Origin of the sequence: Bradyrhizobium sp. CCH5-F6, from assembly GCF_001556045.1 — a bacterium.
Lineage (GTDB): Bacteria > Pseudomonadota > Alphaproteobacteria > Rhizobiales > Xanthobacteraceae > Bradyrhizobium.
On the sequence record NZ_LSIC01000162.1, the window covers coordinates 1 to 52,727 of the forward strand.

Genomic DNA, 52,727 nt, shown 5'->3' on the forward strand with positions numbered 1-52,727 from the left:
GGGCACGCTCGTAGACGACCACTTCGTCGGGCGGGGGCGGCCGGCGCTTGGGCGGCGTCTCGACCACCTTGCGCTTCGGCGGGGTCTCGTCGACGCGCTTCTTGATGACGGGCGGGGTGACCGGCGTTGCCGGCGGCGTCGGCGTCGAGCACGGGCAGGTCGGCGCCATCGCAACGGCGACCGGGGCGGGCGTCGTCGCGGCGGCAACCGGCTGGCCGTAGTTGCGGTTCTGGACGCGGAGCAGCAGCCTGCGCGCTGTGGCAGCCAAATCGCTGTTGTCCCAGTTCGCCAGATAAGCCTCGAACGAGGCGCGGGTGTTGATCGCGGTCGCGCGCTCCCAGGCCAGCATCTGCCGCCGCCGCTCGAGCACGGTGCGCAGGCGCGGCGTGCGGGCGTCCTGTGCGTACAGCTCGATATAGGCCTGATAAGCGGGCACCGTGTCCTCGGTGATCACGAGTTCATAGGCGACCGCGGCCGGCTTGCCCTGCAATTCCTTGCGCCAGTCCTCGAGGCTGCGCGTGGCACTCGCAAGCGCCATCGAATCTGCGCCTGGAAGGGCAGGCGTCTGGACGCTGCTCTCGCCGAAGAACCTGAAGTCCGTGGTCAGCGAGGAGCTTTCCCAGGGGATCTGCCGTCCGTCGGTCGATTGAGCCACGGCGACACGGATGCGCTTGAACACCTCCTCGATCGGCAGATTGGGTTGCTTGGCGATGGTCAGCGCGGCCGCGGTATAGGGGCTGTCGAGGCCGTTGCCGTCCTCGGCCTCGGCGCCGGGCGAGGTCGAATAGGAGATGAAGGAGCCGGGCGCGCCGGCCTTGGTGTCGACGATCGCAAGTCCGTGGCCGGCGCCCCTGAGCGCGGGGAACGGATTGTTGCGGCAGGCATCGAGCATGAAGATGCGCGCCCGCGTCGGCAGCGCGCCGAGTGTGTTGAGCAGATCGTTCAGCCGCACGCCCTGGAGCGGAATGTCGGCCTCGCGCTTCGGATCGAGATCGACCGGCACCAGATAGTTCTCGCCGTCGATCTGAAGGCCGTGGCCGGCATAGAACACCAGCGCGACGGTGTCGGCGCCGCTGGCACCGACCTTGCCCGCGAAGTCCGAGATCGCCGCGCGCATCTCGTTCTGCGCCAGGTTGGCGGCCGTGGTGACGGTGAAGCCGGCACTGCCAAGCAGCTCCGTCATGCCCTTGGCATCGTTGGCGGCGTTGGGGAGTTCCGGCACCGTGCGATAGGCGGATTGGCCGATCACGAGCGCGAGCCGGGCTTCGGCGGCGGCATCGGTCGGCGTCATCAGCTGCGTGAGTGCAAGAAAACCGGACGCAAGAAGCAAATTGGAAAAGTCTGGACGGCGCATGGTATCACCTCCGTCGGCAATGCGCGCGCGATGATGGCAGCTTTTCTACGCCTGCGCCATGAACACGTCTGTGCCCTGGATCACGCAGGGCCGCGGCAAAATGGGGCAGACGGCGGTGCGGCAGGTGGAGGTCGTCAAGAGCGAGGTGCCGCGACGGCACTGAATGGCCCTAAAGCCGGTCCACCGGCTTGAACGTCCCGTCCTTCTGGATCACCGTCAAGAACACCTTCGGCGGCGTGTCGATCATGCGCGTGCCGATTGTGAAGATGCTGCCGCTGATGTCGAAACGGCCGATATCGTTGATCGCGCGCAGCAGGCTCGCGCGCGTCGGATTCGGTCCGGCCGCTTCCAGCGCGGCAGCCGCGAGACGACCTGAGAGATAGCCTTCGAGCGACACGAAATCCGGCGTCAGCGTCGGATCGAACGCCTTCTGCGCCGCCTGGTAGTCGGCGACGAGCTTGAGCGAGCGGTCCCAGGGAAACGGCACGACCTGCGAGACGATGACGCCTTCTCCCTCGGGGCCGAGCTCGGCGGCGAGCGCATTGGCGCCGACGAAGGAGATGTTGACGAAGGTCGGATAAAAGCCGCTGCGGTGGGCGAGCTTGATGAACTCTGCGCACGGGCCATAGGTCCCGACCATGACGATGGCCTCGGGGTCGGCACGCTTGATGATCCGCCAGGCCTGGCCGACCGCGCGGGTGTTGCGCTCGAAGGTGCCCTCGGCGGCGAGTTCGAGGCCCCGCCTGGCGAGCGCGCGCTTCACGCCAGCCAGACCGTCGCGGCCGAAGGAATCGTCCTGGTAGAAGATGCCGATGCGGGTGAACCTGCGATCCTCCGTGAGATGCTTGATCCAGGCCTCCGCCTCCGCGCCGTAGCTCGCGCGGATGTTGACGACGTTCGGAAGTTCGAGGTCGCGCAAGAACTCGGCGCCGGTGAACGGACCGATGAAGGGCACGTTCCTGGTGCTGGTGATCGGAATGGTCGCCATCGCGGTGGGCGTGCCGACCGCGCCGATCAGCGCGAACACCTTGTCGTCCTCGATCAGGCGCAGCGTCTGCGCCACGGAACGATCGGGATCGTAGCCGTCGTCGCGACTGATGAGCTGGAGTTTGCGGCCGTTGACGCCGCCCCTGGCGTTGACCTCCGTGAACGCGGCGACGATGCCTTGCCGCATCCGCAGTCCGAGCGCGGAGGAGGGGCCTTCCAGCGCGGCGGCCTGCCCGAACAGGACGGCATCCTCGCTGACGCCGGCCTCGTCGCCTCTGGACGCGAGCGCGCTCGCGGCCAGGAGCATGCTGGCCAGGATGGCGGATCTCGCTGATCGAAATCGATGCATCGGGAAGTCTTGCCGGATGATTGGAGGAAACCTGGCGCAAAATATCCTTGCGAGCCTGAACAGCTCGCTAAACGGCACGACATCGGTGATCCGTAGTACTCCGGGCAAAACCGGCAGATTGTTTCCACTATGCGAGGTCATTCGCGCACTTCATTAACTAGTTTCCGCGCTGCGGAACGATCGGGTTTCGAAATTGTGCAGTTCTTAACCGCGGTCTTGTTCCGATAGCGACGCCGGCACCTCAACCAGAGGTTCGGTTTGTCGCGGACAGGGGGACGGCGGCTTCAAGATGGGCGGTCAGGATCACAACGATCAGGATCGGAGGCGTATGACCGGATGGTGGCGCGCCGCGCCGCTGCTCGGGCTCTATCGCCCTGCGCTCGTCGCGGTGGGAGTCGGACTCCTGTTCTCGATCGTGGGCGCTGCCGCCGTGGCACGATGGGAAAATCGCGTCAACAGGATCGAGTTCGGGAACGCGGCCGAGACCCAGGCGATCGTCATGCAGAACGGCATGAACGAGTACATCTCGAGGCTTCTCGCACTGCGCACGTTGTTCGAATCGACCAACGACGAAGTCACCCGCAGCGAGTTCGAGACCTTCAGCGCCCGCCTGTTCGAGCGCCACCCCGGCATGCTGCGCATTGCCTGGTTGCCGCGCGTCGGCCGCAAGGAGCGCGCGGAGTACGAGGTCGCCGCGATCAGGGACGGTGTGCCCGGCTATCGGATCAAGTCGCTGCAGGGGCAGAATTTCGACACGGCGCCGCAGAGCGACGAATATTTTCCGGTGTTCTACTCGACCCAGCCGAAGACCTCTTCAGTCTATGGCATGGACTATGCGACCGTTCCGGAGCGCCGGGCGCTGCTGGAGCGCGCGCGCGACAACGATCGCGTCGCAGCCATTCGCACGCGCCTCTTCGAACCGAAGCAGGGGGGCGGCCTTGTGCCCGACGTTCTCGTCGCCATTCCCGTCTACGCCAAGGGCACGTCACGCGAGGAGATCGCGGACCGGCGCCGCAATCTCGCCGGCTTCGTCGTCGGCATCTTCGACCTGCCGCTGCTGATCCAGTCCATTCGCGTGACCACCGGAGCAAGCCCCGCGGTCAGCATGAACGTCTACCCGCCCTTCACGGCACAGATCGCCAACCTGGAGGAAACACTGCCGGATTACGCGTCGGCCGCCACCCCGCCGCGCTCGATGCGGGACATCGCGCGGTCCGTGCACTGGTCGGGCAGTCTCAGGATCGGCGATACCGACTGGCAGGTGCGGGCGGTTCCGACCGTCGGCGGACCGCTGGCGACGACTTATGATCGCGCGGGCGCGGTGCTGATCGTCGGCATGCTGCTGACGCTGTCGCTGTCGACCTATCTGATGCTCGCAAGCCGCAATTCCCGGCGGCTGTCGCAGGCGAACCGGCGGGTGCTCGAGCTCGCCCAAACCGACATCCTCACCGGACTGCCGAACCGCGCCTTCTTCCTCGCCCGGCTCGACGAGCTGAACGCGCGGCGCGAGGGCGCCGGCCCGGCCTTCTCGATCCTGATGCTCGACCTCGACCGCTTCAAGAACGTCAACGACTCGCTCGGCCACGGCGCCGGCGATGCGCTGCTGCGCCAGGTGGCGCAGCGGCTCAAGTCGGCCATGCGCGCCGGCGACGTGCTGGCGCGGCTCGGCGGCGACGAGTTCGCCATCATCCAGAAGGCTTGCGAGGATCAGCATGCTTGCGCGACCGAGCTCGCAGCGCGGATCGCCAAGCTCGTGGCAGAGCCGTTCCTGCTGCCCGGACATCGCGTCGAGATCGGCACCAGCATCGGCATCGCGATCGCCCCGGATCATGGCAGCGACCAGGAGCAGCTGCTGAAGAAGGCGGATCTCGCGCTCTATCGTTCGAAATCGGCGGGCCGCAACTGCTTCACCATCTATGACGAGGCGATGTCGGCCGAGCTGGAGGCCCGCAACACGCTGGAGGGAGATCTGCGCGACGCCATCGCGCTGTGCCAGCTGGAAGTGCATTACCAGCCGTTCGTCGACGCCCTCAGCGGCGAACGACGCGGCTTCGAGGCGCTGGTGCGCTGGCGCCATCCGACGCGCGGACTGATCCCGCCGGACCAGTTCATCCCGCTTGCGGAGGAGACCGGGCTGATCGTGCCGCTCGGCGAATTCGTGCTGCGGCGCGCCTGCGCGGACGCCGCCCTCTGGCCATCCGATCTCATGGTCGCCGTCAATCTGTCGCCGATCCAGTTCAAGGAAGCCGAGCTGTTCGAGATGATCGGCGCGGCGCTCGCGGATTCCGGCCTGCCGCCGCAGCGGCTGGAGATCGAGATCACGGAATCCGTGCTGCTCGAGCGCGGCGTCGAGAACCACGCCTTCATGGAGCGGCTGAAGGGCATCGGCATCGAGCTTGCGCTCGACGATTTCGGCACCGGCTATTCCTCGCTGAGCTACCTGACCGCGTTCCCGTTCGACAAGATCAAGATCGACAAGTCGTTCATCCGCAACCTCACGGAGCAGCCGCGCAGCTCCGCGATCATCTCCTCGATCGTGACGCTGGCACGCGGGCTGGACATGTCGGTCACCGCCGAAGGTGTCGAGACCCACGAGGAGTTCGAGCGGCTGAAGGCGCTCGGCGTCAATTTCGCGCAAGGCTATCTGTTCGGCCGCCCGCAACCGGTCGATCGGATCCTGTTCGACGCGCCCGCCAAATCGTCACGGCGCGACGCCGCCTGAGCGCGCCGAAGGGGCATGCGCGAAAAGCGCTTGACCCGGGCGGTCCCGGATGGTCCGAAGGACCGTCCAGGGATGAAACACACAAATATGCGGCTTCCGTTCTTCTACGGCTGGGTCGTGGTCGCCGTGACCTTCGTCACGATGGCCATCGGCGTGAACGCGCGCACCGCCTTTTCATTGTTCTTTCCGCCCATCGTCTCCGAGTTCGGCTGGGAACGCGGCGTCACTGCGGGCGCGTTCTCCTTCGGATTCGTGGTGTCGGGCGTGGTCAGTCCGCTCATCGGGCGCCTGATGGATCGCGCAGGTCCCCGTGCCGTGATGGAGCTCGGTGTCGTGTTGATGGGCGGCGGGCTGCTGCTGGCACCGCTGACCAGTGCGCCCTGGCATCTCTATGTGACGATCGGCGTCATGGTCGGAGCCGGCTCGGTCTGTCTCGGCTATTCCGGCCAGTCGCTGTTCCTGCCGAACTGGTTCATCCGCAAGCGCGGCTTTGCCATCGGCATCGCTTTCGCCGGCGTCGGCATCGGTTCGGTGACGCTGCTGCCGTGGGTGCAGCACATGATCGAAGAGACCGGCTGGCGCACCGCCTGCACCGCGATGGGCGTGCTGATCCTGATCGTGCTGGCGCCGATCAACCTGTTGCTGCGCAAGCGTCCCGAGGACATCGGCCTTCAGCCGGACGGCGACGCGACGCCGGCGCCCGGCGCCGCAATGCCAATCTCGAACATCGTCGATCCCGTCTGGGCCGGCACCGAATGGACGCTGAAAAGCGCCGTCGCGACTGCGCGCTTCTGGTGGGTCGCGCTCGGCTATTTCTGCGGCCTCTACGTCTGGTACGCGGTGCAGGTGCACCAGACCAAATTCCTGCTCGACATCGGCTTCAGCCCGAACGTTGCCGTGTGGGCCCTCGGCATCGTCAGCCTGCTCGGTATTCCCGGCCAGATCGTGCTCGGCCACGTCTCCGACCGTATCGGCCGGGAGTGGGTGTGGGCGATCAGCTGCGCAGGTTTTGTCGTCTGCTTCGCGGCGCTGATGGCGCTGAAGTTCCATCCGTCATCATGGCTCGTCTATCTCATGGTGTTCACGCAAGGCGCGCTTGGCTACGGCCTCACCTCGATCATGGGCGCGGTGGTGTTCGAGATCTTCCAGGGCAGGCACCAGGGCAGCATCTTCGGCACGATCATGCTGGCGGCGCTGGCGGGCGGCGCGGCCGGCCCGTGGGTGACCGGCTTGCTCCATGATCGCGCCGGCGACTACACGCTGGCTTTCGCAATTGCGATGGTCGTGAGCGGATTGTCGGCGCTCTCGATCTGGCAGGCCGCGCCGCGCAAGGTGCGCGCCGTGGCCGGCCGGCTGCACAAGCTCAAGGGACCAGCCCGGGATTGATTCCGGATGCATCGGATTGCCTGCCCCGCCTTCGTCAACCGTTAAGCATGGTCGCGTCTTGCCGCGAGGCCGGCCGGTTGCAAAAACGTCTTGGACACCATCGGAACGCTAGCTTCGCGCATTGCCGCTTCTTCCCGCTGCCCCTGGTCCAACGATGCCTGCCTCCGATTGTCGTGTGATGGAAACTCCGAACCTCCTGTCGGCTGCGCTGGAGCACGCCGAAGATGCCGTGGTCATCATCGACGGCGCGCGTCGCGTCTCGCATTTCAATGCGGGCGCAGAGCGGCTCTGGAAGCTCGCACGCGCCGAGGTACTCGGCCGCAATGCCGAACTTCTTGGTCTCAAATGCTTGCAGGCCGATCCGATCGCGGAGTTTCGCGACGAGATCAGCCTGACGCGGCGCGACGGCAGCCGGATCCGGGCTGCCATCTCGGTGTCCTCCATCGACGGCGGCGCCGGGATCCATCACGTCGTGTTCGCACGCGACGTTACCGCTGAAGCTGAGCGTCGCGCCCGCATCGCGCTGCTCGATGCCGTCTCGGACCAGACCAACCGCGCGGTGCTCGTCACCGATCCGTCGTTGAACATCCGCTACACGAACGCGGCGTTCACGGCCCTGTTCGGCTATGGTTCGGCGGAGGCGGAGGGGCGCCTGGCGACCGACCTTCTTGCCGGTCGTCACACCAACCGGAGCTCTCTGACGACGATCGGCAGGCGGCTCATCACGGGCGGTCCGGGCGGCGAGGCCGAGGTCCTCGTCTACACCAGGGAAGGCGAGGAGATCTGGGTCTCGGCAAGGATCGACGCGTTTCGCGATCACAAGGGCCGGGTCAAGCACCTCTTCGCGCTGCTCGAGGACATCACCGAGACCAAGCAGCTGCGCTCGCTTCAGCAACTCATCATGAGCGCGCTCGCCGACGAGGTGCCGATTGGCGAGATCGCCGACCGGCTGTGCCGCCGCGTCGAGGAGATCGCGCCGGACGTCGTTTGCTCGCTGCTTCACGTCGATGCCGCCGGCCTGATCCATCCGCTCGGTGGTCCCAGCCTGCCCGAGAACTATTCCCGCGCGCTCGATGGCATCGCGATCGGCCCCAATGTCGGCTCCTGCGGCACCGCGGCCTTCTACGGCGTGCCGGTTCTGGCGACCGATCTCGACACCGACCCGCGCTGGCAGCCTTACAAGGCCATGCCGCTCGGGATCGGCCTGCGCGCCTGCTGGTCGACGCCGGTGAAGGCCAAGGACGGCCGTGTCATCGCAACTTTCGCCTTTTATTATCGCGAGCCGCGCGCGCCGAGCAATTGGCACCGTCGCATCGTCGAGGCCTGCGTCAACCTCGGCGCCTTCGCGATCGAGCGCAAGGAGGCCCGTGCTGAGATTGCGCGGCTCGCCTATCACGACATCCTCACCGGCCTGCCAAACCGCGCCCAGCTGCGCCACCTGATCACCACGGCGATCGATGCCTGCCCGACCGGCAGCCATGTCGCGCTGGCCTTCCTCGACGTCGATCATTTCAAGGATGTCAACGACACGCTCGGTCACGCCGCCGGTGACGAGCTCCTGGTCCAGCTTGCGCAGCGCCTGCGCGAGCATATCGGCCCAGGGGACATGCTGGGCCGGCTCGGCGGCGACGAGTTCGTCATCCTGCTGCCGCAACGCAACGCCGAGGGTGCCGCGCGCGTCGCTGCCGATATCGCCGACGCGCTGGCGCGGCCGTTGCGGCTCGGATCGAAGCTGATGCCGATGTCGGCCAGCATCGGCATCAGCCTCTACCCGGATCACGCCACCGACATCGACACCTTGATGCAGCAGGCGGACGCGGCCATGTACATGGCCAAGCAGGCCGGCCGCTCGACCCATCGCATCTTCAGTGCCGAGATGAACGTGCTCGCGGAGCAGCGGTTGGCCTTGATCGCGGCGCTGCGCCGCGCGATCGCGGAGGGCGCACTGAGCCTCAGCTACCAGCCGCAGATCCGCAGCTGCGACGGCGCGATCCACGGCGTCGAAGCGCTGGCGCGCTGGCACGATGCCGCGCTCGGCGACGTCTCGCCGGCAAAGTTCATCCCGCTCGCCGAAGAGTGCGGCCTGATCGAGCAGATCGGCATGTGGTCGGTGCGCGAGGCCTGCCGGCAGATGGCCAGTTGGCGCAGCGCCGGACTCAACATCCCCAGCGTGTCGGTGAACCTGTCGCCGATGAATTTCCGCCATGCCGCGCTCGCTGCGCGACTGAAGGACATCCTTGCCGAATACGCGCTGCCGCCGGACGCGTTGATGCTCGAAATCACCGAAGGCACGTTCATGCAGGATGGCGCCGCCGCGCTGGAGACGATGCAGGCGATCCGTGCGCTGGGCATCGGCCTTGCCGTGGACGATTTCGGCACCGGCTATTCCAGCCTCAGCCGGCTCGCCCATCTGCCGATCCGCGAACTCAAGATCGACCGCAGCTTCATGCGCGACATCGAGAACGACGCAGGCGCGCTCGCGATCGCCACCGCGGTGGTCCGCGTCGGCCAGGGCCTCGGCATGACCGTGGTCGCCGAGGGCATCGAGACCGAAGGCCAGCGCAGGACGCTGGCCGATCTCGGCTGCGACATCGTCCAGGGGTTCCTCTACGCCCCCGCGCTGCCTCCGGTCGCCTTCGAACGCTGGTTGATCGAGCATTGCGCCGAGCAGGCGAGGACCATGCTGGGCCGGCTCGACGTCGCCCCGGCGGCACGCGGCGCGGCGAAGCGCTCGGCTTAGGCGGCCCCCGCATTGGGGCCGGCATACGCAATTATCAGCGCCGTCTCAGGCACAAATCAAGGTTTTCTCCAAGCTTTCCGCCGCGCGCGCGCCATAATGCCCGCAATCGGACCTATCGAGGCAGAAAGCTCGTCAGATGTTGCAATATCGCGCCTGGTACACGACGGGATCAGCCGCCCTCATGCTCGCACTGATCATGGGTACGCTGGTCAACGGTCTCACCGCGTTCTTTGTCGCGATGGAAGCCGCCGAAGGTTGGGGCCGCTCCGAGATAGCCGCGATCAACAGCTTCGGACTTCTCGGCATAGCGGCCGGAAGCGTCATCATGGGATTCGTCTCCGATCGCCTCGGCATCAGGCCGATATGCCTGATCGCGGTCGCCGTCATGGGGGCCTGTCTGCTCTTGACGGCCTATGCGCATGCGCCCTGGCAACTTTATGTGATCTTCTTTCTCGCCGGTGCACTGAGTGGAGGCGCGCTCTTCGCCCCGATCTTTGCGACGGTTGGAAACTGGTTCCCGACTTCCGCCGGCCTCGCGATCGGGATCGCCGCCGCAGGGCAAGCCGTTGGCCAGGGCGCTGTGCCCTTCCTCTCGGCCTATCTCATCGAGCGCTATGGCTGGCGCGGTGCGATGATCGTCCTGGGGACGGCCATTCTCGTGACGCTCCTGCCGTTGGCCGCGTTCATGCGCGATGCCCCCGCGCCGGCGTCGGGTGGCGGCGCAGCGCAGATCCCTCCGATTCGAGCGAGCGTCGCCGTTCCCGTCCTCAGTGTCGCGGTCTTCTTCTGTTGCGCCTGCATGGCGGTCCCCCTCATGCATCTGATGCCGCTGATTCAGGGTCTCTGCATTCCCGCGACCGATGCCGGCGGCGTCATGCTCGCCATGTTGCTTGCAGCAATTGTCGGCCGGATCGCGTACGGCAAGCTGTGCGACATGATCGGCCCGCTTTCATCGTGGGCGGTGGCGTCGGCGCTCCAGACCGCCGGCGTCCTGGCATTCACGCAATTCGGATCGTTGCGCGGCTTCCTGATCTTCTCCATCGTGTACGGGTTCGCTTACGCCGGCGTCATGACGAGCGTGCTGGTGTCTGCACGGGCTCTGACCCCGCCGGCGCGTCGCGGAGCCATGATGGGGATCATTCTCGCGTTTGCCTGGATCGGCCACGCATTCGGCGGATATCAGGGCGCTGCGACATTTGATCTGACGGGCACCTATACGACGGCCTTCGCCATTGGCTCTGCGGCCGGCGTTCTGAACTTGGCTCTCGTGATGACGCTACTGTTGCTCTCGCGACGCCGCAGCCTGCCGGCTGCTGCGGGAGCGCTGACCTGAGCTTTCAGCCTTCACTCCCCGCCAATCCCGTCCTGCGCCTGAGATCCGTGATCGCGCGCAGAAAGCTGTCGGCCGGCGTCGTCTCCGGATCGATCAGCCGATGCAGGCGAAAGCCGTCTTCCAGCGCGAGCACGATGGCGGCAATCCATGGCGGATTCAGATTGTCGTTCCGCCCGTTGCTCTTCAACGTCGCCTCGACGATGTCGGCGACCAGCTTGCGCCGCGCACGCAGGCGCTTGGCGAGCTCGGGGCGCCGCTTCGCGGCGCGCGCGACGAACAGGATCATCTCCATGTGGAGGAGGGGCGATCGGCCGAGCGGATCCTGCCGGTTGCGGTCCATCGTCTTCAGCGCAGCGATGAAATCGTCGAGATTGTCGTGCTGCGCGAGGATGTCCATGTTGCGCCGGATCGACTGCTCGACATGGTCCTCGAGCATGGCGATGATCAATTCGTCCTTGCTCTTGAAGTTGGAATAGAACGCGCCGCGGCTGAAGCCGGCGGCGGCTGCGATCGCTTCGATGCTGGCACCGCCGATGCCGTCCTGTTCGAACACGCGCGCGGCCGCCTCGAACAGTCTGTCGCGCGTGTCGTCCCTGGTCGGTCTCGTTCTCACCCTTGACATCGGCACAGGCTAGGGCAGACTGCAACTCGATACAACAATGTATCGAGCTTGATAATCCAGGGATGGTTACGCTGCGCACAAGGGGCTTGCCCGGCGTATTCGATTCATGCGGCAACCGATCCGAGGTCACCATGAACGAGCACGTGCAAGGCGCCGGTAGCGGACCGCTGTTCAACCCCCTCTCGCCGGACTTCATCCGCGATCCCTATCCGCATTACGACCGGCTGCGCACGATCGATCCCGTCCACGTGACGCCGTTCGGCCAGTTCGTCACGAGCCGCCATGCCGAAGTCAGCCTCGTGCTGCGCGACAAGCGCTACGGCAAGGATTTCGTCGAGCGTACCACCCGCCGCTACGGTCCCGACATCATGAAGGAGCCGGTGTTCCGCAGCATGAGCCACTGGATGCTGCAAGCCGATCCGCCGGACCACACCCGCCTGCGCGGGCTCGTGGTGAAAGCCTTCACCGCCCGCCGGGTCGAGGACATGCGGCCGCGCATCCAGGAGATCGTCGAGAAGACCATCGATGCCGTGATCGACCGCGGCCACATGGACCTGATCGAGGATTTCGCCTTCCGTCTGCCGGTCACCATCATCTGCGACATGCTCGGCATTCCCGAGGAGCACCGCGAGACCTTCTACAAGAGCTCGCGCGACGGCGGACGGCTGCTCGACCCCGTGCCGTTGTCTGCGGAGGAGATCAAGCAAGGCAACGCCGGCAACCTGATGGCGCAGATGTATTTCCAGCAGCTGTTCGAGCTGCGCCGTCGCAACCCCGGCGACGACCTCATCACGCAGCTGGTGCAAGCCGAGGAGGACGGCAACAAGCTCACCAACGAGGAGCTGACCGCCAACATCATCCTCTTGTTCGGCGCAGGCCACGAGACCACCGTCAACCTGATCGGCAACGGCCTCCTGGCGCTGCACCGCAATCCGGACCAGCTTGCGCTGCTCAAGGCGCGGCCGGAGTTGATGGTCAATGCGATCGAGGAATTCCTGCGCTACGATTCCTCGGTGCAGATGACCGGACGCGTCACGCTGGAGGACATCGACGATCTCGGCGGGGTGAAGATCCCCAAGGGAGAGACCGTGCTGTGCCTGCTCGGCTCGGCCAACCGCGATCCCGCCGTCTACCCCGACAGGCCAGACCGGCTGGACGTCACCCGCCAGAACGTCAAGCCGCTGTCCTTCGGCGGCGGCATCCATTTCTGCCTCGGGGCCCAGCTGGCGCGCATCGAGGCCGAGATCGCCATCGCGACGCTGCTGCGGCGTCTGCCGGACTTGCGCATCGACGACGTCGAAAACCCGGAATGGCGGCCGACCTTCGTGCTGCGCGGGCTGAAGCGGCTGCCGGCGAGCTGGTGAGGGGCGCGCGTTAACCTCCGCGCGGAACAGTCGCTGTGACTTCGCCACACTTCCCTCTATATAAGGGGCTGTTCCGGCGCGCCTGAGGCCCTCAGGTTCGGCCCGGGCCGGTTTGGCCGAGGGGAGACCCGTGCAGACGACGCTGCTCGGATTGGCGATTGCCTTCATCATTGCGCTGCTGGCCGCGCTGATCGGGCCTTACTACATCGACTGGAACCAGTTCAGGCCCCAGTTCGAGGCAGAGGCCGGCAAGATCATCGGCGTGCCGGTCCGGGTGGCTGGCGAGCTCGACGCGCGGCTGTTGCCGGCGCCGACGCTGCGGCTGCGTGGCGTCACCTTCGGCGGCAACAACGATCTCGGCCGGCTGCGTGCCGACAAGCTCGACGTGGAGTTCAGCCTGGGCTCGCTGATGCGCGGCGAATGGCGCGCCACCGAGCTTTCGGTGGGCGGCATGGCGGTCGATCTCGGCCTCGATGCGCGCGGGCGGGTCGATCTGCCGTCCACCGCGAGCGGCGCCTTCAACCTGGCGTCCCTCGCCATCGAACGGCTGAACCTCACCGGCCGCATCGCCTTGCACGATGCCGCCAGCCGCTCGACGCTGGAATTGAACGATATCGCCTTCTCCGGCGACGTGCGCTCGCTGGCAGGCTCCGTGCGGGGTGACGGCAGTTTCACCGCCGCCGGCGTGCGCTACCCGTTCCGCGTCTCCTCCGGTCCGAGCGCCGACGGCAGCGCGACCCGTCTCCACCTCAACATCGATCCCGGCGAGCGCGCCATCCTCGCCGACCTTGAAGGCGTGCTCGCCTTCGACAATCGCCAGCCGAAATTCGACGGTGCGCTGACTCTGGCGGTGCCGGCCACGAAGAAGCCGGGGGAGGCGGGGCCGACGCCCTGGAAGCTCGCGACCAGGCTCAAGGCCGATCCGGCCGGCGCGAAATTCGAGCAGATCGACGCCAGCTTCGGCACGGAGGACTCCGCGCTGAAGCTCGGCGGCGTCGGCGATCTCAGGTTCGGCGCCTCGCCGCTGCTGCGCGCGGTTCTGTCCGCGCGGCAGGTCGATGCCGACAAGCTGACCGGCAGGGACGATACCGATCCGCAGCGCGTGCTGCCGGCGCTGCGGGCGGGCCTTGCGGCAATCCCGCAGACGCCGATCCCGGCGCAGATCGAATTCAACGCCGACCAGATCATGCTCGGCGGCCGCCCGCTCCAGAACATCGCGGCCGAGCTTCAGACCGACGGCAGGTCCTGGACCTTCCAGCGGCTCGAATTGCGCGCGCCCGGCTCGACGCAGCTCTCGCTCAACGGCGCGACACCGGGCGCGGACAGCTTCAGCGGCCGCCTGCGCGTCGAATCGTCCGATCCGGACACGCTGGTCGCCTGGCTTCAGGGCCGCAGCGAGGTCAACCGGCGCAGCACGCGGCCGCTGCGCCTTGCCGGCGAGGTCACGATTGCCGCCAACCATCTCGCCATCGACAGGCTGAAGGCCGACATCGAAGGCGGCAGTGTGGAAGGCCGCGTCGCCTTCGTGCAGACCGGCGCGAGCAAGGGCTCGCGGATCGACGCCGAGCTGAAGGCCGACCGGCTCGATCTCGATGCTGCCGCCGCCTTCGTGCGCGCGCTCGCGGGGCCGCAAGGCGAGTGGCCGGAAGAGGCGAAACTCTCGCTCGATATCGGCCGTGCGATCTCCGCCGGCCAGGAACTGCGGCCGTTCGCTGCCAAACTTGCATACAGCCCCGCATCGCTGTCGCTGGAGCAACTGCGCTTCGGCCAGGCGAGCGGCGTGACCACGGAGGCGAACGGCAGCTTCGACCGCGCCAAGGCCACCGGCAAGCTTGCGCTGAAATCCTCCGCCAATTCGCTGCGTGACCTCACCGCGCTGATCGAGCCGTTTGCGCCTGCGGTGCGTGCGCGCTTGGATGCTCTCCCGTCACTGCCCGGTGCGACCCGCCTCAAGCTCGATCTCAGCCTCGACAGGAACGCCGAGCATGCCGATCGCAGCAACGCCCGAATCGTGCTCGATCTCGACGCCCCGCAGCTCAAGGCCACCGCGACGTTGGCGGCGCAGACGCCGGCGGCGGCGATTGGCAGCATCGATCTCGAGCGCCTGCGCAACAGCGACTTCACGCTGGATTCGAGAGTGTCGGCGCAGCAAGGCGGCGCGCTGCTCGCGCTGCTGGGGCTCGATCGCATGGTGGCGGCGGGCGAGGGCGCCTCGCAATTCGAAGGCCGCTTGAGCGGCGCCTGGGGCCGTCCCGTGCAATTGACCGCAAAGCTCAGCGGCGGCGGGCTCGATGCGGATGCGCAAGGCAGCGTCGAATTGTCGGAGCCGAAGGCGAGCGTGAACCTGCGCGTGCGCAACGCCAATCTGGCGCCGCTGCTGGGGACCGGCCCGGCCGACAAATCGGCGCAGAATGTCAGCCTGTCGTCCCGCCTCACGTTCTCGGGCAATCGCGTGACCTTCGACGATCTCGACGGCAACGCGGCGGGCTCGCATCTGCGCGGGCGTATTTCGGTGACGCTCGATCAGGAGAAGAACGTCGAGGGCGAAGTCGGTCTCGACTCGCTCGATCTCGCGCCGGCGCTCGCGCTTGCCATCGGCGCGGCCGGACGCGAGTCCGGCGAGCCGTTCAGCCCGGGCCTCGTCAGTGGCTGGCGCGGCCGCATCGCCTTCCAGGCGTTGCGCGGAACGTTGCCCGGCGGCATCGAGCTGCGTCCCTTCGGCGGCACGGTCCGCAGCGACGGCCAGTCGCTCGCGCTCGATGCGCTCAAGGGCGGCCTCGGCGGCGGCGAGATGTCCGCGAGCCTCGACGCGCGCAACGGCGCGAATGGTCTTGCGCTGAACGCGCGCATCGAACTCGGCAATGTCGATGCGGCGGCGTTGCGCTACCGCGATCTCGCGCTGCCCAAGGGGCGCGCCTCGGTGCAGATGGCGCTGAGCAGTCAGGGCCGCAGCGTCGCGGCCCTGATGGGTGCGCTCGCCGGCAACGGCACGGTGACGCTCGAGTCCGCGGAGATCGCCGGCCTCAATCCGCGCGCTTTCGAGATCGCCATCCGCGCCAGCGACGGCGGGCAGGTCAGCGACGACAACCGGTTGCGGCAGCTCGTCGAGCCCGCGCTGTCGGCAGGCTCCATCGCGGTGCCCTCGGCGCAGATTGCATTCACGATCCGCGACGGCCGCCTGCGTGTCGGCGCGACGCCGCTCGAGGCCAGGAACGCCCGCGCCATCGTCTCCGGCGGCTACGACATTCCCGCCGACCAGGCCGACATCCGCGCCAGCCTGACGCCGATCATGACCGGCCTCTCCGGTGCCCCGCCGGAGATCCAGCTGTTCGCGGCAGGGCCGCCCGACAGGCTCAGCCGCACCGTCGACCTGACGCCGCTGTCGTCATGGCTTGCGGTGCGCACGATCGATCGCGAGACGCGGCGGCTCGATGCCATGCTGCCGACGCTGGTGTCGCCGGATCCCGCACCCGAGCAGGCGCCGGCCAATGTGCCGCTGCCCGGCCAGGATCCGCGCCGCGTGCCGGCAAGGCCCAGGGTCGCGCCGACACCGAAGGCCCCGCAGGCCGCTCCCGCGGCGCCCAGCCCGCCGCTCGCAAGCCAGCAGGCCGCACCGCTGCCGCCGCCGATCGAGGTGAAGCCAGCCCCGGGCCCTGCGCCCACAAAGCCCAGGCCGAAGCCGCCGCTGGTGCTCACGCCTCAGAATCCCTGAGGTGGAGGCGAGTGACTCGTGCCGTGCGGGAGGCGTGGCCGGGACGAGCCCGACAATGGCTGGAGCAGGCATCTGCAAAAGCCTTATCGCAAGTGCGCGCCTTGCCCGCCCGTGAACGCATTTCCTCGCATTTGAACGAATTTTCGTCGGCAAAACTGATTTGCCGATTTTACTGAATTCTCGCGTTTCATCTCTAGCGTCGGTCCCGAGGAATGCGGTGTCCCGCCACGAGCGGCGGGACGACACCAAGAACTGGGGTGATCGAGATGAACGGGGCGAAATCGCTGCTACAGGATCTGGACGACGCGATCGCGCGCGGCACCGACGAAAGCCGCGCGAAGGCGTTGTGGCACGCGACCGACATCCTGATCACCGGCCGCTACAGCGACGACGAGATCTCCACGTTCGGCGAGGTCATCGGTCGGCTCGCCGAGGAGATCGAGGTCGCCGCGCGGGCGCAACTCGCGGAGCTGATGTCGGGATGCGATCACGCGCCGCTCAACGTCATCGAAAAGCTCGCGCTCGACGACGAGATCGACGTCGCAGGTCCCGTGCTGCGCGACTCCAATCGTCTCGACGAGAAGATGCTGGTTGCGAGCGCCATGACCAAGAGCCAGTCGCATCTGCTCGCGATCGCGCAGCGCAAGTCGATCGGCGAAGCCGTGACCGACGTGCTGGTCAAGCGCGGCAACCAGGAGGTCGTGACCTCGGTTGCGAAGAACGATGGCGCGCGCTTCTCCGGATCTGGCCTGCTGCACATGGTCCGCCGCGCCGAGGGCGATTCGATCCTCGCCGAACAGCTCGGCCTGCGCAAGGATGTGCCGCGACACGTCTTCCAGCAGCTCATCTCGAAGGCGTCGGAAGACGTGCGCCGCCGCCTCGAGAGCGAGCGGCCCGAAATGATGGCGCAGATCCAGAGCTCGGTGACCGATGTCACCGGCGATCTCCAGTCCAAGTTCGGACCGTCCTCGCGCAGCTATTTCGTCGCCAAGCGCGTGGTCACGACGCAGTACCGGCAGGGCAACCTCAATCAGGACTCCATCTCGAACTACGCGCGCCAGCACCGCTTCGACGAGGTGCAGATCGGCCTGTCGCTGCTCTCGTCGCTGCCCGTCGACGTGATCGAGCGCGCGCTGATGGACCGCAATCGCGAGATGATCCTGGTCCTGTGCAAGGCGCTCGACTTCTCCTGGGACACGACGATGTCGCTCCTGTTCCTCGGAGCCAAGGATCATCTGATCACGGCGCGCGACCTCAAGGACAACGAGCGCGAATTCGGCCGGCTCAAGATCGAAACCTCGCGCAGCATTTTGAAGTTCTACCAGTCGCGCAAGAACAGCGCGGGTGCCGATGCGGGCCGTCAGCCCGAGCTTCAAATTCACTGAGGACAGGGGAGTATCTGCAATGTTGCCTCAATTCGGCACCGCGGTTCGCAAGAACGTCAACAAGGCTCCGGCCGCCGATATCGCCGGTGCGCCGGACAAGGCCTCGGTCGACGCCGCCTGGCTCGTGCTGGAGGCCGCCAACGATCTCGGCGACCATGCCGCGATCGAAGCCTGCCGCCGCGTCATCGACGCCGAGCTGAACGGCACGGTGGCGGGCAATGCGGACGTGGATCTCGTGCTGGGATATTTCAGGTAGGCGTGCAACGCCGCTGAACGCAACGAACCCTCACGAGTTCAGCAGAGAACCGGAGCGTTTGGATTCCGCGTCGAGTCGAAGGGTCGACTTCGCGGCGTTCAGCGCCGCGGCCAGGTCGTCGATGTGATACGGCTTGGCTAAGATCTGGATACCCGCCGCTTCGGCTTCATGGATCGCGGCCTCGGCGTATCCGCTGGTCAGCAGGACCGGTATGTCGCTGCGCCGCCTGCTGATTTCCCGCGCGAGCTCCACGCCATTCATGCCGCCCGGCATCATGATGTCCGAGAACACGACATCGACGGAGCGGCCGTCCGCCAGGGCACCGAGAGCTGCTGCGGCGCTGGCGGCCCGTGTAACTTCGTAGCCGAGCTGACCGAGCATCTCGCCAACGAGTGCGGCCACCTCGTCGTCGTCTTCGACCAGAAGGATCTGGCCCTGGCCGTTCTTCTTCGGTCGCACCGTCCTGTTGAAATCGATCAGGTGTCGTTGCCTGGAAGCGAGATTCAGCGAGCGGGGCAGGTAAAGCTCGATGCTGGTGCCCTGACCGATTTGCGATTTGATGCGAACCGTCCCGCGCGACTGGGTCGCAAACCCATGGACCTGTGCGAGTCCCAGTCCGGACCCCTTGCCGACGTCCTTGGTGGTGAAGAACGGCTCGAAGACGCGCGACAGGATTTCCGCAGGTATGCCGACGCCGGTATCGATGACCGACAGCCGTACATAGTCGCCGGCGATCTCCGGGTCATTGAGATCGGGCAGGTTCTCGCCGCGAACGAGGATGGTGCCGCCGTTCGGCATCGCATCCCGGGCATTGACGGCCAGATTGAGAATGACCAGCTCGAGTTCTCCGGGATCGACCTCCACCGGCCAAAGAGCATCCGGGAACTCGAATTCGACGTGCACGTCGCCCCGCAGGCTTCGATCGAGCAGCTCGCGCATGCCGCCGATCTGCATGGCGACGTCGACCGCTTCCGGGCGCAGCGTCTGCCGGCGTGAGAATGCCAAGAGCTGCTTGGTCAGGCTGGCGCCGCGCTGCGCGGCCTGGATCATCCCGTCCATCAGGCGCCGGCGACGGTTTGGATCCGTCTGGCGGTCGAGCATGTCGAGGCCGCCGGAAATCACCATCAACAGGTTGTTGAAGTCGTGTGCGACGCCGCCGGTGAGCTGGCCGATGGCTTCGATCTTCTGCGCCTGCCGAAGCGTCTCCTCGACCCGGGCGCGCTCGTTCATTTCGAGACGCAGTTGCTCGTTGGCTTCCTTCAGCTCGCGTGTCCGTTCGACCACCAGCTTCTCGAGTTCCTGCGCAGTCTGCTCGCGCGCCGAAAGCAGGGCCCGGATCTCGTACTGCCGCCGCCGCGCCCGCATCGCCGACTGGATTGCGCTGGTCAGCGTGATCGGCTGCACCGGTCGCTCGAGCAGCGAAACGTTGCGAAGCAGGGCGACGATGTCGCGGCGCCAGGCGACCACCGCGGGCTGCTCACGATGGCTGGTGAGAACGATGAAGGGAAGGTCGGACCATGGCGCCTGGCTCGCGATCCATTCAGCGAGCGGCGCGGTGTCTTTCCCGAACAGTCCCTCCTCGGCGAGGAAGACCGCGCCCACGCCGGCACTCATCTCGCTGACGAGTTCGGGCAGACTTCGGCAGTTGACCGCCTCCAGGCTCGCGCCGCGGAAAAGCTCGGCCGATGCCGGTCCGTCGCGGCCGATCGGAGCGAAAATGAGGACGCGGTGATCGCGGTCGGCGCTCATCAGGCCGGTCCTTCCAGGATATCCGTGCCGGTATAACGCGGATTGCCCGAAAAGATGCCCATGAAGTCGGTGAGGGGCGGGCCGAGCTTGACGCCGGTGCTGCCGAGCCGGAACTCGCGGATGGTGTGCTCGTGGTTGCCGCTGCGCTTCTTGACGACGGACAAGGCGCGCCGCACCGATCCGCCGGACTCGAAATAGCGCAGCATCAGCACCGCGTCGCTCAGATAGCTGATGTCGAGCGGCGTATCCATCGGGCCGACCAGCCCATGTTGAGCGAGGATCAGGATGGTGAGAACGCCCTGCTGCGCCAGGTAGGTCAGCAGCTCGTGCATTTGCAGGATGAGAAACCGCTCGTCCGGCATCGCGTTGAGGTAGCCGTTCAGGCTGTCGATGACGACCACGCGGGCGTTGTCGTCTTCAACGCTCCGGCGCAGGATCGCCGCGAACTCGCCGGGCGACAGTTCGGCCGGATCGATCTGTTGAAACCGGATGAGGCCGGACTCGACGTGCTTTTCCAGAGGCAGGCCGAGCGTCCGGGCGCGAGCTTCCACGGTGCCGCGGCCTTCGTCGAACGCGAAGAATGCGGCGTGCTCGCCGCGTTCCGCCGCCGCTATCGCGTAAGTGAGCGCGAGGGAGGATTTTCCCACGCCGGCGGCGCCGATGAACAGGGCGTTGGTGCCGCGCTCGAGCCCGCCGCCGAGGAGCTGGTCCAGGGCAGCGTTGCCGCTGGCCGTGAATTCGCCGGGAAAGGCTTTGTGGTGTTCCGCCGCCACGAGGCGCGGGAAGATCCGCAAGCCCCCCTTTGCAATCGTGAAGTCGTGGAAGCCGCCGCGGAATCGAATACCGCGCATCTTGATCACGCGGATCCGCCGTCGCTCCGCCCCGTAGTCGATCGCGACCTGTTCGAGCATGACGACGCCATGCGCGATCGAATGCAGTTGCAGATCGTCCTGGGAGGACGAGAGATCGTCGAGGAGCACGACGGTGCAATTGCGGTTGGTGAAGAAGTGCTTCAAGGCCAGCACCTGCCGTCTGTAGCGAAGCGGGTTCTGGGCCAGCAGACGAAGCTCGGAGAGGCTGTCGAGCACCACGCGCGTGGGGTTGATCCGTTCGACTTCCTTGAAGATCAGACCCGTCGTTTCGTTCAATTCCATTTCGGCGGGATGGAAGACCGTGAGCTCCCGCTCCGGATCGAGCGTGGTCTCGGGCGGAACCAGCTCGAAGATGTCGACGCCGTCAAGCGACCAGCCGTGCCGCTGCGCGACGACGGTCAGCTCCCGCTTGGTTTCGGACAGCGAAATATAGAGCACGCGTTCGCCGTCGCGCACGCCCCGGAGGAGGAATTGCAGCGCGATTGTCGTCTTGCCCGTGCCGGGCCGCCCCTCATACAGATACATCCGGTTGGGGTCCAAGCCGCCGCCCAGGATGTTGTCGAGACCTTCGCTGCCGGTGGAAACGCGCGGCAAATCGGAGGCGCTCGTGGACGTACCGGTCATTGAAACCCCTTACGCTTCTTCGATCCGGGAGGGCGTATGTCCAAGCTTCCCGCAGGCCGGCGGCCCGGGGAAGGAACTCACGGGCCGGCATCGAGTTCCCGCCCGAGAAGGTCGAATGGCCGACAGGTGAGGTCGTGCAGTCCTGGCGGCTTTCAGCGCCGGATGCGGTAGATCGCGACGTCTTCGCCGTTATGATTCGTGCTCTGCTCGAACAGGTACTTCGACTTCTCCAGCACGCACCGTGATGCGGCATTGCCGAGTGAGACGATGCCAATCAGGGATGACAGCTGCAGCTGTGACAGCCCGATCTGCGTCAGCGCGGTCGCGATCTCGCTCGCAAGTCCCTGGCCCCAGAATTCGCGCTTGAAGGCGTAGGCAATCTCGATCTCGTCGACCTCATCCACGATGATGTGCCGGATGCCTGCCCGTCCCGCGAACACTCCGTCTTTCGTTCGGAGCGTCCAGAGCCCGAAGCCGTGCTGGTCCCAATGCGCCATATTGGTCGCGAGATAGACCTTCGTCACCTCGGGCGTCCGCACCCCGCCGAGATAACGTGAGACCTCGACATCGAGATGCAGCGCGACGAGGTCGGCGAGGTGATCCTCGCGCAGTCGTTCGGCGGTCAGTCTGGCGGTGCTGAAGTGATCCATCCTGCCGAGCTCCTTGCGGCGTCGTACCGCTGTTTTTCGAGAGGGTCGACCGGCTCTGCGGAAGAGGCGGGACACGGGCGCAATCGCACAGCCGCCCTGGTGGGCAATCAATCCGGTGTGTCGGTCAGGGGCGCCGGGTAGCCAAACCTTTTCATCGTGCCATTGTGCCGGTGTTTTGCCCGACGACGCAACTGATTTTCCGAATTGGGCCGTCCCGCAGACAGCGCAGGTTGTGGTGTGGTCCGGCAGTGGCGCGCAGCGCCGACTGCGTCGCACCGTAGGGCACACTCCGGCTGGAAAATTTCGTCCGGTGCATCAATAGCTTCGCTACTGTGCATGGGGTTGTTTTCGCAGTTTTGGTTTTGAAAGGCGCTATCCCGCCCCGAGCGCCACCGCGACATTGTAGGTCGCGAGGCTGGCCGCATAAGCCAGCACCAGCATGTAGGCGAAGGTCACGGCCATCCACGCCCAGCTTCCGGTCTCGCGGCGGATCACGGCCAGCGTCGAGGCGCATTGCGGGGCGAAGATGTACCAGGCCAGCAGCGACAGCGCGGTCGCCAGCGACCATTTGGTCGCCAGCACCTGGCCGATCTGCTCGGCCGCCTCCTTGCCGCCTTCGATCGCATAGACGGTGCCGAGGGCTGCGACCGCGACCTCGCGTGCCGCCATGCCCGGGATCAGCGCTACCGCGATCTGCCAGTTGAAGCCGACCGGCGCGAGCAGCGGTTCGAGCGCCTTGCCGATGATCGCGGCGAGACTGAAGTCGATGGCGGGTTCGGTGGCGCCCGCGGGCGGCTGCGGGAACGAGGCCAGGAACCAGATCAGGACCATCATCGAGAAGATCGTGGTGCCGGCGCGCACCAGGAACATCTTGGCGCGGGTGTAGATGCCGATCGCGATCGATTTCAGCCGCGGCATCTTGTAGTCAGGCAGCTCCAGCATGAACGGGGCCGGCGCAAAGTCGCGCAGCATGAAGAATTTGATCAGGAACGAAACCAGCAGCGCACTGACGATGCCGGTGGCATAGAGGCCGAACATCACGAGGCCCTGGAGGTTGATGAAGCCCCAGACGTCCCTGGCCGGAATGAAGGCGGAGATGATCAGCGTGTAGACCGGAATGCGCGCCGAGCAGGTCATCAGCGGCGCGATCAGGATCGTGGTCAGCCGGTCGCGCTTGTTGTCGATGACGCGCGTCGCCATGATGCCGGGAATGGCGCAGGCGAAGCTCGACAGCAGCGGAATGAAGGCGCGGCCGTGCAGCCCTGCGCCGCCCATGATGCGATCCATCAGGAAGGCGGCGCGCGCCATGTAGCCGAAATCTTCCAGCAGCAGGATGAACAGGAAGATGATGATGATCTGCGGCAGGAACACGATCACGCTGCCGACGCCCGAGATCACGCCGTTCTGGAGGAAGCTCTGCAGCAGGCCGCCGGGCAGGGTGTCGTGGACGAGCTCGCCGAGCGCATCGAAGCCGGAGTTGAGCAGGTCCATCAGCGGCTGCGCCCAGGCAAACACCGCCTGGAACATCACGAACAGGATCAGCGCGAGCACGATCAGTCCGCCGACGGGATGCAGCACCACGGCGTCGATCCGCGCGGTCCAGGTGTCGGGGCTGGTAGGCAGGCTGACGCAGTCGGCGATGATGCGGTCGGCCTCGCGCTGGGTCGCGCGCAGCTCGGCGACACTGAGCGCGCGCCACTTGTTCTCCCCGGGCTCGGCATCGAGCCTGGCCGAGATATCGTCGGTCAGCGCCAATAGATCGGCCGTGCCACCCTTGCGCACCGCGATCGAGGTGACCACGGGCACGCCGAGCTCCTTGGCGAGCCGCTCGACGTCGACGGTGATGCCGCGCCGGCTCGCGATGTCGAACATGTTGAGCACGAGGATCATCGGCCGTCCCGTGCGCTTGAGCTCGAGCAGCAGGCGGATGGTCAGGCGCAGATTGGTGGAATCGGCGACGCACAGCACGAGATCGGGCACGGTCTCGCCGGTGGCCTTGCCGAGCACGAAGTCGCGGGTGATCTCCTCGTCCGGGCTGCGGCCCCGCAGCGAATAGGTGCCGGGCAGGTCGACCACGGAGACCTGGCGTCCCAAGGGGGTGACGAAGAAGCCCTCCTTGCGCTCGACGGTGACGCCGGGATAGTTCGCGACCTTCTGCCGGCTGCCGGTCAGGGCATTGAACAGCGAGGTCTTGCCGCTGTTGGGTGTGCCCACCAGGGCCAGATGCAGCAGGGGTAATTCCATGGGTGCAGGCGTCCGGTCGCTATCTAGGCGACGATGATGGCCATGGCTTCGCGACGACGGACCGCGATGGTGATGCTGTCGACCCGCACGGCGATGGGGTCGCGCCCGACCAGCCCCTCATGCAGGACCTCGACCCGGGCCCCTTCGACGAAGCCGAGCTCGATCAGCCGGCTCTCGAGCTCGACGTCCGAGAGCGCCGAGCCCGTCCCCCTGGCGGAAAGGTGCTGGATGACGCCGGTGTAGCCACGCTGGGCCAAACCCAGCGGCATGTGCGAGCGCGTGTCAGGGGTGTCGATCATGCCCTGTATTTTCAACGCAGGGCATCGAGGTCAAGCGCGCCTGCCCGCCGAACCTGCACCTTAGAGTGATTTTAAGGTGCAGCGGCCAGGGCTGCGCCGGGAAAGCACCCGGCGGCTACTGGGCAGGGACCTTTTCAGGCTGGCTGGCCATGGCGCGGCTCTTGAAATAGTCCAGGACGAACAGGCGGATCGCCGACGACAGATTGCCCTGCTGGCGGTTGCTGTCGATTTCGCCGACGAGCTCGGACAGCGTCATGTTGCGCAGGCCCGAGATCTCCTTCATGCCGTTCCAGAACGCCTCTTCCAGGCTGACGCTGGTCTTGTGGCCGGCGACGACGATCGACCGTTTCACGACCGGCGATTTCATGGCTGCTCCTCGCGATCGATCCGGTGCTGGTCCAGATGCTCCTTGGCCTGGTCCGCCCGCTTCTCCTCCACCGACCGCTCCGCCTTGGTGCGACCGAACTTCGCCCGGTTGGCGTCCGCTTGCTTCGCCGAGGCTTCCCGCTCGGCGCGCTTCCTGAAGCGATTCAGGTTGATGACGTTGCCCATGCGGTGTCTCCATCATCCGATCCTCGTCAGGCAGAATGAAACATTCAGAAACAGGGTGCCTCGTTGCGCCCCGCAAGACTTGATCGCCATTCGCTCGTCCTCGTCAATCGGCCCCTCGGGCCATCAAACGATGATTTCGCCCGTCGAGGGCAGAGGAGCTGCGTAACACGCTGCCCCGCCACAACATTGACGGTAATCAAATCCCGCCCTCAAAGCCGCACTTTTTCTCAGTGCCAGGGGTCCGTATCATTACGGATGACCATCGGAATTCGGAATTTAGCCCGGGCTGGTCATCTTTTCGGGGCGGACCAGGCGGTCGAACTCGTCGGCCGAGACGAAACCGAGCCGCAGCGCCTCCTCCTTCAGCGTGGTGCCGTTCACGTGGGCCGTCTTGGCGACCTTGGCCGCGTTGTCATAGCCGATCTTCGGGGCGAGCGCCGTGACCAGCATCAGCGAGCGCTGCATCAGCTCGCTGATGCGCTTCTCGTCGGCGCGGATGCCGCTGACGCAATGTTCGGTGAAGGAGCGTGCGGCATCCGCCAGCAGGCGGATCGAGTGCAGCATGTTGTAGGCCAGCACGGGCTTGTAGACGTTGAGCTCGAAATGGCCCTGGCTGCCGGCGACGGTGATGGCGGTGTGATTGCCGAACACCTGGCAGCACACCATGGTCATCGCCTCGCATTGGGTCGGATTGACCTTGCCGGGCATGATCGAGGAGCCCGGCTCGTTCTCCGGCAGGATCAATTCGCCGAGGCCCGAACGCGGGCCGGAGCCGAGCAGGCGGATGTCGTTGGCGATCTTGAACAGGCCCGTCGCCACCGAATTGATGGCGCCGTGCGCCAGCACATAGGCATCGTTCGAAGCCAGCGCCTCGAATTTGTTGGCGGCGCTCGTGAAGGGGAGCTTCGTGATCCCGGCGACGTGCTTTGCGAACAGTTTTGCAAAGCGCGGCTTCGAGTTGAGGCCGGTGCCGACGGCGGTGCCGCCCTGCGCCAGCGGATAAAGATCCTTCACCGCGACCTTGAGCCGGGCAATGCCGCTTTCGACCTGCGCGGCATAGCCCGAAAATTCCTGGCCGAGCGTCAGCGGCGTCGCATCCTGGGTGTGGGTGCGGCCGATCTTGACGATCTTTGCGAACTCCTTCTCCTTCTTGCGCAGCGCGCGCAGCAATTCGCCGAGGGCAGGGACGAGATCGGCGTTGATGCGGCTTGCGGCCGCGATGTGCATCGCGGTGGGAAACGAGTCGTTCGACGACTGGCTCATATTGACATGGTCGTTGGGATGCACCGGCTCCTTGGCGCCGAGCTCGCCGCCGAGCAGCTCATTGGCGCGGTTGGCGATCACCTCGTTGAGGTTCATGTTGGTCTGCGTGCCGGAGCCGGTCTGCCAAACCACCAGCGGAAAATGATCGTCCAGCCTGCCTTCGATCACCTCGCGCGCGGCGCGGATGATGGCGTTCGCGCGGCGCTGGTCGAGCAGGCCCAGCTCGCGGTTGGTCTGCGCGGCCGCGAGCTTGACGATGCCGAGCGCATGCACGAGCGAGATCGGCATGCGATCGGTGCCGATGCGAAAATTCTGGCGCGAGCGTTCGGTCTGCGCTCCCCAATAGCGGTCGGCGGGGACGTCGATGGGACCGAAGCTGTCGGTCTCGATGCGGGTCGCGGAGCGTGAAGCGCGGGTCGTCTTGGCCATGAGCACATCCATTCTGCCGCGCGAAACGCCGCACGGCCTTTTCATGTGCTTCTCTATATAGGCAGTTTGGCTGTGTGCGACGGGCTCGAGCCCAACCTAGATCATTTCTTACGGAAACGATCGAGCCGCACGACTTCGGCGCCGCCCTGGCTCGGCGGTGTCGGCTCGTCGCCGGCTTCCGCATTCTCGGTCGCAGGTGCCGGGACCGATACGGCCGACGGCGCGGGCGCGGCCGGCAAAGTCTCGGGCGCGACCTCGGCGACGTCGGAGGTGTCGAACTGGAGGCCGAACTTCACGGACGGATCGAGGAAGCTCTTGATGGCGCTGAACGGCACCACCAGCCGCTCCGGGATGCCGCCAAAGGACAGGCCGACCTCGAAACGGTCGTCGAGCACGGTCAGATCCCAGAACTGGTGCTGGAGGATGATCGTCATCTCTTCCGGATATTGCGCGAGCAGCCGCGGCGACAGCTTCACGCCCTCGGCCTTCGACACGAAGGTGATGAAGAAATGGTGCTCGCCCGGCAGTCCATGGGCCGCGGCATCGGTCAGCACCTTGCGCAGCACGCCGCGCAACGCGTCGCGGGCCAGCACATCGTATCGGATATGATCGGTCGCCATGGTGGTCCTGTTGCATCCCCGAAGCCAGACCAGCCAGTCCGACTCGCCAAGCCGCAATAGTACCGCGCCTGACGGGCCAGCAGGAGTCCCCGTCGGGGAAGAAATCGAAAAGTAAAGTGGAGGCTTCTGTTGCCAGGTGCCTCCGAACCCCGCCTAGCGGAGCTTAACCCGCTAGGACTTTAGAGTGGTCTTTCAAACTGCGTTACGCAGCCTGAGCAACCGGAGCAAAGTTGTCGTTGGCAACTATTGCAGTAGCCCGATAACGGCGGAACAATACCGGGAAAAAGTACGCCCTTTACGCCCTCGTCGATCCTATTTCGCCCCCGCCAAAGCCCGCTTCTGGGCCAGCCCGATGGTGGGCTTTGGTGGAGGCGCCGGGTACCGCCCCCGGGTCCGAATGGTTTATTGCGACGACCGTTTATTTCCATAGCCGGCGAACCGGCAGTCCCAATATAGGGTGCAAAGCTTTCGAAAAACAGAGGTTTCGAGCGGATTGGCCGCGGTTCCCTTGGGATAGGTTCCGGATCGTCTTGGCCACCGCCGGAGCCCCGTTCTAAGCTGCTGACATGTCCACGGATTCAGCACCGGCCGTCCAGAAGCCGGATCTCGCCGCCGCACCGCCAGGCCTTCTCGCGCTGTTTCTGGCCTTCGCCAGGATGTCGCTGGCCGGTTTCGGCGGGGTCCTGGTGTTTGCCCGCCGGGCCATCGTCGAGCAGCACCGCTGGATGACCGCGGACGAGTTCAACGAGACCTTTGCTCTCTGCCACTTCCTGCCCGGGCCCAACATCGTCAATCTGTCGATGGTGTTCGGATCGCGGCTGCGCGGCATCGCCGGCGGCGTTGCCGCCTTCACCGGGCTGTTGCTGCCGCCGACGCTGATCATGACGGCGCTGGCAATCGCCTACGCCCGTTTCGGCGATACCGAGGTGCTGCGCCGAATCCTTGCCGGCATCTCCTGCGCGGCGGTCGGCCTCTTGATCGCGGTGGTCTTCCGCATGATGACTCCGTTGCTCAAGCGGGCGGATCCCCTCGCGCTGATCCTGATGCTCGGCGTGTTCCTCGCCATCGGCGTGCTGCGCCTGCCGCTCCAGGCGGTGCTGCTGGTCGCGATCCCCGTCAGCGTGGGCGTCACTTGCTTGCTGCGGCGGAAAGTAGCCGCATGACCAGCCACAGCCCCATCTGGTCGCTGATCTCCACGTTTGGTCTGATGTCGCTATTCGCTGTCGGCGGTGCCGCGGCCGCGGTGCCCGAGATGCATCGCATCGCGGTCGAGGTGAATCACTGGATGACCGACAAGCAGTTCGCCGACGCCTATGCGATCGCGCAGCTCTCGCCAGGTCCGAACGTGCTTATCGTGACGTTAATCGGCTATGCCGTGGCCGGCATCCCCGGCGCGCTGGCGGCGACGTTGGCGATGTGCCTGCCGACGGCGTTGCTTGCCTATTATGTGAGCCGGCTCCTGAACCGGCCCAGCCAATCGCGCTGGCCCGGCCTGATCCAGGCTGCACTGGTTCCGCTCTCGATCGGTCTGATGGCGGCGAGCGCCCTGATCCTGGCCCAGTCGACCGATCGGACAATTGCTGCACTGCTTCTGACCGCAATGGTTGCGGTGATCGCCTCGGTCTCGCGCATCAATCCTCTTTGGCTCCTTCTCGCCGGGGGCGTGTTGGGTTTTGCTGGCATTGTGTGATGAAAATCGCTAGGCAGTGATCCGGGCGGGGGACCCAGTTCCAGCCGATTTAGAACAACAGTGCTCGTGACTTACGGTCGCGGAGGAGACAGGCATGGCCGACACGATGGGCCACTCAGCGACAGCCACCCGAAATACCCGGTTGGCGGTTGGCTTTTGTCTGCTGGCGATTGCGCCGCAGATCTTCGAATTGATCTGGTCGATCGGAACGATCTTCGGCTGGGGGGCCGGCCGCGGCCCGGCGACGGTGATCACCAGCCACGTGACGGCGCTGCTCGCCGGCGCGCCCAGTGCCATATTCGGATCGTTCGGCGGCGGCACCAAGAAGATGTCGTCCGATGTGCTGCTGGCGCTGATCTATTCCTATCCGCTGTTTGCGGTGGCGATTCTCACGCTGTTCATGACGATCCGCTCGGCGCAAGATTATGTCGGCGGCGTCGTCCTGATGGCGGTCGCCCTGTTCGCGCTGTGGGCATCGAGTGATTTGCAGGGCATGCGCGGCTTCTCCTTCGGCGCAGGGACCGCGCCGCGTATGTTCGGCGGGCTCCTGGTCGCCTTGTCCGCCGGCATCGCCTTGACCGGTCTTCTGACCGATGGGCCTGCGATGGCCCATTACTCCTGGCGTGGACCGCTGTTCGTCGTCGCCGCGATCCTCTTCTTCGCCCTGTCGATCCGGTCCCTCGGCGTCGTGGTCACGGCCTTCGCAAGCTTCATGATTGCGGCGACAGGCTCCAACGAGACGCGCTGGCTGGAAGCGGTGATCGTCGGCGCCTGCCTGACGGTCGGCTGCGCGATACTCTTCCCTTATGTGCTCGGGCTGCCGATGCCGATGTTTCCGCGTTTCCTGCAGTGAGGGTGTGATGGATATTTTTGCCAACCTCGCTCACGGCTTCGCCGTCGCCTTCTCTCCGATCAACCTGCTGATGTGCCTGATTGGCGCCCTCGTCGGGACGCTGGTCGGCGTGCTTCCGGGCATCGGCACCATTGCAACCGTCGCAATGCTGCTGCCGATCACCTTCGGACTGCCGCCGGTCGGCGCGCTGATCATGCTCGCCGGCATCTATTACGGCGCCCAGTATGGCGGCTCGACCACGTCGATCCTGGTCAACATTCCAGGCGAGGCGACATCGGTGGTCACCGCCATCGACGGGCACCAGATGGCGAAGCAGGGCCGCGCCGGCCCGGCGCTGGCGATCGCCGCGATCGGCTCGTTCTTCGCCGGCTGCGTCGCCACCGTGCTCATTGCCCTGCTCGGTGCGCCGCTCACAAAGCTCGCGCTGGCGTTCGGTCCGGCCGAATATTTTTCGCTGATGGTGCTCGGCCTGATCTTCGCGGTGGTGCTGGCCAAGGGCTCGGTGCTGAAAGCGATCGCGATGATCGTGTTTGGTCTGCTGCTGTCGATGGTCGGGTCCGACATCGAGACCGGCGCCTCGCGCATGTCCTTCAACATTCCGGAGCTCGCCGACGGCCTCGGCTTTGCGACGGTGGCAATGGGCGTGTTCGGCTTTGCCGAGATCATCCGCAACCTCGACCATGGCGCCGGGATGAACCGCGACCTCGTGCAGCAGAAGATCACCGGCCTGATGCCGACCAGAAAGGATCTGCGCGACGCGGCGCCGCCGATCCTGCGCGGCACCGTGCTCGGCTCGATCCTCGGCATTCTGCCCGGCGGCGGCGCGGTGATCGCGTCCTTCGCGGCCTATACGCTCGAGAAGAAGCTCGCCAAGAACCCGTCGCGGTTCGGCCGCGGCGCGATCGAGGGCGTGGCGGGACCGGAGAGCGCCAACAACGCCGCGGCGCAGACCTCGTTCATCCCGCTGCTCACCCTCGGCATCCCGCCGAACGCGGTGATGGCGCTGATGGTGGGCGCGATGACCATTCATGGCATCGTGCCGGGCCCGCAGGTGATGCAGAAGCAGCCGGACCTCGTCTGGGGCATGATTGCCTCGATGTGGATCGGCAATCTGATGCTGATCATCATCAACCTGCCGCTGGTCGGAATCTGGGTGCGCCTCTTGCGCGTGCCGTACCGGCTGATGTTCCCCTCGATCGTGATCTTCTGCGCGATCGGCATCTATTCGGTGAACAACGCCCCGGTCGACGTCATCCTGGCCGGCATCTTCGGTCTCGTCGGCTACTGGCTGATCAAGCACGATTTCGAGCCGGCGCCGTTGCTGCTCGGCATGGTGCTGGGACCGCTGATGGAAGAGAACCTCCGCCGCGCGCTGCTGATCTCGCGCGGCGACTGGAGCGTGTTCCTGACGCGTCCGCTGTCGGCGGTGCTGCTGGCGGTTGCGGCGAGCCTCCTCGTCCTTACGGTGCTACCGGCGTTGCGTGCCAAGCGCGACGAGGTGTTCACCGAGTCCGAGAACTGAGGTCGCGCCCTGCGTCGCGCCACGCCCTGCGTCGGCGCGCCGCATTCGGAAGTCGAATCGACTTGTGTGACGGCTTAGTGAAATGAAAATACCGGCCTTTGGGCCGGCAGTCTTTGTGTCCAAGGGGATCCACATGACCTTTCTTCGCGCGCTCACGGGCGCATGTGCCGCAGCGCTTGCTTCGCTTGCCACCTTCACCGCGCCGGCCGAGGCGCAGACCTACCCGACACGCAGCATCACCATGATCGTGCCGTTCGCGGCCGGCGGGCCGACTGACGTGATCTCGCGCATCGTCACCGGGCATATGGCGCAGACGATGGGACAAAGCATCATCATCGAGAACGTCGTCGGTGCCGGCGGCACCACCGCGACCACGCGCGCTGCGCGCGCGGCCAACGACGGCTATACGCTGATCACCGGCCACATGGGCACCCATGCTGCATCGGTGCCGCTCTATCCGAAGCTCGCCTATCATCCCGAGAAGGATTTCGAGCCGATCGCGCTGCTGGCGGGCACGCCGATCCTGATCCTGGCGCGCAAGGACTTCCCGCCGAAGGACCTCAAGGAGTTCGTTGCCTATGTGAAGGCGAACGCCGAGAAGGTGAACGCCGCGCATGCCGGCGTCGGCTCGGTCTCGCACGTCTCATGCGAGCTTCTCCACTCGATCCTCGACATCAAGCCGGTCGGCGTGCCCTTCAACGGCACGGGACCTGCGATGAATGCGCTGGTGGGGGGCCAGGTCGATTACATGTGCGACCAGATCGTCAACGCCGTGCCGCAGATCAACGCCGGCACCATCAAGGCCTATGCGATCGCAACGCCGGAGCGCAATCCGTCGCTGCCGAACGTGCCGACGACGACGGAAGCGGGCTTGCCGAAGTTCCAGGCCCAGGCCTGGAATGCGATGTTCGCACCCAAGGGAACCTCGCCCGCGATCGTGGCGAGCCTGAACGCGGCGGTCGTCAAGGCGCTCGACGACGAGACCGTGCGCAAGCGTCTGCTCGACCTCGGCAGTGTCATCCCGGGTCCCGCCGAACGGACCCCGGAAGCGCTGGCCGCCCTCGTCAAGAGCGAGATCGCGAAGTGGACCCCGGTGCTCAAGCCGGCAACTTAGGCAATGCAATCAACCCGATAGGCAGAAGGGCGGGACGTCAGTTCCGCCCTTGTCGTTTGTGCCGGGAACACTCATTTTTCCGGGTATAATCAATTGGAGTAGCGAATCGCCGCTGTCGCAGCGCGGGGGTGGCCGCTAAGTTCGCCGCCTCCCCCAAAAGGCTGCCGTCGTCCCAGGGTTTTTGGCACATGCACCAGTATCAGGACCTGCTCGAGCGGATTCTCTCAGACGGCGCCGAGAAGACCGACCGGACCGGCACCGGCACGCTCTCGGTGTTCGGCCACCAGATGCGCTTCAATCTGTCGGCCGGCTTCCCGATGCTGACCACAAAGCGGCTGCCGCTGAAGGCGATCGTCCACGAGTTGCTCTGGTTCCTGAAGGGCGACACCAACATCAAATATCTGCGCGACAACGGCGTTACCATCTGGGACGAGTGGGCCGATGCCAATGGCGATCTCGGCCCGGTCTATGGCCATCAATGGCGCTCCTGGCCCGCCCCGGACGGCCGCAGCATCGACCAGATCGCCAACGTCGTCGAAATGATCAAGCGCAATCCGGACTCGCGACGCCTGATCGTATCGGCCTGGAATCCGGCCGAGGTCGACAAGATGGCGCTGCCGCCGTGCCATTGCCTGTTCCAGTTCTACGTCGCAGGCGGCAAGCTGTCCTGCCAGCTCTATCAGCGCTCCGCCGACGTCTTCCTCGGCGTGCCCTTCAACATCGCCTCCTATGCGCTGCTCACCATGATGGTGGCGCAGGTCACCGGGCTGAAGCCCGGCGACTTCGTGCATTCGTTCGGGGACACCCATCTCTATTCCAATCATCTCGAGCAGGCGAAGCTCCAGCTCACCCGCGCGCCGCGCCCGCTGCCGGCGATGCGGATCAATCCCGACGTGAAGGACATCTTCTCCTTCCGCTTCGAGGATTTCGAGCTCGTCGGCTACGATCCGCATCCGCACATCAAGGCGGAAGTCGCGGTCTAGCGCAGATGTCGCTGACCATCCGCCGCGCACGCCCGGGCGAAGCCGGGCTCGTTCTTTCCTTCATCCGCGAGCTTGCCGAATACGAACAGCTCTCGCACGAGGTGGAGGCGACCGAGGCTGACATCGCCGACGCGCTGTTCGGCGACCGGCCGCAACTCTATTGTGCGATCGCGGAGTGGAACGCCGAGCCGGTCGGCTTCGCGGTGTGGTTTGCGAATTTTTCCACCTTCAGCGGCCGCCACGGCATCTATCTCGAAGATCTCTACGTGCGGCCGTCGCATCGGGGCAGGGGCCTCGGCAAGGCGCTGCTGGTCTATCTCGCCAGGGAATGCGTCGAGAACGGCTGGTCGCGCCTGCAATGGGCGGTGCTCGACTGGAACGCGCCGTCGATCGCGTTCTACAAGTCGCTCGGTGCGGTCATGATGGACGACTGGACATTGTGCCGCGTCACCGGGCCTGCGCTGAGGCGGCTTGCCGGGAGCGCGCCCTGATGGAGATCGTCTTCGTCGTCGCCATCGCGGAGAACGGCGTCATCGGCGCCGGCAACGCCATTCCGTGGCGATTGAAATCCGACATGGCCCGCTTCAAGGCGCTCACGATCGGAAAGCCGGTGATCATGGGCCGCAAGACCTTCGAATCCCTGCGCCGGCCACTGCCGGGCCGCACCAACATCGTGATCACGCGCGATACGGCTTATCGTGCCGCAGGCGCCGTCGTCACGACATCGGCTGCGGCTGCGGAGGCGGTCGCGCTTGGCGATGCCCTGCGGCGTTCGGTCACTGAGATCGCGGTGATCGGCGGCGCCGAGGTCTACCGGCAGTGGCTCGATCGCGCCGATCGCCTCGAAATCACCGAAGTGCATGCGCGGCCCGAGGGCGACACGCATTTCGACGTCGACAAGGCGGGGTGGGAGGAGACGACGCGCATCCGTCATCCGGCCGGCCCCGACGACAGCGCCGACTTCTCCTATGTGACATATCGTCGGCGGGCGGGCCATTAACCGCATTCGTCAATGTTTACATTGACTTTTTCGTCCCCGAGCATAGCTCGGAAGTCGGCCCGGGTTGCGTTGTAAGGGACCTGCCTGTCCCCTATAAAGCCGGACCGGACAAAGCGGGCGGGGGCAATTCCACCCTGCCGAGGAGAGCATCGAATGCCGTGGAAGAATCAGGGCGGTGGCCCATGGGGCTCGGGTCCAAAGGGACCATGGGGCTCAGGCCCGCAACCGGTTGGGCCGAGGCCGCCGGATCTGGAAGACCTTCTGCGCCGCGGCCAGGACCGCCTCCAGCAAATCATGCCGGGCGGCTATTTCTCCGGCATCGGCATCACGCTGATCATCCTGCTGATCGCCGCATTCTGGCTGCTGTCGGGCTTCTTCCGCGTGCAGTCCGAAGAGCTCGGTGTCGTGCTGCGCTTCGGCAAGCACGTCCGAACCGTGCAGCCGGGCCTGAACTATCATCTGCCTTATCCGATCGAGACCGTGCTGCTGCCCAAGGCGCTGCGCGTCAACACCATCTCCATCGGCATGACGCTGATCGACGATCCGGCGCGGCGCGGCCGCTCCGTTCGTGACGTGCCGGAAGAGAGCCTGATGCTGACCGGCGACGAGAACATCGTCGACGTCGACTTCACCGTGCTGTGGCGCATCAAGCCCGACGGCGTCGGCAACTTCCTCTTCAACATCCAGAACCCCGAAGGCACCGTGAAGGCGGTGGCCGAGAGCGCGATGCGCGAGGTGATCGGCCGCTCGCAGATCCAGCCGATCCTGACCGGCGCGCGGAACGTCACCGAGCAGAACGTGCACGAACTGATCCAGAAGACTCTGGACAGCTATGGCGCGGGTATCCAGATCAGCCAGGTGCAGATGCAGAAGGTGGATCCGCCGGCGCAGGTGATCGACGCCTTCCGTGACGTCCAGGCGGCGCGCGCCAATCTCGAGCAGCTGCAGAACGAAGCGCAGACTTACGCCAACCAGGTGGTGCCGCAGGCACGCGGCCGTGCAGCGCAGATCCTGCAGGCTGCCGAAGGCTACAGGGAGCAGGCGGTCGCCGAGGCCAAGGGCCAAAGCGCGCGCTTCCTGAAGGTTTACGAGGAATACAAGAAGGCGCCAGACGTGACGCGTGAACGGATCTATCTGGAGACCATGGAGCGCGTGCTCGGTGGCGCGGACAAGCTCATTTTTGACGGCGGCGGCGCCTCGGGCCAGGGCATCGTGCCCTATCTGCCCCTCGGCGAATTGACGACCAAGCGGCCGCCTACCACCGGTCCGCAGTCGAGCGGAGGCAACCGATGAGGTCTCCGGTCACAGGTATCGTCACGCTGCTCGGGCTCCTGCTCGTCGTGATCGTCGGCTACATGTCGCTGTTCACGGTTCAGCAGACCGAGCAGACTATCGTGCTCCAGTTCGGCCGGCCCGTCGATGTCGTCACTGCGCCCGGCCTGCATTTCAAGGCGCCTTGGAATTCCGTGATCAACATCGACAAGCGGATCCTCGACCTTGAGAATCCGTCGCAGGAAGCGATCGCGTCCGACCAGAAGCGGCTCGTGGTCGACGCCTTCGCGCGCTACCGGATCAAGGATGCGCTGCGCTTCTATCAGAGCATCGGCTCGATCCAGGCTGCCAACGTCCAGCTCACCACGCTCCTGAACGCGGCGCTGCGCCGCGTGCTCGGCGAGGTGACCTTCATCAACGTGGTGCGCGACGATCGCGAGAAGCTGATGCTGCGTATCCGCGACCAGCTCGACCGCGAGGCCGACGGCTACGGCATCGAGGTCGTCGACGTCCGGATACGCCGCGCCGACCTGCCGGAGCAGAACAGCCAGGCGGTCTACCAGCGCATGAAGACCGAGCGCGAGCGCGAGGCGGCCGAGTTCCGCGCTCAAGGCGGCCAGAAGGCCCAGGAGATCCGCTCCAAGGCCGACCGCGAAGCCACCGTGATCGAGGCAGAAGCGAGGTCGCAGGCCGAGCAAACGCGTGGTATTGGCGACGCCGAGCGTAACCGCCTGTTCGCCGAGGCTTACGGCAAGGACGCCGACTTCTTCGCCTTCTACCGGTCGATGACGGCTTATGAGAACGGGTTGCGTTCGAACGACACCCGCTTCCTGCTGCGGCCGGACTCGGATTTCTTCCGGTACTTCAGTAATCCGTCCGGCAAGATGGCAACCGAGGCGCCGAAGCCGTAAGCTAGAAAAAGGGGCGGCCGGTCTGGCCGCCCTTTTGTCCAGATAATAACAGCACTACGGGAGGTTCCATTCCGATGAGGTCCATTGCGTTCGCCGACTTCCTCATCGGCCTAGGCATCCTGTTCGTGCTTGAAGGCTTGATGTTTGCGGCCAGTCCCAACTGGATGCGCAAAGCCATGAAGAGCGCCATCGCTACGCCGGACAACATTCTCCGGGCGGTCGGGATCGGCTCGGCCGTGGCGGGCCTGGTGCTGATCTGGGTTATACGGCGCCCCATTTAGCCATCAGGCCAACGCCAAAGTGAAGGCGCCGGACCGGTTTTCGCCGTATTATCGGGGTCTTGAGGGCCGCTAAGCTCCGCGCTTGCGCCGTGCCCCCGTTCGAGCGCAGTCTGGCGCCGAATCCCTCTGTCTGGAGATCACAATGACCGCTGCCACCACTGCCCCGTCCCGTTCGCGCCGTAGCGTGCGACTTGGTGTGCGACTTGGGCTGGCCGCGCTCGCCGTCGGTGCTTTCAGTGCGTTCGGCACGGCGGCCCATGCGCGCGGACCGGATGGCATCGCCGACGTCGCCGAGAAGGTGATCGACGCGGTCGTCAACATCTCGACCTCGCAAACCGTCGAGGCCAAGGGCGGCGGCGGCAACACGATGCCGCAACTGCCGCCGGGCTCGCCGTTCGAGGAGTTCTTCGACGACTTCTTCAAGAACCGCCGCGGTCCCGGTGGCGGCAGCAAGGGTGGCGAGAACAATCAGCCGCGCAAGACCAACTCGCTCGGCTCCGGCTTCATCATCGACACGGCGGGCGTCGTCGTCACCAACAACCATGTCATCGCGGACGCCGACGAGATCCACGTCATCCTCAACGACGGCACCAAGATCAAGGCCGAGCTTGTCGGCGTCGACAAGAAGACCGACCTTGCCGTGCTGAAGTTCAAGCCGACGAAGCCGCTGGTCGCGGTGAAGTTCGGCGACTCCGACAAGCTGCGCCTCGGCGACTGGGTGGTCGCGATCGGCAACCCCTTCAGCCTGGGAGGCACGGTGACGGCCGGCATCGTTTCGGCCAAGAACCGCGACATCTCCTCGGGGCCATACGACAGCTACATCCAGACCGACGCCTCCATCAACCGCGGCAACTCCGGAGGTCCGCTGTTCAACCTCGACGGCGACGTCATCGGCGTCAACACGCTGATCATCTCTCCCTCCGGCGGCTCCATCGGCATCGGGTTTGCCGTGCCGTCGAAGACCGTGGTGGGCGTCGTCGATCAGCTCCGCCAGTTCGGCGAGCTGCGCCGCGGCTGGCTTGGCGTGCGCATCCAGAGCGTCACTGACGAGATCGCCGAGAGTCTCAACATCAAGCCTGCGCGCGGTGCGCTTGTCGCCGGCGTCGACGACAAGGGCCCGGCCAAGCCCGCCGGCATCGAGCCCGGCGACGTCGTCGTCAAGTTCGACGGCAAGGACGTCAAGGACCCGAAGGACCTGTCGCGCGTCGTCGCCGACACGGCGGTCGGCAAGGAGGTCGACGTCATCGTCATCCGCAAGGGCCAGGAGCAGACCAAGAAGGTCACGCTGGGACGCCTCCAGGATCCCGACAAGGTGCAGGCCGCGGTGAAGACGGACGAGCCCGCGCCCGAGAAGCCCGCGACACAGAAGGCGCTTGGCCTCGATCTCGCAACGCTGAGCAAGGATCTGCGCACGCGCTACAAGATCAAGGACAGCGTCAAGGGCGTGGTCGTCACCAATGTCGATGCCAACTCGGACGCCGCCGAGAAGCGCCTGTCCGCCGGCGACGTCATCGTCGAGGTGGCGCAGGAGGCCGTTTCCAGCGGTGCCGACATCCAGAAGCGCGTCGATCAGCTCAAGAAGGACGGCAAGAAGTCCGTGCTGCTGCTGGTCTCGAATGGCGAAGGCGAGCTGCGCTTCGTGGCGCTGAGCGTGCAGTAGCTGACGCATCGCCTCACACTCACGGCCATTCCGGGATGGTGCGCAAGCACCAGACCCGGAATCTGGAGATTCCGGGTTCGATGCTTCGTATCGCCCCGGAATGACGGAGAGAAAGATCTACCCCTCCACGAACTCGTCGCGCCGATACCCCTGCGCATAGAGCAGCGCGGTGAGATCGCCGTGATCGATCCGCGCGGCAGCGGCCGCAGCCACCGCGGGCTTGGCGTGATACGCAACGCCCAGCCCAGCCGCCTGGATCATCGCGAGATCGTTGGCGCCGTCGCCGACCACGACCGAGTCGATGTCGTCGAGATCGAAGGATTCCATCAGGTCCACCAGCGTGGCGAGCTTCGCTGCGCGGCCGAGGATCGGCTCCTTCACCTCACCGGTGAACTTGCCGTCGCGCACGACGAGCTCGTTGGCGCGGTTCTCCTGGAAACCGATCTTGGCGGCGACCGCACTCGTGAACAGCGTGAAACCGCCGGAGACGAGGCAGGTATAGGCGCCATGCTTGCGCATGGTTGCGACCAGTTCGCGGCCGCCCGGCGTCAGTGTGATGCGCTTGTCCAGCACTTCGTCGACGGCGCTGGCGGGCAGATCCTTGAGCAGCGCGACGCGCTCGCGCAGCGCCGGCTCGAACTCGATCTCGCCGCGCATCGCGCGTTCGGTGATGGCGGCGACATGCGCCTTCACCCCGACGAGATCGGCGAGCTCGTCGATGCATTCCTGGCCGATCATGGTGGAATCCATGTCGGCGAGGAAAAGCTTCTTGCGCCGGACGCCGGCTGGCTGCACGACGATGTCGATGGGCAGGTCGCCGCGCAGCTCGCGGAGCCGCTGCTCGATGGCGTGGCGGTCGCCTTCGAGGTTACTGTCGGCGCCGAAGGGAATGTCGACCGCAACCCCGTCGAACAGCCAGTGCGCGGGAGCTGCCTGTGGCAGCACGGCGCGGGCGCCATCGACGATGGTGGAGTCGAGCGCGGGATTGTCGGGGTTGCAGATCAGCGTGGCGACGAGGGACATTTGAGGTTTTCGTGAGCGAGGGGCATTCAGGCAAGGCCGTGCTTATCGCAGGCCCGACCGCCAGCGGCAAGTCGGCGCTGGCGCTCGAACTGGCGCTCGCCACCGACGGCGTCGTCATCAATGCCGATTCCATGCAGGTCTATCGCGACCTCCGCATCATCACGGCGCGGCCGACGGCGGCGGATGAGGCGCTCGTGCCGCATCGTCTCTATGGTCATGTCGATGCCGCCGTGAACTTCTCGGCTGGCGCCTGGGTCAGCGACGCGGCGAAAGCGCTCGATGAAGCGAGGGCTCGCGGCCGTTTGCCGATCTTCATCGGCGGCACCGGGCTCTATTTCAAGGCGCTGACCGCGGGCCTTTCCGTGGTGCCGCCGATCCCCGCCGAGGTGCGGGACGATGTGCGCGCGCGGTTGGACCGGAATGGCGTCGAGGCGCTGCATGCGGAACTTGCGCGCCGCGATCCGGGCGCGGCCGAGCGATTGAACCTGCGTGACCGCACGCGCATTGCGCGCGCGCTCGAGGTGATCGAGGCAACCGGACGTTCGCTGCTCGACTGGCACCGGGAGGGCCAGCCGCCGCTGCTGCCCAAGGACAGTTTTCGCGCGATTTTTCTCGCGCCCGAGCGGGAAGAGCTCTATGCCCGCATCGATGCCCGCTTCGACGCCATGTTGGGAGCCGGCGCGTTCAGGGAAGTCGAGCGGCTCGCCGCGAGGCATCTCGATCCGCTGCTGCCGGCGATGAAAGCCCATGGCGTGCCGGCCTTGATCCGGCATCTGCGCGGCGAGCTCAGCCTGGAGGAGGCTGCCGGCATTGGGCGCGCTGACACCCGCCACTACGCCAAGCGGCAATTCACCTGGTTCCGGCACCAATTGCCTGAATTCGAGTGGGTGAAACCGGAGGCGGCGAGGGGATGGCTGGCGGCCGCCGTGAATGCGGCGCGTACCGCACACTGACGTGCTTTTCTGCCGGGTTCCCGAATTTACCTCTCGCCGAACTCCGGGAACGCCGCTACACTGCCAAAATCGCGACGGAACGGCCACATTGCCTTGACATCCGGGCTTTGACCGCTATGTTTCGCGCAACCTTTGGGAAGCTGAACGCCTGCCATGCGTAACATTATTACCAAACTTCTTATCGCCGTCGTACCCAGGCACACCGCCGGGGGTGGCTAGCTGCCATCCACAAGACAGGCGGTGTGCATGGGCCCTCTTCGGGGCCTTTTTTATTTCCCGAACCCGACACGAACGAAGCCGCTGACAACAGCGCATCCGGAGCAAGCCAATGAGCGACAAGAGCCACGATCCGAACCAGATGACCGGCGCCGCGATGATCGTCCGCGCGCTCATCGATCACGGCGTGACCGACATTTTCGGCTACCCCGGCGGCGCGGTGCTTCCGATCTATGACGAGATCTTCCAGCAGAGCGAGGTGCAGCACATCCTGGTCCGTCACGAGCAGGGCGCGGGCCATGCCGCCGAGGGCTATGCGCGTTCGACCGGCAAGCCGGGCGTTGCGCTGGTGACCTCTGGTCCGGGCGCCACCAACATGGTGACCCCGCTCACCGACGCGCTGATGGATTCGATCCCGCTGGTCTGCATCTCCGGCCAGGTGCCGACGCACCTGATCGGCAACGACGCGTTCCAGGAATGCGACACCGTCGGCATCACGCGCCCCTGCACCAAGCACAACTGGCTGGTGCGCGACGTCAACGACCTCGCCAAGGTCCTGCACGAGGCCTTCTACGTCGCGACCTCGGGCCGCCCGGGTCCGGTGCTCGTCGACGTGCCCAAGGACGTGCAGTTCGCCACCGGCACCTATCATCCGCCGCGCAAGTCCGACGTGCACCGCTCCTATGCGCCGCGCGTGAAGGGCGATGCGACGCAGATCCGCAAGGCGGTGGCCCTGCTCGCCAATGCCAAGCGCCCGGTGATCTACAGCGGCGGCGGCGTGATCAATTCCGGCCCCGAGGCGACCAAGCTCCTGCGCGAACTGGTCGAGGTCACCGGCTTTCCGATCACCTCCACGCTGATGGGCCTCGGAGCTTATCCTGCGTCGGGCAAGAACTGGCTCGGCATGCTCGGCATGCACGGAACTTACGAAGCCAACATGACCATGCATGATTGCGACGTCATGCTGTGCGTCGGCGCGCGCTTCGATGACCGCATCACCGGTCGCGTCGATGCGTTCTCTCCTGGCTCGAAGAAGATCCACATCGACATCGATCCGTCCTCGATCAACAAGAACATCCGTGTCGACGTGCCGATCATCGGCGATTGCGGCAACATCCTCGGCGATATCCTCCAGGTGTTCAAGGCGGAGGCGAAGAAGCCGGACATCAAGTCGTGGTGGCAGCAGATCGCGCAGTGGCGCGCCCGCAACTCGCTCTATTACAAGAAGAGCAACGACGTCATCCTGCCGCAGCACGCGATCCAGAGCCTGTTCGAGGCGACGCGCGGCAAGGACACGTACATCACGACCGAAGTCGGCCAGCACCAGATGTGGGCGGCGCAGTTCTACGGCTTCGAGGAGCCGCATCGCTGGATGACGTCGGGCGGTCTCGGCACCATGGGCTATGGCCTGCCGGCGGCGGTCGGTGTGCAGGTTGCGCATCCGGACAGCCTCGTCATCGACATCGCGGGCGATGCCTCGGTGCAGATGACCATCCAGGAGATGTCGACGGCCGTGCAGTACGAGCTGCCGATCAAGATCTTCATCCTGAACAACCAGTACATGGGCATGGTGCGGCAGTGGCAGCAGCTGCTGCACGGCAACCGTCTGTCGCATTCCTACTCGGAGGCGCTGCCGGATTTCGTCAAGCTCGCGGAAGCCTATGGCGCCGTCGGCCTCCAGGTGCACAAGCCGGCCGATCTCGATGGCGCCATCAAGGAAATGATCTCGGTCAAGCGCCCGGTGCTGTTCGACTGCCGCGTCGCCGCGCTGGAGAACTGCTTCCCGATGATCCCTTCCGGCAAGGCGCACAACGAGATGCTGTTGCCGGAGCAGGCCAACGACGAGGCGACCGCGAAGGCATTCGCCGGCGGCAAGGCGCTGGTGTGACGAGAGACATTCGAGGGGGACGACAATGAACCAGCCCGCATCCGCCTATTTCATCGAGGACCGCCACGAGCCCAACGAGACGCACACGCTTTCGGTGCTCGTGCAGAACGAGCCCGGCGTGCTCGCGCGCGTCATCGGCCTGTTCTCGGGCCGCGGCTACAACATCGAGAGCCTCACGGTCTCGGAGACCGAGGCGCAGAAGCACCTGTCGCGCATCACCATCGTCACCACGGGCACGCCGATGGTGATCGAGCAGATCAAGCACCAGCTCGACCGCATGATCCCCGTCTACCGCGTCGTTGACATGACCCAGACCAAGCGCTCGATCGAGCGCGAGCTTGCCATGGTGAAGGTGCGCGGGCAGGGCGAGCACCGGGTCGAGGCGCTCAGGCTCGCAGATGCGTTCCGCGCCCGCGTGATCGACGCCACCACCGAGAGCTTTGTGTTCGAGATCACAGGCAATACGGACAAGATCAACCAATATATCGACCTGATGCGCCCGCTCGGTCTCGTCGAGGTGTCGCGCACGGGCGTTGCCGCGATCGGTCGCGGGCCCGAAGGGATGTGAACCATGCTGGCGCGCGACTGGTACTACAACGAGCGGAATCGGATGGGGATCGGGCCCGCAGTGGCGTCGATCTACGATAGCCACGAGGATGCCGATCTGCGGGCGCGCGCCGCGCTGAAAATGCTAGGCGTCCAGCGCGGCTGGCGCATCGCCGACATCGGCTGCGGCAACGGCGTGCTGGCCACCGAGGCTGCCCTGATGGGCGCCGACGTCGACGCCATCGACATCTCGCCGGCGATGCTGGCGCTCGCCGAGATCTACGCGCGCGACCGCAAGGCGCCGGTCCGCACCCAATCGGCCGGCCTGCTGAGCTTCTCCTACCGGCCCGAGTCCTACGACCTGATCGTAAGCGAGTTCACGCTGCATCATCTGCCTGATTTCTGGAAGGCCGTTGCGATGTCGCGGATCCATCGCGCGCTGAAGCCGGGCGCGAGCTTCTACCTGCGCGACATCGTCTACGTCTCGATGCCGGACGCGATCGAGCGCGATGTCGAGCAGTGGGCCGACTTCCAGATCAAGAACCACGACTTTTCGCGCGAAGGCGTCGTGACGCACATGCGCGACGAATATTCGACCTTCGGCTGGGTGATGGAGCGGATGCTGACCGACGTCGGCTTCACGCTGGTCTCGGCCGACTACCACGCCCCCATGCACGGCACATATCTGCTGCGGAAACCGAAAGCCGGCGAGCAAGGCTAGACAAGAAACAACAGGGCTGCACGAGCAGTGCAGAACCGGGAACAACGATGAAGCCGGCCGACATTCTCATCGCCGTCACGGTAGCGATCATCTGGGGACTTGCCTTCGTGGCGAGCCGGATTGCGCTCGACGAGCTGTCGCCGGAGTTGATGACGTCGCTGCGCTTCATCATTGCCGCGGTCCCGTGCCTGTTCATCCGAAAGCCGAAGATTGCATGGTCTCTTCTGATTGCAATCAGCTTCACGCTGTTCCTCGGCCAGTTCCTGAGCCAGGCCTATGGCATCGCCCATGGCGTTCCGGTGGGCTTGGCCTCGGTCGTGGTGCAGAGCCAGGCGCTGTTCACCATCGGCTTTGCCGCCATCGCGTTCGGTGAGCGGCCGACGGCGGTGCAGACGCTCGGCATCCTCATCGCGGCAGCCGGCCTTTTAATGATCTGCGGCACCGTCGGCTACGATTTCAGCGTCGCGGCCTTCGCGGTGCTGATGATCTCGCCGCTCAGCTTCGCCGTCGGAAATCTCCTGCTGCGTGGCGCCCGCGGCGTGCCGATGTTCGACCTGTTTGCCTGGCTGTGTCTCGCCTCGGCCGTGCCGATGTTCGTCCTGGCGCTGATTGCCAACGGGCCGGCGCCGACCTGGACGTCGCTGACGCAGATATCGCTTAAGTCGGCTCTCTGCATGCTGATGCTCGGCGGCATCTCCACCAGCATCGCCTATTGGCTGTGGGGCCGCCTGCTGCGCGACTATCCCGCCGCGCAAGTGGTGCCGTTCGCGCTGCTCGTGCCGTTCGTTGGCTCGGCGGCCTCCAGCATCGCGTTCGGCGAGCGGTTCGGACCCCTGCGCCTCGCCGGCATGCTGACCGTGATCGGCGGCATCGCCGTGATGGTGCTGGCGAAGCGTCCCAAGGCCTTGCCTGACGAGCCGCTGCCGGGGACCGCGTGAGGTGAGCATGTCGCAATCGTTGCTCTATGCCTTCGTCATCTTCGCCCTCGTGATGTTCTTCACGCCAGGGCCGAACAACATCATGCTGCTGTCGTCAGGGCTGACCTACGGCTTCCGCCGCACCATTCCTCATATCGCCGGCATCACCATCGGCTTCGCCTTCATGGTCGCCGCCGTCGGCCTCGGGCTCGGCACCGTGTTCCTGACCTATCCGATCCTCCAGACCATCCTGAAATATGCCGGCGCCGCCTACCTGATCTACCTGGCTGTGGCGATCGCCATGTCGGGTCCAGCCAAGCCGGGCGAGGAGAAGGCCCGCGGCCCGATGACCTTCTGGGGCGCGGCCATGTTTCAGTGGATCAATGCCAAGGGCTGGGTCATCGTGATCGGCACCATCACAGCCTATGCCGCGATCGCCCAATTCCCGCTCAACATCGCCATCCAGACCGTGATCAGCCTACTCGTCGGCACGGTCTCGACCGTGGTCTGGGCTCTGTTCGGCACTGCACTGCGGCCGGTCCTGAGCTCCGAGCGGCTGGTGCGCGCCTTCAACATCCTGATGGCGATCCTGCTGCTGGCCTCCCTCTACCCCGTTTTCATGGATGCATGATGTCGCGGATTTCCATGCAGAAACGGGTTTCCCTCAGGGCTGAAAATGCTCTAGACAGCCCCCGAAATCCGCAAATTTCACCCTTCGGACATTGACCATCGGCCGATTTTCGGCCCTGAACGAGGAAACGACCATGCGTGTTTATTACGATCGCGACGCCGACCTGAACCTGATCAAGGGCAAGAAGGTCGCCATCGTCGGCTACGGCAGCCAGGGCCACGCCCATGCGCTCAACCTGAAGGATTCCGGCGTCAAGGAAGTCGCCATTGCGCTGCGCAAGGGCTCGGCCTCGGCCAAGAAGGCGGAAGCTGCCGGCTTCAAGGTGCTGGAAGTCGCCGAAGCCGCCAAATGGGCCGACCTCGTCATGATGCTCACCCCGGACGAGCTTCAGGGCGACATCTACCGCGAGCACCTGCACGACAACATGAAGAAGGGCGCCGCCCTCGTTTTCGCGCACGGCCTCAACGTCCACTTCAACCTGCTCGACCCGCGCGCCGACCTCGACGTGCTGATGATCGCGCCGAAGGGTCCCGGCCACACCGTCCGCTCGGAATACCAGCGCGGCGGCGGCGTGCCCTGCCTGATCGCGATCGCCAAGGACGTTTCGGGCAACGCCCATGACCTCGGCCTGTCCTATGCTTCCGCCATCGGCGGCGGCCGCGCCGGCATCATCGAGACCACGTTCAAGGAAGAGTGCGAGACCGACCTGTTCGGCGAGCAGGTCGTGCTCTGCGGCGGCCTGGTCGAGCTGATCAAGGGTGGCTACGAGACCCTGGTCGAAGCCGGCTACGCGCCGGAGATGGCCTATTTCGAGTGCCTGCACGAAGTGAAGCTGATCGTCGACCTGATCTATGAAGGCGGCATCGCCAACATGAACTATTCGATCTCCAACACCGCCGAATATGGCGAGTACGTCACCGGCCCGCGCATCATCACCGAGGAGACCAAGAAGGAGATGCGCAAGGTTCTGGCCGACATCCAGGGCGGCAAGTTCGCCCGCGACTGGATGCTCGAGAACAAGGTCAACCAGACCTCGTTCAAGGCGACCCGCGCCAAGCTCGCCGCGCACCCGATCGAGGAAGTCGGCGCCAAGCTGCGCGACATGATGCCCTGGATCAAGAAGGGCGCGCTGGTCGACAAGACCAAGAACTGAGCTGTCGCTCCCCGGACGCAGCGCAGCACTTCAGTGGTGTGCTGCTGATCCGGAGTCCATGCGGCCGCGTCCGGGCTCGGCGCGACACCAAATCTTAAATCTTCGCGACTAGATTCGAGCGAGATCGCAAGCAGCGGTCTCGCTCTTTTCATCTTGCGCGGAAGCATTGCTGCTTCATCCACATTCTTCACGCGTTCACGTGCATCCTGAGCGCGAAGAACTGACGCTTAAACCACATTCTTGATCGCGCGCCGTTTCCGGCGATTTGCCGCGCGCTTTTGAACACCAAAACGTTAGCGTCTTCAGAGTCTCGGAATCGGCTCTTCATCTGTATTCTCATCGTGCGATCGATCCGCCGCGCGACGTTCATGTGTCGCGAGATCCCAAGAATCGACATCTCCTGCGCCTTCTTGCCGCGCGTTGCGCGCGCCAGTTCTACCGTCCTTGCGAGGCCGGAGAACCGCGGTCCATTGCGTTGGCGCGGCCTTCTCCGGCATGATTGTGGGGAGCTTGAGGGGAGGGGACCATGCGATCAGTCGTCGTGACCGGGGCATCCACCGGCATCGGCTGGGCCATTGCGAAACTTCTGATCGGGCGCGGCTATCGCGTGTTCGGAAGTGTCCGCAAGCAGGTTGACGCCGATCGCCTCAAGGATGAGCTCGGCGCCGGCTTCGCGCCGCTGCTGTTCGACGTCACCGACGAGGCCGCCGTCCTCGCGGCCGCGCGAACCGTCCGCGAGGCGCTGGGCGGCGAGACGCTGGCCGGTCTCGTCAACAATGCGGGCATCGCGGTCGCGGGTCCCGTCCTCGAATTGTCGGCCGACGATTTCCGGCGCCAGATGGACGTCAACGTCATCGGCCCGGTCATCGCGACCCAGGCCTTCGGGCCGCTGCTCGGCGCAGATCCGTCGCTGAAAGGACCGAAGGGGCGGATCGTGATGATCAGCTCGGTCGCGGGCAAGAACGGCAATCCGCTGTTGGCGCCTTACAGCACCTCCAAGCACGCCATCGAAGGCCTGTCGGAGAGCCTGCGCCGCGAGCTGATGCTGTTCGGGATCGACGTCATTATCGTCGCCCCCGGGGCGGTCATGACGCCGATCTGGGGCAAGGCCGAACAGGTCGATCTCTCCGTCTACAAGAACTCGCCCTATCTGCCGGCGCTCAACAAGGTCATGGCCGTCATGATGGAGCTCGGCGCGAAGGGGCTGCCGGCCGAGCGCATCGCCGAAATCGTGTTCGAGGCGCTGACCGCGGCAAGCCCCAAGGTGCGCTACCAGATCACGCCGGACCCGATGCGACACCTGATTGCGGCCATGCTGCCGAAGCGGACGCTCGACCGCATCATCGCCAAGCGGCTCGGGTTGCTGCCGCAGTGACGCCGGAGCCTCAGCCCGCCGCGGCGGTTCGCCCGCTTGGGTGGCGGGCCATCGCGATCATGCGCAGCGTCAACACGATGAGCAGCGGAAGGAGGAACGCGGCATAGAGCGGCATCGTCGGGACGCGCTTGCCGAACGACACCATGAACTGGAACCAGAGATAATAGCCGCCCACAAGGTGCAGCGCGCGCCAGGCGCGCGGGCCGATCAGCGCTGCGGTGCGGTCCAACGAAGTCGCGCTCATGGCGACGATGAAGGCATAGCCGATGCCGCCGAAAACGTAGGAGACGGCCGAGGTGGCATCGGCAAAGCCCACCGGATCCAACTTGGCGAAGATGGCGATCGCCAACGCGTGGATGCCGTGGGAGACCGCAAAGCTCAAACCGAGATAGCGGCGGTTGCGGCGCTGCCATCGCGTCCAGCCATTCGGCCAGATCCGCGCAAGCGCGGCGGCGCTGAAGGCGAGGCAGAACAACAGGAGCGAGCTTCTCGCGGTGAAGCGGATCACCATGCGGACGCCCTCAACCTCGAACTGCCGCATCGAGGCGATCCACAGACTCAGCACGACCAGGCTCAAGGAGAGGACCGTAAGCAGCCGCCAGCCTTCGAACCAGTTTTGACCTCGTGACATCGGCGATCTCCCTCACTATGTAATCATCGATTACATTCGGAGCGGGCGCGGCCGTCAACTGTGTAATCGGTGATTACATTCACGTTCGGGTGATGCTACAAAGCGCCATGCCCGCCCGCCAGACCTCCAAGCCGCGCGCCCACCGCCGAACGCCCCAAGCCCGGCCCTATCATCACGGCGACCTCCGCCGCGTGCTGATCGATGCTGCGCTGCAGCTGGCAGCCGAAGGTGCAGAGGTTTCGGTCCGTGAGGCCGCGCGCCGGGCCGCGGTGTCGCCGGGTGCGCCTTTCCGGCACTTTCCCAATCGCGATGCCTTGATGACGGCAGTGGCCGAGGAAGCGCAGCGCCGCTTCCGCGCCGAGATCGAGGCGGCGCTGGATAAGGCTCCCGCCGCCGACCCGCTCGCCCGCTTCCGCGCCTTCGGCCTCGCTTACTTGCGCTGGGCGATGCACAACCCAGCCCATTTCGAGATCATCTCCACGGGCCGCTACTTCGCCCATGACGGTTCGGCCGCGCTGAGCCGCGACAATGCCGAGCTGATCGCGCTGTCGGCGCAGATGCTGGCTGATGCTGCTGAGCAGGGCCTGTTGCGGCCGGCGGACCTCAAGCGCGTCCAGATCGCCGGCCGCGCCTTGGTCTACGGTTTCGCCCGGATGAATCTCGACGGCCATTTTCCGCGCTGGGGCGTGGGGGAGGGTGAGATCGAGCGGATGGCGGAAGGAGTGCTCGACCTGTTCATCGCGGGGATCGCCAAGCCCTGACGCGGCGAGCGCTCCCTCTGCCGCCGTGCGACGCTTCGCCTCCCGCTAACATTAAGCGAAGATCGGGGCGCACCTTGCGTTGCCTGTCCTTGACCGTTCCGTTACAGTTTTATGACACGGTGCAGGTTTCCGGCTGCTCCGGACGCCGCTGACCTCTTCGAGGGCGGAAGGCTTGGCATCACCGCGCCGGACCAGAAGTTGCGTGTCGTCGATGGCGTCCGCGCCCAATCCAGGTCCCTCTGCCACGACCGCCGTGCTGGCGAGCGTCGCCGCGCTCGGCATCTGGCGGCTGCTCGCGGTCGCGACGCCGCATCTGGCAGCGCTCGCGCTGATGTACGAGACCGAGACCGATTTCGGCTCGCGGCTCTCTTTCGCGCTGGCCTGGGGCCTCCTCAATTTCTTCTGGATCGCACTGCTGCGACGGCCGGCACTCTCCGGCGCGCTGTCGCTGACCATGGTCGTCGTGCTGGTGCTGCTGTCGCGGCTCAAGCACGACGTCGTGCAGATGACGGTCAATTTCATCGACCTGATGATGATCGACCGCGACACCGTCGCGTTCCTGTTCACGATCTTCCCGAATCTGCGCTGGTCGGTGATCCTGGCCGGCCTCGTCACGCTGCCGCTGATGTATGCGCTGTGGTGGCTCGATCCCTTCCGCATCCGTCGCCTTCCGGCGCTCGCCTGCAAGCTCGCCTGCCTTGCCGCGCTGGTCGGCTATTCGCTCTACCACCCGGACGAGGCCTGGCGCGGCTATTACGACGACGGCTATCTCTCGAAGTTCTTCCGCTCCGGCGTCAGTTCGGTTTCCGACTTCGTGCAGTACGGCTTCATGGAATCGGCCCCCTCGACCGATGAGCGGCTCAACATGCCGCTGGTGGATGCCTGCCACCCCGCCGGCCGCCGGCCGAACATCATCATGATCCATGATGAATCGAGCTTCGACATCCGCGCCGCGCAGGGCGTCAAGGTGCCGCCGCGCTATGGCGATCACTTCAAGTCCTGGGACGGCAAGCAGCGCACGTTCCTGGCCGAGAGCAACGGCGGACCGAGCTGGTTCACCGAATACAACGTGCTCGCCGGCCTCTCCTCGCGCTCGTTCGGCCGCTTCGCCTATTTCGTGACGCGCATCGCCTCGAACCGCGTCGAGCGCGGCCTGCCGCTGGCGCTGCGCCGCTGCGGCTACGACACCATGTCGCTCTATCCCGCCCATGGCGGCTTCATGGCCGCGCGCAGCTTCCAGACGACGACCGGCATCGACCGCTTCCTGGATTCGAAGGATCTCGGCGCCAAGGACGTCGAGCCCGACGGCTTTTTCTACGACAAGGCGCTCCAGTTGATCGGGCAGCAACCGCCGAACAAGCCGCTGTTCACCTTCATCTATCTCGGCGCCAACCATTTCCCCTGGGGTACGCGTTTCCGTCCCGACCTGCTGCCGAACTGGCGCGCGCCGGGCAACGAGCCGTCCATCGACGAATATCTGCGCCGGCAGGCGATGAGTGCCGAGCAGTACAAGGCTTTCATCGCCGGGCTGAAGAAGAATTTTCCCGGCGAGCCTTTCCTGATCGTGCGCTACGGCGATCATCAGCCGGAGTTCGCGCCTGCTATCCTCGAGCCCGGGCTCGACGAGGGCGCTCTCGGCAAGAAGCTCGACGCTTACGATCCGCGCCTCTACGCGACCTATTATGCGATCGACGCCGTCAATTTCGAGCCGGTGAAGAGCGCGGCCGTGATGGACACGATCGACGGCCCCTATCTGCCGCTGGTGATCCAGGAAGCCGCGGGCATTCCGCTCGACCCCTCCTTCGCCGAGCAAAAGGAGATCATGCTCCGCTGCAAGGGCATCTTCTACGGCTGCAAGGACGGCGCCGAGGCGCGGCGGCTGAACCGGTTGCTGATCGACGCGGGGATGATCAGGGGGCTGTAGTGGGTCTCCACGTCGTGCTGGCGAAGGCCAATTCGAAGGGTGGGCAAAGCGAAGCGTGCCCACCATCCTGTTGCGCGTGTCGAGACGGTGGGCACGGCGCCGGCGCCGCCTTTGCCTAACCCTACCGACGTCTGTCCTAGCGCTGACCCACCTTCTCCCACAGCCACCTCGCCACCGCATCGGGCGATGAATTCGCATCGTTGCCGCTAGCGCGCAGATTGGCTTCGCGCATGGTGGCGATGTCGATCTTGCCGAGCAGCGGCTTGAGCGCGGCCCGCAATTGCTCGTCACCGGCGCGTTTCGGTGCGAGCAGCAGTATCGCATCGTAAGGCGGAATCGCCTGCCGGGGATCGTCGAGCGCTTTGAGATCGTATTTCGCGATCAGTCCGTCGCTGGTGTAGCCGGCGATGACGTCGACCTCGCCGCTGGCGACCGCCGCATACATGAAATCCGGCTGCATCTGGCGCTGGGCGCGGAATGAAAGGCCATAGGCCTTCTCCAGCGCGGCCCATTCCGGCCGGGAGAAAAACTCGTAGTCGCCGGCAATCGACAGCGTCGATGCGTGCGCGGCGAGATCGGTGATGGTTCGGATACCGAGCGCTTCGGCGCGCTTCCGCGGCATCACCAGCGCATAGGCGTTCTCGAAGCCGAGCTCGCCGAACAGGGTGATGTTCTCCTTCGCGAGCGCGGTCTTCAGCTCCGCGAGCAGCTCGGCGCGCGGCTTGATGTCGGTGCGGTGCAACTGGTTGGCCCAGAGCGTACCGGAATAATCGATGCAGAGATCGATGTCCCCGGCCTTCAGCGCCTCGAAGATCACGCTGGAGCCGAGGCCCGAGCGCGTCGTGGCCGGGAGGCCTGCGGCCTGGAGGCGGTCCCTCAGCAGCGCTGACAGCACGTATTGCTCGGCGAACGTCTTGGCGCCGATGACATAGCTCTGCGACGGGCGTCCCATGGTCGGCACCAGCGTTGCGGCAACGAGGGCGGCGATCCCGAGACAGCCGAACGTTGCGCGCAGGCGGCTGCGATGACGCAGGCCGCTTTCGATCAGGCCAAGCAACTGATCGACGGCGAGCGCGAGCAGGGCCGAGGCAAGGCAGCCGAACAGCACGAACACCCAGTTCTGGGTCTGGAGCCCGGCAAAGATGTAGTTGCCGAGGCTGGTCTGCCCGATCGGCGTCGATAGCGTGGCG

Annotated in this window: 45 protein-coding genes and 1 other RNA gene; 30 read left to right on the top strand and 16 right to left on the bottom strand. The window is 65.5% G+C overall.

What is annotated here, in order from left to right:
* On the bottom strand, positions 1-1,354 hold a 1,354-nt coding region (locus AX729_RS28220; RefSeq protein ID WP_061027467.1), incomplete at its 3' end, for a caspase family protein.
* Between the two features lie 169 nt (positions 1,355-1,523).
* On the bottom strand, positions 1,524-2,690 hold the full coding sequence (locus tag AX729_RS28225) for an ABC transporter substrate-binding protein (protein WP_061027468.1): 1,167 nt from the start codon (positions 2,688-2,690) through the stop codon (positions 1,524-1,526).
* A gap of 328 nt (positions 2,691-3,018) precedes the next feature.
* Between AX729_RS28225 and AX729_RS28230 the strand changes: the two genes are divergently transcribed.
* The 4 genes from AX729_RS28230 (at position 3,019) to AX729_RS28245 (ending at position 10,871) form a co-directional block, all read left to right on the top strand.
* Complete coding sequence (locus tag AX729_RS28230) at positions 3,019-5,412, top strand: bifunctional diguanylate cyclase/phosphodiesterase (RefSeq protein ID WP_061027469.1); 2,394 nt, start codon at positions 3,019-3,021, stop codon at positions 5,410-5,412.
* Positions 5,413-5,499: 87 nt separating this feature from the next.
* Positions 5,500-6,798, top strand: a complete 1,299-nt coding sequence (locus AX729_RS28235; RefSeq protein ID WP_061027470.1) for an MFS transporter — start codon at positions 5,500-5,502, stop codon at positions 6,796-6,798.
* A 154-nt stretch (positions 6,799-6,952) separates the two neighbouring features.
* On the top strand, positions 6,953-9,538 hold the full coding sequence (locus AX729_RS28240; protein ID WP_061027471.1) for an EAL domain-containing protein: 2,586 nt from the start codon (positions 6,953-6,955) through the stop codon (positions 9,536-9,538).
* A 136-nt stretch (positions 9,539-9,674) separates the two neighbouring features.
* The gene (locus AX729_RS28245; RefSeq protein ID WP_061027472.1) at positions 9,675-10,871 is read left to right on the top strand and encodes an MFS transporter; all 1,197 of its coding nucleotides are present in this window, start codon (positions 9,675-9,677) and stop codon (positions 10,869-10,871) included.
* A 4-nt stretch (positions 10,872-10,875) separates the two neighbouring features.
* Here AX729_RS28245 and AX729_RS28250 read toward each other — a convergent pair whose 3' ends face one another.
* Positions 10,876-11,493, bottom strand: coding sequence for a TetR/AcrR family transcriptional regulator (locus AX729_RS28250; protein ID WP_061027473.1), 618 nt, complete (start codon positions 11,491-11,493; stop codon positions 10,876-10,878).
* A 131-nt stretch (positions 11,494-11,624) separates the two neighbouring features.
* Between AX729_RS28250 and AX729_RS28255 the strand changes: the two genes are divergently transcribed.
* The 4 genes from AX729_RS28255 to AX729_RS28270 all read left to right on the top strand — a co-directional run bounded on the left by AX729_RS28255 (position 11,625) and on the right by AX729_RS28270 (position 18,210).
* Positions 11,625-12,857: a cytochrome P450 gene (locus tag AX729_RS28255; protein WP_061027510.1), complete on the top strand. Its 1,233-nt coding sequence runs from the start codon at positions 11,625-11,627 to the stop codon at positions 12,855-12,857.
* A gap of 130 nt (positions 12,858-12,987) precedes the next feature.
* Positions 12,988-16,569 (top strand): AsmA family protein, encoded by a 3,582-nt coding sequence (locus AX729_RS28260; RefSeq protein ID WP_061027474.1) that lies wholly within the window; start codon positions 12,988-12,990, stop codon positions 16,567-16,569.
* A 266-nt stretch (positions 16,570-16,835) separates the two neighbouring features.
* Complete coding sequence (locus tag AX729_RS28265; RefSeq protein ID WP_061027475.1) at positions 16,836-17,954, top strand: DUF2336 domain-containing protein; 1,119 nt, start codon at positions 16,836-16,838, stop codon at positions 17,952-17,954.
* Between the two features lie 19 nt (positions 17,955-17,973).
* Positions 17,974-18,210: a hypothetical protein gene (locus AX729_RS28270; RefSeq protein WP_061027476.1), complete on the top strand. Its 237-nt coding sequence runs from the start codon at positions 17,974-17,976 to the stop codon at positions 18,208-18,210.
* A 30-nt stretch (positions 18,211-18,240) separates the two neighbouring features.
* Here AX729_RS28270 and AX729_RS28275 read toward each other — a convergent pair whose 3' ends face one another.
* The 10 genes from AX729_RS28275 to ssrA all read right to left on the bottom strand — a co-directional run bounded on the left by AX729_RS28275 (position 18,241) and on the right by ssrA (position 27,994).
* Positions 18,241-19,959, bottom strand: coding sequence for an ATP-binding protein (locus tag AX729_RS28275; protein WP_061027477.1), 1,719 nt, complete (start codon positions 19,957-19,959; stop codon positions 18,241-18,243).
* Complete coding sequence (locus AX729_RS28280) at positions 19,959-21,455, bottom strand: ATPase domain-containing protein (RefSeq protein ID WP_061027478.1); 1,497 nt, start codon at positions 21,453-21,455, stop codon at positions 19,959-19,961. The genes AX729_RS28275 and AX729_RS28280 overlap by 1 nt, the downstream gene beginning before the upstream one ends.
* 152 nt (positions 21,456-21,607) lie before the next feature.
* On the bottom strand, positions 21,608-22,105 hold the full coding sequence (locus AX729_RS28285) for a GNAT family N-acetyltransferase (RefSeq protein WP_061027479.1): 498 nt from the start codon (positions 22,103-22,105) through the stop codon (positions 21,608-21,610).
* Between the two features lie 372 nt (positions 22,106-22,477).
* Positions 22,478-24,349, bottom strand: coding sequence for a ferrous iron transporter B (feoB, locus tag AX729_RS28290; protein ID WP_061027480.1), 1,872 nt, complete (start codon positions 24,347-24,349; stop codon positions 22,478-22,480).
* Between the two features lie 23 nt (positions 24,350-24,372).
* Positions 24,373-24,648, bottom strand: a complete 276-nt coding sequence (locus AX729_RS28295; RefSeq protein WP_061027481.1) for a FeoA family protein — start codon at positions 24,646-24,648, stop codon at positions 24,373-24,375.
* Between the two features lie 115 nt (positions 24,649-24,763).
* Positions 24,764-25,015: a ribbon-helix-helix domain-containing protein gene (locus AX729_RS28300; protein ID WP_061027482.1), complete on the bottom strand. Its 252-nt coding sequence runs from the start codon at positions 25,013-25,015 to the stop codon at positions 24,764-24,766.
* On the bottom strand, positions 25,012-25,200 hold the full coding sequence (locus tag AX729_RS28305; RefSeq protein WP_061027483.1) for a DUF4169 family protein: 189 nt from the start codon (positions 25,198-25,200) through the stop codon (positions 25,012-25,014). Before AX729_RS28305 ends, AX729_RS28300 begins: the two co-directional genes overlap by 4 nt.
* Positions 25,201-25,476: 276 nt before the next feature.
* A complete protein-coding gene (gene fumC / locus AX729_RS28310) occupies positions 25,477-26,904 on the bottom strand; it encodes a class II fumarate hydratase (RefSeq protein WP_061027484.1) in 1,428 nt (475 codons plus the stop codon).
* Between the two features lie 89 nt (positions 26,905-26,993).
* A complete protein-coding gene (locus AX729_RS28315) occupies positions 26,994-27,512 on the bottom strand; it encodes an SspB family protein (protein ID WP_061027485.1) in 519 nt (172 codons plus the stop codon).
* A 115-nt stretch (positions 27,513-27,627) separates the two neighbouring features.
* Positions 27,628-27,994: a transfer-messenger RNA gene (gene ssrA / locus AX729_RS28320) on the bottom strand.
* A gap of 84 nt (positions 27,995-28,078) precedes the next feature.
* Here ssrA and AX729_RS28325 point away from each other — a divergent pair.
* The 12 genes from AX729_RS28325 (at position 28,079) to AX729_RS28380 (ending at position 38,798) form a co-directional block, all read left to right on the top strand.
* On the top strand, positions 28,079-28,675 hold the full coding sequence (locus tag AX729_RS28325) for a chromate transporter (RefSeq protein ID WP_061027486.1): 597 nt from the start codon (positions 28,079-28,081) through the stop codon (positions 28,673-28,675).
* Positions 28,672-29,202, top strand: coding sequence for a chromate transporter (locus AX729_RS28330; protein WP_061027487.1), 531 nt, complete (start codon positions 28,672-28,674; stop codon positions 29,200-29,202). Before AX729_RS28325 ends, AX729_RS28330 begins: the two co-directional genes overlap by 4 nt.
* Positions 29,203-29,296: 94 nt before the next feature.
* A complete protein-coding gene (locus tag AX729_RS28335; protein WP_061027488.1) occupies positions 29,297-30,055 on the top strand; it encodes a tripartite tricarboxylate transporter TctB family protein in 759 nt (252 codons plus the stop codon).
* Between the two features lie 7 nt (positions 30,056-30,062).
* Positions 30,063-31,577 carry a tripartite tricarboxylate transporter permease gene (locus AX729_RS28340; RefSeq protein WP_061027489.1) on the top strand — a complete coding sequence of 505 codons (1,515 nt, stop codon included), beginning with the start codon at positions 30,063-30,065 and terminating at the stop codon, positions 31,575-31,577.
* A gap of 133 nt (positions 31,578-31,710) precedes the next feature.
* Positions 31,711-32,691 (top strand): tripartite tricarboxylate transporter substrate binding protein BugD, encoded by a 981-nt coding sequence (locus AX729_RS28345; protein ID WP_061027490.1) that lies wholly within the window; start codon positions 31,711-31,713, stop codon positions 32,689-32,691.
* A 188-nt stretch (positions 32,692-32,879) separates the two neighbouring features.
* On the top strand, positions 32,880-33,674 hold the full coding sequence (locus tag AX729_RS28350; protein WP_061027491.1) for a thymidylate synthase: 795 nt from the start codon (positions 32,880-32,882) through the stop codon (positions 33,672-33,674).
* Between the two features lie 5 nt (positions 33,675-33,679).
* Complete coding sequence (locus AX729_RS28355; RefSeq protein ID WP_061027492.1) at positions 33,680-34,165, top strand: GNAT family N-acetyltransferase; 486 nt, start codon at positions 33,680-33,682, stop codon at positions 34,163-34,165.
* A complete protein-coding gene (locus AX729_RS28360; protein ID WP_061027493.1) occupies positions 34,165-34,674 on the top strand; it encodes a dihydrofolate reductase in 510 nt (169 codons plus the stop codon). Before AX729_RS28355 ends, AX729_RS28360 begins: the two co-directional genes overlap by 1 nt.
* Positions 34,675-34,827: 153 nt before the next feature.
* On the top strand, positions 34,828-35,967 hold the full coding sequence (gene hflK / locus AX729_RS28365) for an FtsH protease activity modulator HflK (RefSeq protein WP_061027494.1): 1,140 nt from the start codon (positions 34,828-34,830) through the stop codon (positions 35,965-35,967).
* A complete protein-coding gene (hflC, locus tag AX729_RS28370; protein ID WP_061027495.1) occupies positions 35,964-36,857 on the top strand; it encodes a protease modulator HflC in 894 nt (297 codons plus the stop codon). The genes hflK and hflC overlap by 4 nt, the downstream gene beginning before the upstream one ends.
* 74 nt (positions 36,858-36,931) lie before the next feature.
* Positions 36,932-37,138, top strand: a complete 207-nt coding sequence (locus AX729_RS28375) for a DUF2065 domain-containing protein (RefSeq protein ID WP_061027496.1) — start codon at positions 36,932-36,934, stop codon at positions 37,136-37,138.
* A 142-nt stretch (positions 37,139-37,280) separates the two neighbouring features.
* Positions 37,281-38,798 (top strand): Do family serine endopeptidase, encoded by a 1,518-nt coding sequence (locus AX729_RS28380; RefSeq protein WP_061027497.1) that lies wholly within the window; start codon positions 37,281-37,283, stop codon positions 38,796-38,798.
* 117 nt (positions 38,799-38,915) lie between these two features.
* On the opposite strand, the gene serB is transcribed toward AX729_RS28380, so the two are convergent.
* Entirely contained in the window at positions 38,916-39,821 is a 906-nt protein-coding gene (gene serB, locus AX729_RS28385; protein ID WP_061027498.1) for a phosphoserine phosphatase SerB, read from the bottom strand.
* Between the two features lie 11 nt (positions 39,822-39,832).
* Between serB and miaA the strand changes: the two genes are divergently transcribed.
* The 8 genes from miaA (at position 39,833) to AX729_RS28430 (ending at position 48,221) form a co-directional block, all read left to right on the top strand.
* On the top strand, positions 39,833-40,774 hold the full coding sequence (gene miaA / locus AX729_RS28390) for a tRNA (adenosine(37)-N6)-dimethylallyltransferase MiaA (RefSeq protein WP_061027499.1): 942 nt from the start codon (positions 39,833-39,835) through the stop codon (positions 40,772-40,774).
* Between the two features lie 328 nt (positions 40,775-41,102).
* On the top strand, positions 41,103-42,878 hold the full coding sequence (locus AX729_RS28395; RefSeq protein WP_061027500.1) for an acetolactate synthase 3 large subunit: 1,776 nt from the start codon (positions 41,103-41,105) through the stop codon (positions 42,876-42,878).
* A 25-nt stretch (positions 42,879-42,903) separates the two neighbouring features.
* Positions 42,904-43,446: an acetolactate synthase small subunit gene (gene ilvN / locus AX729_RS28400; RefSeq protein WP_061027501.1), complete on the top strand. Its 543-nt coding sequence runs from the start codon at positions 42,904-42,906 to the stop codon at positions 43,444-43,446.
* 3 nt (positions 43,447-43,449) lie between these two features.
* Positions 43,450-44,145, top strand: a complete 696-nt coding sequence (locus tag AX729_RS28405; protein WP_061027502.1) for a class I SAM-dependent methyltransferase — start codon at positions 43,450-43,452, stop codon at positions 44,143-44,145.
* A 47-nt stretch (positions 44,146-44,192) separates the two neighbouring features.
* Positions 44,193-45,083, top strand: a complete 891-nt coding sequence (locus AX729_RS28410) for an EamA family transporter (protein WP_061027503.1) — start codon at positions 44,193-44,195, stop codon at positions 45,081-45,083.
* 7 nt (positions 45,084-45,090) lie between these two features.
* A complete protein-coding gene (locus tag AX729_RS28415) occupies positions 45,091-45,693 on the top strand; it encodes a LysE family translocator (RefSeq protein ID WP_061027511.1) in 603 nt (200 codons plus the stop codon).
* A gap of 133 nt (positions 45,694-45,826) precedes the next feature.
* Positions 45,827-46,846 carry a ketol-acid reductoisomerase gene (gene ilvC, locus AX729_RS28420; protein WP_061027512.1) on the top strand — a complete coding sequence of 340 codons (1,020 nt, stop codon included), beginning with the start codon at positions 45,827-45,829 and terminating at the stop codon, positions 46,844-46,846.
* Between the two features lie 526 nt (positions 46,847-47,372).
* Positions 47,373-48,221, top strand: coding sequence for an SDR family oxidoreductase (locus AX729_RS28430; RefSeq protein WP_061027505.1), 849 nt, complete (start codon positions 47,373-47,375; stop codon positions 48,219-48,221).
* Positions 48,222-48,231: 10 nt separating this feature from the next.
* On the opposite strand, the gene AX729_RS28435 is transcribed toward AX729_RS28430, so the two are convergent.
* Positions 48,232-48,852, bottom strand: a complete 621-nt coding sequence (locus tag AX729_RS28435) for a hypothetical protein (RefSeq protein ID WP_061027506.1) — start codon at positions 48,850-48,852, stop codon at positions 48,232-48,234.
* A gap of 107 nt (positions 48,853-48,959) precedes the next feature.
* Between AX729_RS28435 and AX729_RS28440 the strand changes: the two genes are divergently transcribed.
* Positions 48,960-49,613, top strand: coding sequence for a TetR/AcrR family transcriptional regulator (locus AX729_RS28440; RefSeq protein WP_061027507.1), 654 nt, complete (start codon positions 48,960-48,962; stop codon positions 49,611-49,613).
* Between the two features lie 211 nt (positions 49,614-49,824).
* Positions 49,825-51,537 (top strand): sulfatase-like hydrolase/transferase, encoded by a 1,713-nt coding sequence (locus AX729_RS28445; RefSeq protein ID WP_061027508.1) that lies wholly within the window; start codon positions 49,825-49,827, stop codon positions 51,535-51,537.
* Between the two features lie 136 nt (positions 51,538-51,673).
* Here AX729_RS28445 and AX729_RS28450 read toward each other — a convergent pair.
* The coding region (locus tag AX729_RS28450) for a glycine betaine ABC transporter substrate-binding protein (protein WP_061027509.1) at positions 51,674-52,727 on the bottom strand (1,054 nt) is incomplete at its 5' end.

What these genes read in the sequence shown, in the direction of transcription:
- ilvN (WP_061027501.1), top strand. Translation starts at nt 42,904, where the DNA reads ATGAACCAGCCCGCATCCGCCTATTTCATCGAGGACCGCCACGAGCCC.
- AX729_RS28335 (WP_061027488.1), top strand. Translation starts at nt 29,297, where the DNA reads ATGGCCGACACGATGGGCCACTCAGCGACAGCCACCCGAAATACCCGG.
- AX729_RS28410 (WP_061027503.1), top strand. Translation starts at nt 44,193, where the DNA reads ATGAAGCCGGCCGACATTCTCATCGCCGTCACGGTAGCGATCATCTGG.
- ilvC (WP_061027512.1), top strand. Translation starts at nt 45,827, where the DNA reads ATGCGTGTTTATTACGATCGCGACGCCGACCTGAACCTGATCAAGGGC.
- AX729_RS28360 (WP_061027493.1), top strand. Translation starts at nt 34,165, where the DNA reads ATGGAGATCGTCTTCGTCGTCGCCATCGCGGAGAACGGCGTCATCGGC.
- AX729_RS28395 (WP_061027500.1), top strand. Translation starts at nt 41,103, where the DNA reads ATGAGCGACAAGAGCCACGATCCGAACCAGATGACCGGCGCCGCGATG.
- AX729_RS28245 (WP_061027472.1), top strand. Translation starts at nt 9,675, where the DNA reads ATGTTGCAATATCGCGCCTGGTACACGACGGGATCAGCCGCCCTCATG.
- AX729_RS28235 (WP_061027470.1), top strand. Translation starts at nt 5,500, where the DNA reads ATGCGGCTTCCGTTCTTCTACGGCTGGGTCGTGGTCGCCGTGACCTTC.
- AX729_RS28315 (WP_061027485.1), bottom strand. Translation starts at nt 27,512, where the DNA reads ATGGCGACCGATCATATCCGATACGATGTGCTGGCCCGCGACGCGTTG.
- AX729_RS28270 (WP_061027476.1), top strand. Translation starts at nt 17,974, where the DNA reads ATGTTGCCTCAATTCGGCACCGCGGTTCGCAAGAACGTCAACAAGGCT.
- AX729_RS28300 (WP_061027482.1), bottom strand. Translation starts at nt 25,015, where the DNA reads ATGAAATCGCCGGTCGTGAAACGGTCGATCGTCGTCGCCGGCCACAAG.
- AX729_RS28445 (WP_061027508.1), top strand. Translation starts at nt 49,825, where the DNA reads ATGGCGTCCGCGCCCAATCCAGGTCCCTCTGCCACGACCGCCGTGCTG.
- AX729_RS28405 (WP_061027502.1), top strand. Translation starts at nt 43,450, where the DNA reads ATGCTGGCGCGCGACTGGTACTACAACGAGCGGAATCGGATGGGGATC.
- AX729_RS28430 (WP_061027505.1), top strand. Translation starts at nt 47,373, where the DNA reads ATGCGATCAGTCGTCGTGACCGGGGCATCCACCGGCATCGGCTGGGCC.
- feoB (WP_061027480.1), bottom strand. Translation starts at nt 24,349, where the DNA reads ATGGAATTACCCCTGCTGCATCTGGCCCTGGTGGGCACACCCAACAGC.
- AX729_RS28240 (WP_061027471.1), top strand. Translation starts at nt 6,953, where the DNA reads ATGCCTGCCTCCGATTGTCGTGTGATGGAAACTCCGAACCTCCTGTCG.
- AX729_RS28440 (WP_061027507.1), top strand. Translation starts at nt 48,960, where the DNA reads ATGCCCGCCCGCCAGACCTCCAAGCCGCGCGCCCACCGCCGAACGCCC.
- AX729_RS28415 (WP_061027511.1), top strand. Translation starts at nt 45,091, where the DNA reads ATGTCGCAATCGTTGCTCTATGCCTTCGTCATCTTCGCCCTCGTGATG.
- AX729_RS28330 (WP_061027487.1), top strand. Translation starts at nt 28,672, where the DNA reads ATGACCAGCCACAGCCCCATCTGGTCGCTGATCTCCACGTTTGGTCTG.
- AX729_RS28340 (WP_061027489.1), top strand. Translation starts at nt 30,063, where the DNA reads ATGGATATTTTTGCCAACCTCGCTCACGGCTTCGCCGTCGCCTTCTCT.
- AX729_RS28295 (WP_061027481.1), bottom strand. Translation starts at nt 24,648, where the DNA reads ATGATCGACACCCCTGACACGCGCTCGCACATGCCGCTGGGTTTGGCC.
- AX729_RS28375 (WP_061027496.1), top strand. Translation starts at nt 36,932, where the DNA reads ATGAGGTCCATTGCGTTCGCCGACTTCCTCATCGGCCTAGGCATCCTG.
- AX729_RS28305 (WP_061027483.1), bottom strand. Translation starts at nt 25,200, where the DNA reads ATGGGCAACGTCATCAACCTGAATCGCTTCAGGAAGCGCGCCGAGCGG.
- AX729_RS28380 (WP_061027497.1), top strand. Translation starts at nt 37,281, where the DNA reads ATGACCGCTGCCACCACTGCCCCGTCCCGTTCGCGCCGTAGCGTGCGA.
- AX729_RS28265 (WP_061027475.1), top strand. Translation starts at nt 16,836, where the DNA reads ATGAACGGGGCGAAATCGCTGCTACAGGATCTGGACGACGCGATCGCG.
- hflC (WP_061027495.1), top strand. Translation starts at nt 35,964, where the DNA reads ATGAGGTCTCCGGTCACAGGTATCGTCACGCTGCTCGGGCTCCTGCTC.
- AX729_RS28435 (WP_061027506.1), bottom strand. Translation starts at nt 48,852, where the DNA reads ATGTCACGAGGTCAAAACTGGTTCGAAGGCTGGCGGCTGCTTACGGTC.
- AX729_RS28275 (WP_061027477.1), bottom strand. Translation starts at nt 19,959, where the DNA reads ATGAGCGCCGACCGCGATCACCGCGTCCTCATTTTCGCTCCGATCGGC.
- AX729_RS28280 (WP_061027478.1), bottom strand. Translation starts at nt 21,455, where the DNA reads ATGACCGGTACGTCCACGAGCGCCTCCGATTTGCCGCGCGTTTCCACC.
- AX729_RS28230 (WP_061027469.1), top strand. Translation starts at nt 3,019, where the DNA reads ATGACCGGATGGTGGCGCGCCGCGCCGCTGCTCGGGCTCTATCGCCCT.
- AX729_RS28350 (WP_061027491.1), top strand. Translation starts at nt 32,880, where the DNA reads ATGCACCAGTATCAGGACCTGCTCGAGCGGATTCTCTCAGACGGCGCC.
- AX729_RS28250 (WP_061027473.1), bottom strand. Translation starts at nt 11,493, where the DNA reads ATGTCAAGGGTGAGAACGAGACCGACCAGGGACGACACGCGCGACAGA.
- AX729_RS28355 (WP_061027492.1), top strand. Translation starts at nt 33,680, where the DNA reads ATGTCGCTGACCATCCGCCGCGCACGCCCGGGCGAAGCCGGGCTCGTT.
- AX729_RS28225 (WP_061027468.1), bottom strand. Translation starts at nt 2,690, where the DNA reads ATGCATCGATTTCGATCAGCGAGATCCGCCATCCTGGCCAGCATGCTC.
- hflK (WP_061027494.1), top strand. Translation starts at nt 34,828, where the DNA reads ATGCCGTGGAAGAATCAGGGCGGTGGCCCATGGGGCTCGGGTCCAAAG.
- AX729_RS28325 (WP_061027486.1), top strand. Translation starts at nt 28,079, where the DNA reads ATGTCCACGGATTCAGCACCGGCCGTCCAGAAGCCGGATCTCGCCGCC.
- AX729_RS28345 (WP_061027490.1), top strand. Translation starts at nt 31,711, where the DNA reads ATGACCTTTCTTCGCGCGCTCACGGGCGCATGTGCCGCAGCGCTTGCT.
- fumC (WP_061027484.1), bottom strand. Translation starts at nt 26,904, where the DNA reads ATGGATGTGCTCATGGCCAAGACGACCCGCGCTTCACGCTCCGCGACC.
- AX729_RS28255 (WP_061027510.1), top strand. Translation starts at nt 11,625, where the DNA reads ATGAACGAGCACGTGCAAGGCGCCGGTAGCGGACCGCTGTTCAACCCC.
- AX729_RS28285 (WP_061027479.1), bottom strand. Translation starts at nt 22,105, where the DNA reads ATGGATCACTTCAGCACCGCCAGACTGACCGCCGAACGACTGCGCGAG.
- serB (WP_061027498.1), bottom strand. Translation starts at nt 39,821, where the DNA reads ATGTCCCTCGTCGCCACGCTGATCTGCAACCCCGACAATCCCGCGCTC.